The following is a 56,601-nucleotide window of genomic DNA, read 5'->3' as shown; positions in this document are numbered from 1 at the left end:
GTGGTGGGGCTGGTGATCGCCTATGCGCCACTGGTTTGGGTTGTGGCATGGCTTAAAGCTGGTCAGCCTGAGAAATCTGCTGTCCAGGAATAAGCATCCAGATGCACCTGTTTGTCCGCGGGCGAAGGTTGCCGAATAGGGAAAGATTGAGGTGATATTTTGTTGAGATTGGCCGAGGGGCTGCGCGGGCGACTCGTCCGGCTGCCCCGGCGTTACAAGCGGCTTATTCAGGTCCTGACGGATATCGTTCTGGTGTGGACCGCGTTGTGGCTTTCATTCGTGGTTCGGTTGGGCGACGCAAAGACAATTGATCCTTTCGGCGTACATGCCTGGCTGTTCGCGGTCGCGCCGTTGATTGCAATTCCTTTGTTCATCCGTATCGGTATGTACCGTGCGGTCATGCGCTACTTCGGCAACGATGCCTTGATGGCGATCGTCAAAGCAGTGACGTTGTCATCGCTCATGCTTTCGCTCGCTGTTTATTGGTATCAGGGCGCACCAAAGGTCATACCTCGCTCACTGGTTTTGAACTATTGGTGGCTAAGCCTCGTGCTGATTGGTGGGTTGCGGCTGGTCATGCGGCAATACTTTATGGGGCACTGGTTCGCGGCCGGCCAGACGCTGAACTTCAAGCGAGCAGATGCAGGCCTTGCACGAGTGGCGATTTACGGGGCGGGCGCGGCAGGTAATCAGTTGGTTGCTGCATTGCGAATGGGGCGTACGATGCGTCCGGTCGCCTTCATCGACGATGATCCCGCCATTGCAAACAGGACCATCTCAGGCCTGCGCGTATACAAGCCAAAGCACATTCAGCAGCTGATCAACGAGACTGCTGCCCAGCAAATTCTCTTGGCCATTCCCTCTGCATCCCGTGCCCGACGGCGCGAGGTTCTGGAAAGCTTGGAGCCGTTTCCACTGCATGTTCGCAGTGTGCCAGCTGTCATGGATTTGGCGAGTGGCCGAGTAAAGGTTGAGGATCTCCAGGAGGTCGATGTTGCAGACCTGCTTGGGCGTGATGCGGTCCCCGCACGACAGGAGCTATTCGAGCGGTGCATTCGCGATCAGATCGTGTTGGTGACAGGGGCTGGTGGCTCTATCGGCAGTGAACTCTGCCGTCAGATTATTACCACCAAGCCACGGACCTTGCTCCTCTTTGAGCATTGCGAGTTCAACCTCTACCGGATCCACAGTGAATTGGAGAGCAGGGTCGAGCGTGAGTCGCTCTCGGTGCGGCTGGTGCCGATCCTTGGCTCAATTCGAAACGGTGTCCGTATCGTCGATGTTATGCGTACTTGGAAAGTCAACTCCGTTTATCACGCGGCAGCTTATAAGCACGTTCCGATGGTCGAGCACAACATAGCCGAAGGGGTGCTGAACAATACCTTCGGCACGCTCTATACCGCACAGGCTGCGATTCAGGCCGGTGTCTCGAACTTCGTGTTGATCTCAACCGACAAAGCAGTTCGGCCCACAAATGTTATGGGCAGTACCAAGCGCGTTGCGGAAATGATTTTGCAGGCGCTAAGCCGCGAGACAGCCCCCGTTCTGTTTTCCGCTGAAGAGGGCGTTCACCACGTGAACAAGACCCGTTTCACGATGGTTCGCTTCGGAAATGTGCTGGGCTCGTCTGGCTCGGTAATTCCCAGGTTTTATGAGCAAATCCGTGCTGGAGGGCCCGTTACGGTTACCCACCCAAAGATCACGCGTTATTTCATGACAATTCCAGAAGCCGCACAGTTGGTAATCCAGGCGGGTTCCATGGGACAAGGCGGCGACGTTTTCGTGTTGGATATGGGCCAACCGGTACTGATCGCGCAGCTGGCCGAGAAGCTGATCCGTCTATCCGGCCTGAGCATCCAGTCGGAGAAGTGTCCACACGGGGACATAGAGATTGAGTTCACCGGATTGCGTCCGGGCGAGAAGTTATATGAAGAGCTGTTGATCGGCGACAACGTCAGCCCCACCGAGCACCCGATGATCATGCGAGCCGACGAGGAGTACTTCACCTGGGACATGCTGCGGGGGGTATTGGCAAAGCTGCTCAAGGCGGTCGAACAGGACGATTATCCGCAGGTTCGGGTGCTGTTGCGCGAGGTGGTGAGCGGCTATGTGCCTGAGGGCGAGATTGTTGATTTGATTTATCAGCAGCGGAGGGCTGGGCCTGCCGAGTAGGGGTCTTTGTCATTGCCCGCTGGTGCGTACGTCAGCCCCACAGCTGAGGCGATGCGGTCATGGTCTTGAGAGGGAAGGGTGCTCGACGCTGGCCGCCCGGCTTTGCCAGGCGGCCAGGTATTCAGCCGGCAGCTTCAGGCCAGGTTGACCACTGGCTACAGATACGCCGGCTGAAGTATGCCCTCAAGTTCCTTGTAGGGAATTTCCAGTGTCGGATGCCCGCTCGAGTAGGGCGCGATGCTATAGACGTCGTATTTGAGCAGCACCTTGTCGCGTAGCAGCGCCACGTTGGCGGTCTGCTGGAAGGGCCAGTTCCGTATGAATTCGGCATCGTGCCCGTTCGCGACCAGCCAGCGCTGGTGCGCCTTTGCCGCGGCACGCCAGAAGGCGCCTTCCTTGCCAGGCAGCAGCACATCGGCGAGCTTCAACTCCAGGTCTTGCTCGCGGTCGTAGTTAATGAATCCGCGGCCGGGCATGCCATGGGCGCCGCCGGTATAGAGGTAGCTGGAAAGCTCCACCACCAGCAGCGAATCATGTTGATCGATCAGTTTGGCCTGCAGATAGCTGCTCCAGCCGGGTCTCGCATCGTGCAGGAAGCTCTGCTGATAGGCTTCGAGCGAGGCTGGCAGACTGGCGCCCGGCGCGTTGATGGTCATCTGCCGCAGGCGCCGGTCGATCAGTGCGTTCAGCTCCGGCTCGCCCGCAAACACCTGGGCATCGATGTTTACCAATGGGCAGCTGTCGTCCGTCTTGGGGCAATTGGCGGCGCGCTGCTCGCTGACGATCTGACGAGGCTCGACGGGCCGATCGCCGCCGAGATGGGCGCAGCCGGCCATAAGAAGGGCCAGTACCAAGAGAGCGATGGTTTTGCGGACAGGCATCAACGGATGGAACTCCCCTATGGACGTTTCGGTGCGGGTTCGAGTCTATTGCAGACGCGAAGTTCGAGACTGCTCGCCTCGATAAATTTCATCATGCGTGTGGTCTGCAAAGGGCTGCGCCTGAGCATACGGCGCGCTAGGATGGCAGCAGAGAGACCGCTCACGCCGTGACGGTTGCAGCCTTTTTCGGCGCCGGCAGGTGCTGGAACAAACCGATTATGTGAGTAGTTCATGAACGATATTTTCCAAGCCGGCGCCGACGATGTCGAGATCATCCGCCGCGAGCGCTGCTTCAGTGGGTTCTACAATCTTGACCGCTTCCGCCTTCGCCACCGCCTGTTCCGAGGCGGCATGGGTGCCGAGATCGAGCGCGAATTGTTTGTTCGTCACGATGCCGTCTGCGTGCTTCCGTATGATCCCCAGCGCGACGAGGTCGTGTTGATCGAGCAGTTTCGTGTTGGTGCCATGGCGCATGGCGATAACCCATGGCTGGTAGAAACGGTGGCCGGTCTGATCGATAAGGACGAGCAGCCTGAAGAGGTGGCGCGCCGGGAGTCGATCGAAGAAGCAGGCCTTGAGCTCGGCGAACTCTGGCCGGTGTCTGTTTACTATCCATCCCCGGGCGGCAGCACCGAGCGCATCCATCTCTACGTAGGGCGCTGCAGCAGTGTCGGCGCTGGCGGCGTGTTCGGGCTGGAAGAGGAGGGTGAGGATATCCGTGCATCTGTGTGGTCTTTTGAAGATGCATTGGAGGCGCTGCGTGACGGCCGGATCGATAATGCGGCTACGATCATCGCCCTGCAGTGGCTGGCCTTGAACCGCAGCGAGATCAGGGAGGCATGGATATGAGGCGAACCCGCGAACGATACCGCGTCGACCTGCTGGAGTTGCAGGCAGCATGCGAGGCGAACTACCTGCGTCTGTTGCGCTTGCTGCCCGGAATGCGCAATCATCCGGATACGCGTCGCATCGCCATGAGCCAGGGCGACCGGCTGCTCGGCGTGCTGGTGCTGACGGTGACCGAGAGCTGCCCCTACACCACCACCGTCCAGATTAGTCAGCAGGACTGTCTGCCTTGGTTGCCGGCGCCGCAAATGGATGTACGGGTCTATCATGATGCGCGTATGGCTGAAGTGATCGGGGCGGAGAATGCCCGGCGTTTCCGCGGAATTTACAGCTATCCCAACGCGCAAATGCATCAGCCTGACGAGAAGAATCAGCTCAACCTGTTTCTCGGGGAATGGCTCGGTCACTGCCTGGCGTGCGGCCATGAGCTTGAGTTTGTGCTTTAAGTAGAGCAACGCACGCCTGAGGTGATGCTGGCGCTGTGCCATGCATTGAAGTGCTCCCAAGCGGTTCTGTGATGGATGCCCGCATCGCGCGGTTTACCCCTGCAACGCCCAGCCACCATAATTCTTCTGCGATTTCGCCAAAGGAGACGGGTCTTGGCTGCTGCGCCCTTCACTGATGAAAAAGACTCGGTCTTGCTGGTGCAACTGACCGACAGCCACCTGTTCGCCGAAGCAGGCGGCAAGCTGTTGGGCATGGATACGGCCGAGAGTCTGCAGCGTGTGGTCGATCTGGTTCTCGACGAGCAGCCGCGTATCGACCTGATGCTGGCGACAGGCGATCTATCCCAAGACGGCTCCCTTGCTTCCTATAAGCGATTTCGTCAGTTGTCCGAGCGTATCGACGCCCCGGTGCGCTGGTGTCCAGGCAACCATGACGAGTTGGCCCCGATGCAAGAGGCGACCCGTGGCAGCGACATGATGAACCCTGTGCTGGATATCGGTAATTGGCGTGTCGTGATGCTTGACACCCTGGTTCCGGGATCGGTATTCGGCCTGCTTCGGCAGGAGCAGCTCGAACTGTTGGACGAGGCTTTGAGTGAAGCGCCGGAGCGGCATTATCTGGTTTGTTTGCATCATCACCCGGTAACCATCGGTAGTCGCTGGATGGATGGCATCGGACTGCATAATCGCGATGAGCTGTTCAGCGTCATCAATCGTCATCCGGGCGTGAAAGCCCTGCTTTGGGGGCATATTCATCAGGAGTTCGATGAGTCGCGAGATGGCGTGCGGTTGCTGGCAACACCTTCTACCGGTGTGCAGTTCACGCCCGGCAGCGAGGCGTTCGACGTGGACAAGCGGGCTCCAGGCTATCGCTGGTTGCGGCTTTACGCTGATGGCGTACTGGAAACCGGCGTCTCGCGGGTAGTAGGCGTCGATTTCGAGATCGACTACAGCGTCAAAGGCTATTGAGCGCTGCGGTAGCCGTAAGAGCGGGTCATGCCCGCGAAGGCTTTCCGCTTCTGGGTATGGTCCTGATTCGCAGGCATGGTCAGCTCGTACGATCAGTTCCTGCAGACAGTTCAGCGGAGAGCGTGCTTGCCGGAGGCCGCGGCTGCCTAGTAGCCTTCCCATCCTTTGTCAGTCCAGCGAATCAGCATGACCCGCGAACAGCCCACCATTCTTTATATGCATGGCCTCAACAGTTCACCGTTGTCGCGGAAAGCCAGCCAGCTGACGGCTGCGCTGAGTCGCCTGAATCTGACGGCCTCGCTACAGGTGCCAGCGCTGCATCATCATCCGCGTCAGGCTATCGCGCAGCTCGAGACGGCGATTGCGGAGCTGGGCCGCCCGCTGCTGGTCGGCAGCTCCCTTGGCGGCTACTATGCGACGCACCTTGCCGAGCGCCATGGCCTCAAGGCCCTGCTTATAAATCCGGCCGTCGCACCACACCGCCGTTTCGACGGTTATCTGGGGCCGCAGACTAACCTCTACACGGGCGAAGTGTGGCAGCTCACTGAAGACCACGTGACCGCGTTGGCCGAGCTGGAGACGCCCGCACCCGAGGATGCCGAGCGCTATCAGGTCTGGCTGCAGACTGCGGACGAGACACTGGACTACCGCCAGGCAGCGGATTTCTATCAGGGTTGTGCGCTGCGCATCCAGGCCGGCGGTGATCATGGCTTTCAGGGCTTTGCCGAGCGCCTTCCCGCGCTGCTGGCGTTCGCCGGTTTCGATCCGGCGCGCTTCGTCGAACTCGACTTCACTGATCTATAAGGACATCACGAGCCGCTCATGTCGTACACCGCAGAAGCCATTGAAGTCCTCTCCGGCCTTGATCCGGTGCGCAAGCGTCCGGGGATGTACACCGATACCTCGCGGCCCAATCACCTGGCCCAGGAAGTCATCGACAACAGCGTCGATGAGGCTCTGGCGGGTCATGCCAGCTCGGTCCAGGTCATCCTGCATCAGGATAATTCCCTTCAGGTGATCGACGATGGTCGCGGCATGCCGGTGGACATCCATCCGGAGGAGGGGGTTTCAGGCGTCGAGCTGATCCTCACCAAGCTGCACGCTGGCGGCAAATTCTCCAACAAGAACTACCAGTTCTCCGGCGGCCTCCATGGCGTAGGTATTTCGGTGGTCAACGCACTGTCGACGCGGGTCGAGGTGACGGTCAAGCGGGACGCAAACGAATACCGCATGGCCTTTACCGACGGCTACAAGGCCAGTGAGCTGGACATCATTGGCGCGGTCGGCAAGCGCAATACCGGGACCAGCGTACATTTCTGGGCCGACCCGAAATACTTCGACTCGCCGAAGTTTTCCATCAGCCGGCTCAAGCACGTGCTCAAGGCGAAAGCCGTGCTTTGTCCGGGGTTGAATGTCAGTTTCGAGGACAAGAACACCGGGGAAAAAACCGAATGGCACTATGAAGATGGCCTGCGCTCGTATCTGGTCGACGCCGTCAGCGAGTTCGCTCGGTTACCGGACGAGCCCTTCTGCGGCAGCTTGGCCGGCAGCAAGGAGGCGGTCGACTGGGCCCTGCTGTGGCTACCGGAAGGCGGTGACAGTGTTCAGGAAAGCTACGTCAACCTGATCCCCACTGCGCAAGGCGGCACCCACGTCAACGGCCTGCGCCAGGGGCTGCTGGATGCCATGCGCGAGTTTTGCGAGTTCCGCAGCCTGTTGCCGCGCGGCGTCAAGCTCGCGCCTGAGGACGTCTGGGAGCGGATCGCCTTTGTCCTCTCGACGAAGATGCAAGAACCACAGTTCTCCGGACAAACCAAGGAACGTCTGTCTTCGCGGGAAGCCGCCGCGTTTGTCTCCGGCGTGGTCAAGGATGCGTTCAGTCTCTGGCTCAACGCCCATCCGGAATTGGGCTTGCAACTGGCCGAGCTGGCCATCAGCAACGCCGGACGACGGCTCAAGGCAAGCAAGAAGGTCGAGCGCAAGCGTGTCACCCAGGGCCCGGCGCTGCCCGGCAAGCTGGCCGACTGCGCTGGGCAGGACCCGGCGCGCTCCGAGCTGTTTCTGGTCGAGGGTGATTCCGCTGGCGGTTCTGCCAAACAGGCGCGCGACAAGGAGTTTCAGGCAATCATGCCGTTGCGCGGCAAGATCCTGAATACTTGGGAAGTCGACGGCGGCGAGGTACTGGCCAGCCAGGAGGTGCACGATATCGCTGTGGCGATCGGCGTCGATCCGGGCGCGGCGGACATCTCCCAGCTGCGCTACGGCAAGATTTGCATCCTCGCTGACGCTGACTCGGATGGTCTGCACATCGCAACCCTGCTCTGCGCATTGTTCGTTCGTCATTTCCGGCCGCTGGTGGATGCCGGTCATGTGTATGTGGCCATGCCGCCGCTGTACCGCATCGACTTGGGCAAGGACATCTTTTATGCGCTCGACGAAGCCGAGCGTGACGGTATCCTCGATCGCCTGCTGGCGGAGAAACGCCGTGGCAAGCCGCAGGTCACGCGCTTCAAGGGGTTGGGTGAGATGAACCCGCCTCAGCTGCGCGAAACCACCATGGACCCGAACACACGCCGGCTCGTGCAGTTGACCCTGGATGACTTCGACGGCACGCGGGAAATCATGGACATGCTGTTGGCCAAGAAGCGCGCCGGCGATCGCAAGAGCTGGCTGGAGTCCAAGGGCAACCTCGCGGAGGTGCTGCTTTGAACCTTCGTTGGGTGGCGCTGCTGGCCGTGCTGGCTGTGCCTTTCTCGTCGGCAACGGCTGCGCCCGAACTGACCATGCTCAGCGAGCATCCCGTCGAAGGGGTTGCCGCGGGCAATTTGTCAGGGCTGGCCTGGTGCGGTGATGCACTCTGGGCAGTATCGGACCGAGAGGACAATGTCCTGTACCGCCTCGATGCCAGCGATGCCGTCTGGCAGGCCGAGGCCGAGCGTTTCGAGTTGCCTCCCGTGCCGAATACCGGGCTGTCGTGGGGCGTACGTATGCGCTCCGCGTTCACCGGCATGCTGCGCGGTGGTGAGATGGATTTCGAAGGCCTGAGCTGCGACAGCCTGGGCAATCGTTACCTGGTCAGCGAAGCGTATGCCGCTGTGCTGCGGGTGAATCCAGCGGGCACTGCGGAGTGGCTCAATTTGCCGGGTGCGGTGGTGCGTCAGGCGCGGGCCAGCGGGATGCTGCTCAAGTTCAACGCCATGTTCGAAGGCGTGGCGGTCGATCCGGGCGCCGATCGTTTGTGGCTGGCCGCAGAGCACAGTCGCCGAGGTTTGATGGTGACCCACCGAACGCAGAACAGCTGGCGCTGTACTGGCGGCTGTGTATTGCTGGTCGGCGGCGGGCGCGATTCAACGCCCCCCGAGATGGGCGACGACACCCAGCCGCGGCGCTTTTCAGGGCTCACCTTCCATAACGGAAAACTGTTTACGCTCGAACCGGTGACTCACCGGGTCTGTCGGCGGAATGTGGAGAATGGGCACCGTGAGGCCTGCTGGTCCTATGCAGACACGGCAATGGCTGAGTCGCGCCGTTACGACACGCCTTTCGGCAATGCCGAAGCCCTCTGGGTTGACGCAGAAGGCGCCTGGATCGGGCTCGACAACAATGAGCTTACGCGTGCCGACGGCGAGAAGCGTCCCGTCGTCTGGCGCTTTGCTGCGCCCAAGGGCGGCTGGGGTGCCAAGCAGTGAGTCAGCCTGCCGGGCGTCGCGCCGGGCGCATCATGCTGGTCCTGGCCTGGGGGGCTGGGTTGCTGCTGGCCACGCGGTTTTTTTCGGAATGGGAGCAGAGCCGGTTCAATCCCAATCGCGAACCGGTGTCGGTCATCCAGGGCGAGCAGATAGCGGTGCACCTGGACAGCAACCCGCAGGGGCATTTCGTGGCCGATGGCCAGATCAATGGCAAGACAGTGACCTTTCTGCTGGACACCGGCGCCACCGATGTCGCGATTCCCGCCGAGCTGGGCGATCGCCTCGGCCTGCCTCGCGGCGCTCCGGTGATGCTGCACACCGCCAATGGGCAAACCACCGGTTACCGCACCGTGCTGGACAGCCTTGCTCTTGGCGACATTCTGCTGCACGACGTAGGTGCCATCGTGGCGCCCGGCTTCGGCGGTGAGCAGATCCTGCTCGGCATGAGTGCCCTGAAACAACTCGAATTCACCCAGCGCGCCGGCACTCTGGTGCTGCGCCAACACGCCACGGATCGACCATGAGCGAAACTATCGACCTGAGCCTGGACGGCGTGGAGCGGCGCTCGCTCGCCGACTTCACCGAGCAGGCGTACCTGAATTACTCGATGTACGTGATCATGGATCGCGCACTGCCGCATATCGGCGACGGGCTCAAGCCTGTGCAGCGGCGCATCATCTATGCGATGAGCGAGCTTGGGCTGAACGCCGATTCGAAACACAAGAAGTCGGCGCGGACGGTGGGTGACGTGCTCGGCAAGTTCCACCCTCACGGTGATTCGGCCTGCTACGAAGCCATGGTGCTGATGGCCCAGCCATTCAGCTATCGCTACACCTTGGTCGACGGTCAGGGTAACTGGGGCGCGCCGGACGATCCCAAGTCCTTTGCTGCCATGCGTTACACCGAAGCACGACTGTCGCGCTACTCCGAGGTCTTATTGTCCGAGCTGGGGCAGGGGACTGTGGAGTGGGTGCCGAACTTCGACGGTACCCTCGACGAACCGGCGACACTGCCGGCGCGTCTGCCCAACCTGCTGCTCAACGGCACCACTGGCATAGCCGTGGGCATGGCCACCGACGTGCCGCCGCACAATCTGCGCGAAGTCGCTGCCGCCTGCGTGCGCCTGCTCGACGAGCCCGATACGACTGTTGAACAGCTCTGCGAGCATGTGCAAGGCCCGGACTATCCGACCGAGGCGGAGATCGTCACGCCCCGTGCCGATCTGCTGAAGATCTACGAAACCGGCCGAGGCTCGGTGCGGATGCGTGCGGTATATCGCGTCGAGGACGGCGATATCGTGGTTACGTCGCTGCCGCATCAGGTGTCCGGTTCCAAGGTGCTGGAACAGATCGCCGCGCAGATGCAGGCGAAGAAGCTGCCGATGGTGGCCGATCTGCGTGACGAGTCGGATCACGAAAATCCTTGCCGGATCGTCATCATCCCGCGCTCCAACCGGGTAGCTGCCGACGAATTGATGCAGCACCTGTTCGCTACCACCGAGCTGGAGTCGAGCTACCGGGTCAATACCAACGTCATCGGCCTGGATGGCCGACCGCAGGTGAAGAACCTCAGGGTGCTGCTCAGCGAGTGGCTGACCTACCGCATCGGTACCGTCCGCCGACGCCTGCAGTTCCGTCTGGACAAGGTAGAACGGCGCCTGCATCTGTTGGAAGGTTTGCTGGTTGCCTTTCTCAACCTCGACGAGGTGATCCATATCATCCGTACCGAGGATCAGCCCAAGCCTGTGTTGATGGCGCGTTTCGAGCTCTCCGAGCTGCAGGCCGATTACATCCTCGACACCCGCTTGCGCCAGTTGGCGCGGCTGGAAGAAATGAAGATTCGCGGTGAGCAGGACGAGCTGGCCAAGGAGCGCGATAAGTTGCTGGCGTTGCTCGGCAGCGAAGCCAAGCTGAAGAAGCTGGTGCGCAAGGAGCTGATCGCCGACGCCGAAACCTACGGCGACGACCGCCGCTCGCCGATCGTGGCGCGCGCCGAAGCCCGCGCGCTTTCGGAAAACGAGTTGTTGCCTTCCGAACCAGTCACCGTGGTGATTTCCGAGAAGGGCTGGGCGCGCTGCGCCAAGGGCCACGACATCGACGCCACCGGGCTGTCCTACAAGGCTGGCGACGGTTTCAGAGCGGCCGCTGCAGGGCGCTCCAATCAGTACGCCGTGTTCATCGATTCGACCGGGCGCAGCTATTCGCTGGCAGCCCATTCGCTGCCCTCGGCCCGGGGTCAGGGCGAGCCGCTCACCGGACGCCTGACGCCACCTCCGGGCGCCGGTTTCGAGTGCGTCCTGCTGCCCGATGACGACTCGCTGTATATCATCGCCTCCGACGCCGGTTACGGCTTCGTGGTCAAGGGTGAAGACCTGCAGGCGAAGAACAAGGCGGGCAAAGCATTGCTGTCGTTGCCGGCCGGTGCGCGAGTCGTCGCGCCGCGACCGCTGAAAAGCCGCGACCAGGACTGGCTGGCGGCCGTTACGACCGAGGGGCGTCTACTGGTATTCCCGATCCGCGACTTGCCGCAGCTGGGCAAGGGCAAAGGCAACAAGATCATAGGCATTCCGGGTGACCGGGTTGCCAGCCGTGAGGAGTATCTGACGGATCTCGCCGTGCTGCCGGAAGGAGCGACGCTGGTCTTGCAGGCCGGCAAGCGAACCCTTTCGCTGAAGAGCGATGATCTGGAACACTACAAGGGCGAGCGCGGGCGGCGTGGCAACAAGCTGCCACGCGGCTTCCAGCGAGTGGATGCGCTGCTGGTCGAGTAAAGACACTGAGTCGGAGGCGTCTTAGAGGCTGGCTTCTGATGGAGGTTTCGCGGAAGATAGCCGCCTTTCGATTTTCCGATTTGCGACGCGGCGGCTGCAATCGCCGGCTGCGTCGCCGGCTAAAAAACAATCAGCGCGGTGGTTAGCGGTAAGTGACGGCTGCGGTGCGAACAGCTAGCCGCCTTGCGATTTCGCCCCAGCCCCGGTGCAAAGGTAGAGATGAACGTGCGACGCTTCACAACTTTTTTGCTACTTGCCTGTGCCGGCCTGGCCGGCTGTGTCACCCAACCCGTGCCGATGTATCGCCTCGACAACGGCAATGTGGAGATGCCAGCGCAAGCGGAAGATGGCGCTGCGGTCCTGTTGGGGCCGGTGAAGTTGGCCGATTATCTGCAGCACGACGCCTTGCTGCAGCGGCTTCCGGATGGGAGCCTCGCCGCTGATGACCAGCAGGCGCGCTGGGCGGGAAATCTGCAAGGCGACGTCAACCAGTTGCTGTTACGCCAACTGGCTTCACGTTTGAAGACCCAGAGCCTGGAGCTGAGCCCGGGCAGCAAGGGCTTCGACCCCGACATTCGTATCGAGCTTGAAATCACCCGCCTGGATTCTGGTCCGCAGCATCCGGCTGTGCTGGAAGCGCAGTGGCGCTTGCTGGACGGGCAGGGTAAACGGCAGAGCAGTCGTCTGGTTCGGTTGCAGGAGGAGCATCAGGGCAGCACAACCGATCAGGTGCGGGCGCAAAGCCGGCTTCTGCAGCGGCTTAGCGAAATGATGGCGAGCGCCGTAAAGCCGATAATGGTAGCCAAGACGCGCACCGGGCGCAGCGTCAGTAAAGCGCCGAGCAAACCGGAGGCGCCCCCGGCAATCCCCGCGGTAGAACCGATCAGAACCGACTTGGAAGTGTTTCGCTTCTAAGGGCGTTATGCCTGGATGAAAGAGCTTTCGCGGCCATCAGCCGCTCCTGCCATGTCGGGATCACGCCCGCGAAGCCAAGGGTGCGTTCGCGGCCATCGGCCGACTCCTACCCATGTCGCGACCACCCCCGCGAACCCAAAGGCCCTTTCGTGAGCACGGACTTACCGTAGGAGCGGGCCATGCCCGCGAACAATGCCGAGGCGCCTTTCGGTTCGTGGCCGTTAGCTACGGCTGCGCAGCTCGTGCATGCGAGCGAGCTGCCGCTCCAGTAGCGATGGGTAGGGTTCGAGCAGCCGCTCAACGCAGCAGGCGCCCTCTGGACTGGCGATGGGACGGATACGAGCGCGCTGGCGAATCAGGCTGTCGTCGCCAATCCCTCGTTCAACCAACAACAGGTTACGGCTGTGTTGGGACATGGCTAGCGCGGCTTGTGCTGGCTCGCTGAGCAGAAGGTCGCCCTGGCTCAGGTCATAAAGCCCTTCGCCTTGAGTGAGCCCAAGTTGCAGTTGCAAGGTGATGCCGCTATCGGCGACTTCGATCTGCAAGGCGTGGCCCAGCGCGCGCATCAGCTCGCCACAGCAAAGCGCATGGGTCAGGTAGTTCTGCTCATCGTCCTGGCTGTGGAAGAGCATCAAACTGCTGCCGTCGTTGAGCGTATGCAGTTCGGCCTGATACAGAGTCGAAGCCTGCTGCAGACAGTCGCTGTAGCGCTGCAGCAGCTCGGTCAGCTGTGCGCGTGGCAGGCGGCGCAGTTGCTCCTGAGCACCGAGCTGAATCGCCAGCACACCGCTTTTGCCAGTCGTGGCTGGCGCTGCGGGGGAGTGCGCTGCTGGGGTTGGGGCAGGCGCTGGCTGCGACTTGGGCTCATCGAATGAGTCATCGGTGGCATGATCTTCCGTCGGCAGGCTCCCAGCCGCATCGTCGAGATGGCTCCGAAGATCCGTGTCAGAACGTTCGTAGTTGTTGACCGGACCGGCGACAGGCACCTCGAAATGCGCCGAATAGAGATCCTCCATGCTGTCGTCCAGCTCGATTTCCGGCTCTGGCTTCTCGGGGACCAGGCGTGCCTGCAGCTGCCGCGCCAGTTCACCGATCTCATCTTGCCTGCCCGCACCGGGCGCCGGATCATCGGGGTCGCGCAACCACAGACGCAACTGCATCAAGGGGAGGGACAACTGCCGGCCAAGGCGCATGCTGAGCGTCAGCGTAAGCGCCAGCAGGATCAGGCTGAGCAAGCCCATGCTTTGCAGGCTGATGGTCATCGGCTGTTGGAATTGCTGCATATCGAGGCTGATGCGCAAGTGCCCCGCAATCACCTCCTGAAAACTGATGGGGGTGGAGTAAAGGCCTTCCTCATCACCCAGCAGATTTCGCTGCGGGCGCGCGCCGGACTCCGCCAGCACGCGGTTGTCGACGCTGTAGATCGCGGCGTGCGCCACCAGCGGGTTCTTCACCAGGTTGCTCAGCAGGACATTGAGACTGAGGATGTCGTTGGCGACCAGCAAATCCGTCGCCGAAGAGGCCGTCTGGGTGATCAGGCTTTGGCCGAGGGCATCGGCCTGCTGTTCCATGGCATGCTTGAACTGCATGCCCATGACCCAGGCGTAGATGATCAAGGCCAGCGCGACCAACAGTAGCGTGTGGCTGGCTACCCGCAGAACCAGCGGAACACGACGCTGGCGCAGTGCACGGTAGATCAGCAGGAAGAAATTGTCGGGTTTGACGGATGCGGGCCGGTTCACAGAGCGCGGCTCTACTCTTGAGGAAAGTGGCGCGCAGTATACGGAAAGCGCTGTGGGGGCTAAAGGTCATCGGTCAAAGCAGACGAATTGCAGGCGCGCCAAAGCAAATGTGGATTGGAAACTGGTGCGGTGAGGCAGCGTTCAGCGACAGTCCTGCTGTTATAGAATGCCCGTCTTCTTTACATGGGAGCTGCGCCTTGCGCGAAATCGTCCTGATTAACATCACTGGGGAAGACCGCCCCGGGCTGACCGCGGCAATCACCGGCGTACTCGCTCAAGGTGGTGTGAATATTCTGGATATCGGTCAGGCCGTGATCCACGACACCCTGTCGTTTGGCATCCTGGTGGAAATACCTGATACCGAACGTGCTTCTTCTGTCCTCAAGGACGTGCTGTTCATGGGGTATAAACATGACCAGCAGGTGCGCTTCACGCCCGTTGCGGAGGCAGACTACCAACAGTGGGTGGCCGGGCAGGGCAAGCCCCGGCACATCGTCACGCTACTGACCCGCAAGGTGACTGCCGAGCAGTTGCAGCGGGTTAGCTCGATCACTGCCAAGTATGGGCTGAACATCGATCACATAGATCGGCTGTCGGGTCGCCAGCCGCTGGATATGCCGGAGGAACTGGGCAAGGGCTGTATCGAATTTTCGGTTCGCGGCGAGCCTGCCGACACCGCTGCGCTGCGCGCAGAGTTTCTCAGTGTGGCGCAGGAGCTCAACGTCGACATCGCGTTTCAGCGTGACTCGGTTTTCCGGCGTAATCGCCGGCTGGCGGTGTTCGACATGGATTCGACGCTGATCGAGGCGGAAGTCATCGACGAGCTGGCCAAGGTGGCAGGGGTTGGTGATCAGGTGTCGGAAATCACCGAGCGCGCGATGCGCGGTGAGCTGGATTTCCGCGCGAGCTTCCGCGAGCGCCTGGCATTGCTCGAAGGTCTTGAGGAGCGCGCGCTGGCAGAGGTGGGTGCCCGGCTCAGGCTCACCGAAGGCGCCGAGCTGCTGTTCGCCGAGCTGAAGCGCCTCGGCTACAAGACCGCGATCCTCTCGGGCGGCTTCACCTATTTTGCCAAACAGCTGCAAGCCAGACTGGGCATCGATTACGTCTATGCCAACGAGTTGGAGATAGTCGATGGCAAGCTCACCGGTGTCGCTCAGGAGCCCATTGTCGACGCGCAGCGCAAGGCCGATCTGCTCCGCGAGCTGGCGGAGCGGGAAGGCTTGCGGTTGGAGCAGACCATTGCCGTCGGCGACGGTGCCAATGACCTGCCGATGCTCGGCTTGGCGGGGTTGGGTGTCGCCTTCAGAGCCAAGCCACTGGTCAAGCAGTCGGCCAAGCAGGCTATCTCGACATTGGGTTTGGACGGAATTCTTTACTTGCTTGGCTTCCGCGACCGTGAAGGAACGGAATAGCTGAGCTGGAAGCTAAGCGGTTGAGGCTTTAGCTTCCAGCTGCAGCTTGTCTTATGGCTGTATCGCCACCTTGAGCACTCCGTCGCGCTGATTGGCGAAGAGCTCATAGGCGCTGGTGATGTCGTCGAGGGCGTAACGATGGGTCACCAATGGTGCGAGGTCCACGCGCCCCGAGGCCACCACGTTCAGCAACCGCCGCATCCGTTCCTTTCCTCCCGGGCACAGTGAGGTCACGATCTTGTGGTCGCCGAGTCCGGCATGGAAGGCGCCAAGTGGAATGGTCAGGTCCGCTGAATACACGCCCAGGCTAGACAGCGTGCCGCCAGGCTTGAGCACGCGTAAGGCGCTCTCGAACGTTGCCTGCTGGCCAAGTGCTTCGATGGAGGCGTCGACGCCGCGGCCGCCGGTGAGCCGGAGGATTTCCTCCACCACATCCGTTTGCTTGAAATTCAACGTCACGTCAGCGCCCATTTGCCGCGCAATGTCCAGGCGTGCATCGACACCGTCGACGACGATGATCATCCCGGCACCTCGCAGACGTGCCCCGGCGGTCGCGCAGAGACCGATCGGCCCTTGGGCGAAGATGGCCACTATGTCGCCAATCTTGATCTTGGCCGCTTCGGCGCCGGCGAATCCGGTGGACATGATGTCCGGGCACATCAGCACCTGCTCGTCAGTGAGACCGTCAGGGACCGGTGCCAGGTTGCCCTGTGCGTCAGGGACCAGCACGTACTCGGCCTGGGTGCCGTCGATGGTATTACCGAATCGCCAGCCGCCCATCGGCTTATAGCCGTGGCAGGCGCAGCCGCCGTCCTGCGAGGCAAGGCCGTCCTGGCTCGCGTAGGAGGAAAAGTTCGGACAGATCGCTCCGGCGATGACGCGCTGACCCTCCCGGTAGCCCTGTACATTGCTGCCGAGCTTCTCGATCACGCCGACGGGTTCGTGACCGATGGTCAGGCCGGCGGCGACGGGGTATTCACCTTTGAGAATATGCACATCGGTGCCGCAGATGGTCGTGGTGGTGATACGGACAAGTGCGTCGTTGGGGCCGACGTCGGGGATAGGTTTGTCAACAAGCTCGATTCGACCGGGTTCGACGAACGCGGCGGCTCTCATCATGGTCATGATGCTTTCCTCGCAGACTAGGTCAGAGCACTCTAGTCCAGTCACAGCGGTCGAGGCTGACTGAGGTCAATTCCAGCGCGATTGCGCTGGGCGCGAGGTGAGGCGGTGCAGGCCGTCGCTGTGAAGCCGGCGCCGCGGAGAGTCAATCCTCGTCGGAAGAAAAGTCGTAGTCCATCGACTGGCTGGGGCCCTGTAGATATTGCCCCTGGATATAGCCGACACCTGCCTGCCAGAGCGTAGCCAGTACGGTAGCGCTGTCTACGAACGGCACAATGGTCTGCTTGGCCTGTTCATGGAGCTGTGCCAGGAGCTGTTTGAGCGCTTCCTGATTTTCCTGACGGCTCAGGTCCTGGGTATAGGAACCATCGATCTTCACGAAATCGACATTGAGGTGCTTGAGCGTATTGAGCGGATTCAGCACACAGCCGAACTGGTTCAGGGCGACGCGGCAGCCGAGCCCGGCAAGCCCCTGGGTGAGCGCCTTGGCTTGCCTCAGGTAAGCGACGGCGTCGTGCTCGTCAAGTTGGAAAACTAGCGAATCGGGTGGCAGCTTGGAGGCCTTGAGTGCGACCCCGAGCCAGCCAAGCAGTGATGGGTCCTGCAGGCTTGCCCCCGACAGGTGAACCATCAGCCGCGTGCTGTGGCCCTTGTTGCGGTGTTCGGCGAGCAGTTTGATTGAGTTGAGCAGCACCCAGCGATCAATCTTGGTAGCCAGCCCTGCCTCTTTCGCCGCATCGAGGAACTCGCCCGGCGGCACCTCGGTGCCTTCTGAATCGAGCAGGCGCAGTAGCACCTCATAGTGTTCGTGGCTATCACCGCGCAGGCTGATGATCGGTTGGAACAGCAGGCGGAAGCTGTTCCTTTCCAGCGCCTGCTGCAGCATGGCAAGGATGTTGCCGCGGCTGGCAGCGGCTGCAAGTTCGCGGGCCGGATCGTAGGTTCTCAGGGCGTTACCATCGGTCAGCTCTTCGGCGCAGCGGTGGGCGCGGTCAATCACGTCCCGCGCTTTCGCCGTTTGTTCGTCGAGGGCGGCGACGCCAATACTCAGGCTGGTCTGAACGGTGCGACCACCGACATCAAAAAGGTGTCCTTCGACCTTGCGTAGCAACTCGGTCAGAGGCTGCTCGAGCTGCTTTGGCGCCGCCTCGGGCATCAATACCGCGAACGCATCATCGCCGAAACGTGCCAGTTCGGCCTTCTCTGGGAATTGCGCGCGAAGCAGTTGCGCCAGTTCGGCCAGCAAGCGATCCGAGTCGCCGAGGCCGATCTCGGCTTGCAGGCTGGCGAAGCGATCAATGCGGATGTAGGCGAGGCTTGAGCTCTTTCCGGCATTCACGGCGCGCTCGATTGCGCCGTCCAGCGATTCCAGAAAATGGTTGCGGTTGTAGAGACCGGTCACCAGATCCTGGCTGCTGATCTCGCGCAGCTTTTCCAGTTCGGCATTGTCGCTCTCTGCCCGAATAACCGCCTGGATGCACGGCTCGCCATCGTAGCTGGCAGGCGAAAAATGCATGCGCGCCTTGAAGTTGCGGCCATCGGCGCGGATCCCGCCGCATGTCAGCTCGGCGCTGCCCTGCAGGCTCTGATAGTTCTTCAGAAAGCTTTTGAACTCGCCCTGATCGCAGGAAGCGATCAGGTCAATCATCGGCATGCCTTCGAGCTCTTCCACATCTTCGTAGCCAAACAGCTCGAGATAGGCGCGGTTGGCATAGATATGCATGCCGTCGTGGACATAGGCAATGGCATCTACCGAACTCTCCAGCAGCAGCTGGCAGCGCTTTTCGGCTTCACGTAATGCCAGTTCGGCGGAACGGCGCGCGCGGCGCTCCTCGAGGTTTGCCAGCTCTCTGCTTGCGACCAGGACCAGCCATTCGTCCTCGCCCTGCGGCAGTGCGCCCTGTGCACCCAGGGTCAGGGCTTCGGTAATCGCATCCGTATCGTTACCGTTGATCAACTGGATGACCGGAATATCCTTGGCTTGCTTGCGGATAGCGCCGATGACTTCGCTAGGATCGAGGTTGGCGCTGGTCGGTGCATTGATCAGCAGATCCCAGGTCTGCTGCAGCACATCGGCCAGGTCTTCACTGGAGGTCAGGCGATGAACGCGCGTCGCCTGGCCTGCGTTGCGAAACAGGCTGACCAGTCGCTCAGCTTCATTCTGCGAATCCTCGAGGATCAGCAGGCGGATGGTTTTCGTTTGCGGGGCCATGGCAGCAGCTTTGGAACGCACCATAGAGGGGCGTGGAGGCTAAAAAACGGTGATCGGCAATCTACAGCGTGTTCCAGAGCGAGTCAAAATCTTCACCCCGTGAGGTCGCCCGGGTGCCCCGCGCTGTGATCAACGTCTCTTGGGTGGCGGCGGTGAGGCCGACCAACTGATACTCGAACTGGTTATAACTGCTGGTGCCCGCTTGCCGACGGCAGAGCATTGCGCGGTGTTCGTCGCCGTTCTGGTTGATCTGCACCTTCTGGCCTTCCTGGAATGGCAGGCGAGGAACGATCAGCGTAGCCGGACGCGAGATCACGGTGATTTCCGGTAGGAGCAGGGCCCGCAGGTATTCACTGCCCTGATCGGTCTTGCGCAGGAGGCGAAGCCCGCAGGGCTGTGCCTGGGGGGCGATGAGTTCAACCCCCATCTGCGGGCCGCTACCACGAACCTGGCGGACCCAGCGCACCACTGCGACGCTCCAGGTCTGGCTGCTGGCGTCCTGCAGGCCGAGCAGCTCGCCTGCCTGAAGTTGTGCCGGCACTTCGCCCGGCCACGACAGGCAATAGCCGCCTGGGCTCTGGTCGACCCGTTGCACTTCGAAGGTGGGAAACAGACTATCGGCTGCAGGTTGTGCAGCCTCATCATCGTCGCTCGCCTTGGTTGATGCGGTAACAGGGCGAACGAACTCAATAGGGGCCTCGTCTGGAAGTCGCTCTTCCTCCACGACGATTTGGGCGTCGAACGCCACGGACCAGACGTCAGGTGCGGCATTGTTCAGCTTGAATACGGCGGATCGAGTCGCGTCAGGACGTTTTAGTAGTTCGCCGAACGGACGCTGGCCAGCAAGGTTGTAATGCAACGCGCTCATGCCGATACACAGGGTCATCGAGCCTTGTGTCGGGGCGCGTTGAAAGCTGCGCTCGGAAATGTCCCCCCAGGCGGCAGTCAGATGCTGCAACAGATCCGGGTTCAGCCCTTCGGGAATGGCCAGCGCTTTAGTCTCGGAGGCCTCTGTGGGTGACTGCAGGTGGGACTGGATAGCTTTGACCAGATCATGCGGATCGATGCCGAGCAGATCGGGGCGGGCACTGGCGGGATACATCGATCGATAGCGCGGTGGACCATCGATACGCGGGGATACGCCGAACAGGCTGGTTGGGCCCAGCCCTGCCTGCAGATGGACCAAGGCGCTCCAGGGCTCGAGCAGTTGCGCAAGTTGGCCGATACCTTGCTGGCGCATCTGGTTGCAGCGCGCGCTGCCCAGCATCAGCGCAACGATATAGCTCTGTTCCGTGCTGAGGCCGGCGACCCGATAGCACAAGTCGTCATGTACCAGAGTGCGGTGTATGTCGTTTGTGGCGGCTATCGCGTAGAGCTGGTGCAGTTCCAGCCACAGGCCATCGGGCGTGGGGCTGTAGAGCTGAGTGGAGCGCACGAGCATGGCGCAGAGGCTGCGGATTGCCCGCTGCAGCGCAATGGTGAGCAACTGCAGGCGGTCGCGTCCAGTCTGTGGGACCAGCTCGGCGGAGATCAGTTTGTAGCCGATGGCGAGGTGGTTGTTCAGTGCCTGACACAGGCTGGCGACCTTGCGTGGGCGTTCGCCGAGCACGATAGGCTGGTTGATGAAGTAGCGTTCCAGCTCCCGGCAGACGAAGTGGATTTCCGGTCGTAGCAGCTCGAGCAGCTGCAGCCGGTTTGTGGCCGGTGTGCGCAGCTGATTGAGTTCGCGCATGGCCTGATACAGCTGTCGCGCGGTCTCGCCAAGGTTCGCCTTGGGCAGGCCGGCAAGCCACCGCTTGACGCCGCGCGCGCTGGGTTCGCAGAAAGATAATTCCTGGCAATCCGGCGTCGGCACGCGTAACAGCAATGGCTGGCTCTGGTTATCCAAGCGTTAAACTCCGTGGCATGCCCGCAGGCATACCACCAGCGGCGGCGATGGGCTTCGCGAGCTGCCATGCCGTGATATCAAAATGCAATCGTCACGGTCAATCATAGCGAACCCGTAGCAATTGGCCAGCGCCAGCCGACCGCTGGCGGGTGTCAGAGCGAAGGCGAGTCCGATGCCGGCGCCGCGATGTCGCCCGCCGGCTTGGCTTGGCCCAGCCCCTCCCCCATGCTGACCGGTGCCAGCGCCGACAGTTGCTCGGCCCAGCTGATCCGGTCGGGTCCAAACAGCAGAATCACGGTGGAGCCGAGCTTGAATCGACCCAATTCCGCGCCTTTCTCCAAGTGGATGGGCGCTCGTGCTGCTTCGTCATAGTGAAAGGTCTTGAGCGTGCGCTTGGGCGGCGTAACCAGGCCGGCCCACACGGTCTCGATGCTGGCGACGATCATCGCGCCGACCAGCACCATGGCCATCGGCCCGTGCTCGGTATCGAACAGGCAAACCACGCGCTCATTGCGGGCGAACAGTTCCGGGACACCTTCGGCGGTGACTGTGTTTACCGAGAAGATGCGGCCCGGTACGTAAACCATTTCTCGCAGGGTTCCAGCCAGCGGCATATGCACCCGATGGTAGTCCTTGGGCGACAGGTACACGGTGGCGAAATCACCCCCCATGAAGGGCGCGGCACGTTGGTGGTCGCCGCCGAGCAGCTCCATCACGCTGTAGCTGTGGCCCTTGGCTTGAAAGATTCGCCCTTGCTCGATTTTGCCGAGCTGGCTGATGGCGCCGTCGCAGGGATTGAGGATCGCCCCTGGGGTCGGGTCGAGCGGGCGGGCGCCGTCTTTCAGCGCGCGGGTAAAGAACGCATTGAAATGTTCGAAAGCAGTCGGCTCTTCGATCTGTGCTTCGTGCATCGGCACGCCGAAATGGCGAATGAAGGCCTTGATGAAGGTGTTCTTCACCCAGGGCAGGCGGCACTCGGCGAGGCAGCCGGCGAGGCGCGAAATCAGGTGATGCGGCAGCAGATACTGGATGAATACAAACAAGCGATCTTTCATGGATGACCTTTTCATTGCTGGATCGGGGTGTCAGGCAGATTGCCCCATTCGCCCCAGGAACCAGGGTATCCCTTGACGCGCGGATAGCCCAATGCCTTGGCCAGCAGGTAGGTGAAGCCGGAGCGGTGATGCGTCTGGCAGTGGGTAATGATTTCCTTGTCGGCGGTGATGCCGAGTGCTTCCAGCCGTTCAGCGATGTCTTCGCGGATGCGCATGGCGCGTGCCGGGTCCATGGCTGCGGTCCACTCGAAGTTGATTGCGCCGGGAATGTGCCCCGCGCGTGCTGCGAGCACTTTCTCGCCGCGATACTCTTCCGGCGAGCGCGCATCCCAGATCACCAGGTCGGCCTCACCGAGCCGGCTTTCGAGATACTCGCGGGTCGCGCTAGGGGTTTCGTCCAACTGTAGGGGGACCGAGCCGCCTGCAGCGGCAGGGCTGTCCTGCGACAGGGGGCGCTGTTCTGCCAGCCAGGCGTGCAACCCGCCGTTCAGGTAGTGGTAATTGGAATGGCCGATGACATCCAGCAGCCAGATGAAGCGGCCGGCCCAGCCTCCGCCTTCGTCGTCGTAGACCACATAGACAGCGTCGGCACGATGCCCCAGCGCGCCAAACAGTGCTTCCAGCTGAGGTTTGCCTGGCAGTTGCCCCGGCGCCGGTGGTTGGCCGAGCTGAGTCTGCTTGGGATCGACGAAGCGAGCGCCAGGCACGTGGCCCTCGGCGTAGCGGGCCGCACTGGTAAGGTCGACCAGAATCAGCTCGGGCGCATTCAGGCGCTCGGCCAGAACGGCCGGTTCGATTACCAGCGGCAGGGTGGAAAAGGCGGACACGGCAAGCCTCGAACGGACGGAAAGGAGCAGTCTAGCGAAAAAATCAGCGGGCGCGTTTGCTGAACGTCGTCAGGGCGCGCTCGATGCACTGGACCGTCTTGGTGAAGGCCTGCAAGCCCATCTCGCTGAATGCAGTGTTGTTCTGATCGACCACCAGCAGCATCACCACGCGATCATCCAGACCGACGGAGCGCAACAGCACGTGCTCGCTGGGGAACAGCGCTTTCAGCGCGCCAGGCAACAGCGCAGTGAATTGGGCGAGATTATCCGGCTTGAGCCGCAGTAACGCTGGCTTTTCCAGCAGCCTGTGCAACACCTGGCTTTGCTCGGGTTCCAGCGACAGCCGGTTTGCCTCGTTTGGCAATCCGCTGGCTTGCTGAACGACCAGACGGTGCTGCTTGCGATCTACCAGCAGCACCAGTACGCGCTGCATGCCCGAGCACGTCAGCGCTTTACAGGCTGTCGCGGTGAGTTGCAGTACATTGTCAAATGGGCAAGGGACGCTGAGCAGCTCGCGGCAATGTTCGCGCCATTGGGCCAGGGTTTCGGTGTCCGGCAATTTCGCCGCCTTTTCTACCTGGAATGTGCTTTCCCAAGGCCAGAGCAGCCCTTGGGCCGGATGCCAGAGATCGGTTGGCCCGATCGCTCGGGCACTGATGGCCGCTTGCTGATGGGTCATCTGCTGCAATTCGGCGAGAGGGACCTGCAGGTAGAGGCCGGCGAGCCGCTGCCAGCGCAGGCTGTGAATGCCACTCCAGCTGTGGTGTGCCGAAAGCGCCAGACCGTTTGCAAGCACGATGGTGTTGCTCGGCAAGGTGAGCCAGCGGCGCAGCGCAGGGTCGGCGTCGAGCATCTGTTGCTGATGCAACGGATGTTCATTATCGCGGGCGATGTGCAGTGCTTTGATCAGCATGCGCCGATGCTCGTTGAGAAGCCGGTAGCCTTGGGCGATCCAGCGCGGCAGGCCCCAATGTTCGGCGGTGGCGATACACAGCTCAAGCAACGAGACGCCAAGCAATGACTGTTCGACCTGGCGAGCGGGCTCGTGCTTGACCAGGACGCGCTGCTCCCAGATTTCCAATAGCTCCGGGTGCGCGGCAACCAGCGCCCACACGGGTGAAAGGAACAGCAGACTGCTCCAGTGAATTTCCTGCCAGAGCCGCGCCAGGCGTGAGGCGAATAGCCCGTTAGCCTGCTGGCTGGCGTGGCTGCTGATCAACATCAGCTGCCGCAAGGGCGCCGGAATATCGTTTGGCTGAGCGGCTGGCACCTTGGCGAACAGAACTTCGGCGCGCTTCAGCCCGATACGGCTAAGCGCAACCTCAAGGCTCTCGGCCGGTTTGCTGGTTGATGCTGCGCTGCGGTTGGCCTCGCGGATCACCGTGAGTGCCAGGGCAGGGCTTTCCTGAATGAGGTCTGAAATCTCGCGCATAGATAGGCTGCTGTCGCCCAGCGCCTGTTGAACACGTGCATAGCGGCCGGCGGCCGCCGGCAGGACAACGGCGTCCAAGGTCTTGAGCCAGGCGCCAAGCGAGCGGGGGAGTGGTGTCGTAGTCATGGCGCCGCCAAACTAGCATTTCATCGGGATGGCCTTTAGTCTGGCGCAAAAGCTCCGATAACCAGAACAATTCTTTTCATTTGCCCTTCCGCCTGACCCCAATCGAGTTCGTGCGACATCGCGCGGCTTGTTTCAGGTGCCCTGAGATCAGGTTTTAGACGTACCTACCTATGGCAAAAATAATCGGCATTATCGTGGTAATCGCCAGCGTCCTTGGCGGTTTCATCCTGTCCGGCGGCCACGCTGCCGCGCTCATCCACCCGTTCGAGGTGATGATCATCGGTGGTGCCGCATTGGGTGGCTTCCTACAGGCGAACCCCGGGAGCACGACCAAGATCGTGTTCAAGAAGTCGCTGCAGATGTTCAGCAACCGTTTCACTCACAAGTACTACCTGGAAGTGCTGGGGCTGCTCTACGAGATCCTCAACAAGAGCCGTCGTGAGGGCATGATGGCCGTCGAGGCCGACATCGAAGAGCCCGCAGCCAGTCCGATATTCAGCAAGTACCCGGCAATCCTGAAGGACGAGCGGATGACCGCCTTCGTCTGCGATTACCTGCGCATCATGTCGTCCGGCAACATGGCGCCGCACGAGCTGGAAGGGCTGTTCGACATGGAGCTCAACGGCCTCAAGGAAGAACTTGAGCATCCGTCTCACGCCGTGGCGAAAGTTGCTGACGGCTTGCCGGCGATGGGGATCGTGGCTGCGGTGCTGGGCATCGTCATCACCATGTCGGTGCTGGCGTCGGCTACCAACGCCGAGATCGGGGAGAAGGTCGGTACGGCGCTGGTCGGTACCTTCCTCGGCATCCTCGCCTCCTACGGCTTCTTCGGCCCGCTGGCGGCGGCGCTCGAGCACGATGCCAAGGAGGAGCTGAATCTGTATGAGGGCATCAAGGCGACACTGGTCGCCTCTGCTTCGGGGATGCCGCCGACGCTGGCCGTGGAATTCGGCCGCAAGGTGCTGCTGCCAGCACACCGTCCAAGCTTCGCCGAGCTTGAACAAGCAGTGCGTGGCAGCTAACCGCACCCATGGACAATACCCAGCCAATCATCGTCAAGCGGATCAAGAAGGTCGCTGCAGCCCACCACGGTGGCGCCTGGAAGATCGCCTTCGCCGACTTTGCGACCGCCATGATGGCGTTCTTTCTGGTGATGTGGCTGATGTCTTCGGCCACGCCCGAACAGAAGCGAGCCATTTCCGGTTACTTCCAGGACCCCATCGGTTTCACCGAGAGCGCGAGCCCGCACGTCATCGATCTCGGCGGTACGCCTACGCCATCGCCGGACCGCACCCTTAATGAGGAGGTTGATCCAGCGATCCAGCAGAGCGAATCGAGGATGGATGCCGATCAGGCGGAAACCTTCGCCGACCAGTTGGAGCGTGAACGTCTCGAACTGCTGCTTCAGGAGTTGCAGAACAAGGTTGATGAGAATCCCGAGCTGACGCGCTTCAAGGACCAGATCCTGTTCGAGATCACCCAGGACGGCTTGCGCATCCAGATCATGGATGCGGCCAACCGACCCATGTTTGCCCTGGGCAGCGCCCAGCTGCAGCCGTACTTCGAAGACATTCTGCTGGCGATGGCCGACACCATTCGTGCGGTGCCGAACAAGATCAGCATCAGCGGTCACACCGATGCCAAGCCTTATTCAGGACATGGCGATTTCGGCAACTGGGAGCTGTCGGCCGGGCGCGCCAACGCGGCTCGGCGCACGCTGGTTGCTGGCAGCTATCCAGACGAGCAAATTGCCCGGGTAGTGGGCTATGCCTCTTCGGCCCTGTTCGATAGACAGGACCCGCTGAATCCCGTCAACCGCCGCATCGATATCCTGGTGTTGACCAAGAAAGCGCAGCGTGACATCGAAGGCGAGCAGTCAGATGCGACGGGCGAGGGTGCGACCTCGGAGCCGCCATCTACAGAAGATGTATCGGCGCCCTCGGCTGCACCGCCCGACCCGCTGCAAGCGCCGCAGTTGCGCGAGCGGCTGAATATTTTCGAAGATGGCGTGCTGCAATTCGACCAGCCCGGCGGTAACTGAGCCGGCAGTTCACCCTGCCGTCAGCGCATCAGTAGTCGGCTTCCGGCAGACTGCTGATGATATGTCGGTAGCTGGCCATACGTTGAGGCTGGATCTGTCCCTGCTCCAGTGCCTTGAGCAAGGCGCAGCCTGGCTCGCGGTCATGCTTGCAGTCGCGGAAGCGACAGTGACCCAGCAACTCCTGGAACTCGATGAAACCCGCTTCGACATCAGAACGGCTTACGTGGCCCAGGCCGAACTCACGAATACCTGGGGAGTCGATCAGCTCGCCACCGCCGGGGAAATGAAACAATCGCGCGGTCGTGGTGGTATGCGTACCTTTGCCGGTCATTTCTGACAGCGCGCCCACTCGGGTGTCGATACCGGGCAAAAGGCTGTTCACCAGCGACGATTTGCCCACCCCGGACTGGCCGACAAATACGCTGACGTGCCCGTCGAGGCGCGCTTGCAGCGCTTCCATGCCCGCGCCGTCATGTGCAGACACTTCCATCAGCGGGTAACCCAGGGTGCGGTAGACCGCCAGCAGGGCGTTGAGCGCACCTTCATTCTGCGCATCGATCAGGTCTGCCTTGTTCAGCAGCAGCAGCGGCGTGATCCCTGCATGCTCGGCTGCGATCAGATAGCGATCGATGAGGTTGGCATGGGGTTCCGGCAACGGCGCGAACACGATCACGATCAGATCGACGTTGGCAGCCACCGGTTTGAGCTGGCCGCGTGTGTCAGGCCGGCAGAGTTCGGATTGGCGCGGCAGCTGCGCGACGATGACGCCGATGCCCTGGTTGCCCGGACGCCAGACCACCCGATCGCCGGTCACCAGCGCCGGCAGGTTTGCGCGTAGGTGGCAGCGGAACACCTGACCGCAGTGCTCGCCTTCCTGAGCCTCGACTTCGACCTGCACGCCGAAGTGGGCAATGACCAGACCGGTCTGCTCCGGGCCGAGATCGCCGCCCTCGAGTTCTTCCACCGCGCGTGATTCACGCCGCGCCGCGCGAGTGGCGCGTTCTTCCTGGATCTTCTCGATGCGCCAGCTTTGCCGGCGGTTGAGTTGGCGTTTGGCCATTGCGTGCGGTGCCCAGGTATTAAAGGAGGGCGAGTCTAACATGCCGGTGAGTACACGCTGCGGGCCTGTTTTTGCTGGGCTTCCGGCCGGTAGACTAGCCAGCCTCTACTGCTGGCGGCGAGCGCCCATGCCTGTCTCCTCACTTACGCGTCACCCCGCCTTGCTGGCGTTGCTCAGCCAACTGCTGTCGCTGCTGCTGTGCTGGCTGTTGCTGCTCGCGTTGGCGCGGTTTCTGGGCTGGCACCTGAGCCTGTTGGGGGCCGCTTGTCTGCAAGGCGCGCTTGCTGCGTTGATCGGTCAGCGCCTCGGGCTGTCGCGCTGGTGGCTGCCGATCAATTTTGGTTTCGTGCCGGGGTTGGTGCTTTTGCAGGACCATGCACTGCCACCCTGGTTGCTGCTGGTCGGCTTTATGATCTTGCTGATGTTGAACTGGAATGCCATGACCGAGCGGGTGCCTCTGTATCTCACCGGCTCCGCAGCCGAGCATCGGCTGGCGCATCGGCTTGCAGCGCTGCCCGACGGCTTCAGTTTCATCGATCTGGGCAGCGGGCTCGGCGGGACCCTGTTGCGGCTGGCGCGGCTTTATCCGTCGGCACGTTTCGTCGGCGTCGAAACGGCGCCGCTGACCTTTGTATTGTGCTGGTTGCGCTGCTTGTTCCAGCGCAACTGCCAGGTGCGTTTTCGCAGCTTCTGGCGCGAGCCGCTCGCTGGTTACGATGTGGTCTATTGCTTTCTTTCGCCTGCACCCATGCCGGCGTTGTGGCAGAAGGCGCGGACTGAGATGAGCCCGAACGCGCTGTTGATCAGCAACAGCTTCGACGTGCCTGGCGTTGAAGCGCAGGAAACCCTCGCCATCGATGACTGGCGGCATTCACGCCTGCTGATCTGGCGGCCCGGTGCAGTCGCGCAACCTGACGGCTACTCCGCGAGCGGCTAAACTGCGCGCCACGCCTAAGGAGTTCACCATGCAGAACCCACAAAACCTCATCTGGATCGACCTGGAAATGACCGGTCTGGACCCGGACAACGACGTCATCATCGAGATGGCCACCATCGTTACCGACAGCCAGCTCAACGTGCTGGCTGAAGGACCGGTTATCGCCATCCATCAGAGCGATAAAATCCTCGCCGGCATGGACGAGTGGAACACACGTCAACATGGCGGTTCCGGCCTGACTCAGCGGGTGCGCGACAGCCAGATCTCTACCGAGAAAGCCGAGGCTCAGACGCTGGCGTTTCTCGAACAGTGGGTGCCGAAAGGTAAGTCGCCTATCTGTGGAAACAGCATCTGCCAGGATCGGCGCTTCCTTTATCGCCGCATGCCTCGCCTGGAAGCCTACTTCCACTACCGCAACCTGGATGTCTCGACGCTCAAGGAATTGGCGGCGCGCTGGGCGCCAGAGGTGCTGGCTGGCTTCAAGAAGGGCGGCACGCATCTGGCGCTGGATGACATCCGCGAGTCGATTGCCGAGCTGCGCCATTACCGCGAGCACTTCATCAAGAGCTAAAAGACGATAACAGCGCTGCAAGCTGGAGGGTTGCGAGGAAAAAGTAGCTTGAGGCTGGCAGCCAAGCGAAGAGCAGTTGCTGGGTCCGACCCGCTGAAAGCTCGACGACGCCGAGAGTATCGACTCGCCTCTGGCCTCCGGCGATTAGGTTCGCGGGCATGGCTCGCTCACACGTGAGCGACGTGATGCCGCCCCGGATTGTGTAGGGGCGGCCCATGGTCATGAAAGTCTCCCGCCTATGTGTCTATGTGCCTATCTGCCCAGCCGCCTCAACTCGTCCGACTCGACCACCCGCGTACCTTCGGCTTCCTCCAGTGCCAGCCGCCAGAGCGCACGCGCCAGGATGCAGGCCGAGATCCCGCGGTATTTGCCTGGCAACAGATAGGAGAGCGGGGCGGTCAGGCGCTCGACCGGCCGCACCTCCATGCGCGGGCCGAGCAGCTGCGAAGGCCGCACGATGGTCAGCTGCGGCCAGCCCTGCGCGCGTAGCGCCTGCTCCATCTCACCTTTGACCCGACAGTAAAAAATCGAGCTGTCTGGGTCGGCGCCCAGCGAGCTGATGACCAGCAGGTGCCGCGCGCCCAATTCCCGGGCGCGTCGGGCAAAGGCGACAACCAGATCATGGTCGATGGCGCGAAAGGCTTCCTGGCTTCCGGCTTCCTTCAGCGTGCTGCCCAGGCAGCAGAACGCGGTGTCGATTTCGCCTGAAAGCTGCGCCAGCAGCGTCTGCAGCGGGCCAACCGGGTTCTCGAGCCGCGGGTGCGCAGCCAGCTGCTTGCGGCTGGGGGCGAGCACGCGCTCCACTGTGGGTTCGTTGAGCAGGCGGTCGAGCAGGTGCTCGCCGGTGAGCCCGGTGGCGCCGGCAAGCAAAATACGCTGTGGCGTCAAATACATGGTTTGGCTTCCTGTAACGATCAGTCAGATGGCGCTGGCTGCTGTTTGCTCAGCGCCCGCCAGTGTTCGACAACCTGCTCGGGTGCCCATATCTGCGGCTCCGAAGCCTGATAGTGGTCGGCTTGTTCCCGTTCGGCAACCCTCGCCTGTGCCAGCGTGAATGCCTGCACAATATCTGGCGTTGCCTGCAAGGCCTCGGTGAATAGGGCGCGGCCGAAGTAGGTGAAGTCGCTCTCCTCGGAGCAGCCGAACGACACCCGGTCGGCACGAGCTGCGGTAATAACAAGCGTGTTCGGGCTTTTCAGGGGCTCGATAAAACCGCCGGAATAGCAGGCCGAGATGACTACGACCTTGTTGCGTTCGGCGAGTGGCTGCATCAGCGCAGCCAGGTCTGTGGCTGGCAGATCTTCCAGAGCCAGTCGGGGCTGGGTCAGTAACAGCTGATGGTCGGCCGAGCCGTGACTGGTCAAATAGATGAAGATCAGGTCTTCCGGGCCGCTGCGCTCGGCCAACCGGGCAACCGCGCGCGAGAGGTTTTCGCGCGTTGCCAGCGGCCGATCAGTGAGATGGTCGCGGTGGTTGACGAGGCTTATCTGGCCGCGGGCGGCGAAGCGGTCGGCCAAGAGATTGTCGACATAGCCGACTTCGCGCAGAAACACGCTCTGCTGGCCATCACCGGCAAGGGTCAGGCTATACAGCTCGGCAGCCGGGGTTGATGGCGGCACCGCATCAAGGGCGTCCTTCAGCAGCTGCCCCTGGCGCAGCAGGCCGATCTCCAGCGGGTCGGCGAGGGGCCTGCCTTGAGCATCCTGGCTTAGACGTCCGGCTCGCCAGGTGCCGCTCCGTTGAGTGCCGTCAGCGAGAAACAGGGTGCCGGTGCCATTGAATTGGCCATCACGAAAACCACCTGTGTAGCGGTCACCACCTGGCTGCCGGAGGTCACCTTCGCCGTGGTACTGCCAGCGTTTGAAGTGTCCGCTGTAGTGCGTGCCGTCAGCACCGACATAGTCGCCCTTGCCGCTCAGTTCGCCGTCGTTGAATTCGCCATTCCAGACATTGCCGGCAGCATCTTCGTAGCGGCCCTGGCCATGGAAGAGGTCGTCCTTGAACTGGCCCAGGTAGTGCTCGCCGTCGTTGCCGCGGTAAAGGCCGTCGCCGCTGAGTCGGCCGTCGGTGAAGGTGCCGGTGAAGACGCCGCTGGCGTCGCTGCGGGTGCCCTCGCCATCGGGCTGGCCACTGACAAACGCGCCTTCGTAGCTGATGCCGTCTGCCTCCTGCAGCTTGCCAGCGCCGTGGTAGAGGCCATCCTTGAATGCGCCTTCATAGCTCAGGCCAGGCTCGCTGTAGCGGCCCGTGCCGTTGAGGCTTCCCTGCTCGAAATGCCCTTCGTAGACGCCGCCGGTGGCGTAGCTGAAGCGACCTGGGCCATTGAACAGCCCGTGTCTGAAGCCGCCTTCGTAGCGATCGCCATTAGCGCCTTGCCAGATGCCCTGGCCGTGCCACTGTCCGTCGGTGAATGATCCGAGGTAATAGCTGCCGTTGGGGTAGTCGATACGCCCTTCACCCTGCAACAGGCCGTCGATGACCTCGCCCCGGTAACGACCACCATCAGGCAGCACAGCGTCGGCGGGCAGCAACGGCTCGCCATCGCCGCACGCGGTCAAAAAACAGGCGAACAACAGTGGAACGAGGTGGCGCATGCGGCTATCCAGAGGGCTGACGCCGCAGTATGCCGCAAACTCAGCGGGCTGCGACAACTGTGCCCGTCTGGTCAGACCACGCAGAGCGCCAGGGTCTCGGCAATGTAGGCAGGTTTTTCCACACCTTCGATTTCCATCACGGCCCGCGATTTGAGCAGCCACTGGCCGGGATTCTTCTCGTAGGCGTCGAGTAATGTCGCTGCGACGCGAACCCGCGAACCGACCCGGACCGGCTGGATGAAGCGCAGGCTGTCGAGCCCGTAGTTGACGCCCATTTTGGTTCCTTCAGGGCGAATCATCAGTTCATCTATCAGCATCGGCAACAGCGACAGCGAGAGGAATCCGTGCGCGATGGTCCCGCCGAACGGGGTCTGCGCGGCCTTTTCTGGGTCGATGTGGATGAACTGGTGATCACCCGTGCAGTCGGCGAACTGGTCGACGCGCTGCTGATCGACGGTGAACCATTCGGAGCGGCCCAGCTCTTTGCCAATGTAGTCCTTGAGTTCTGCTACGGGTACTTGCGGCATATATATCCTCCGGCGTTTGTTGTTTTGGTTCGGACGTGGCGCAACGCTAGATCAGCATGCAGTTGATGACGAATCAACCAAGCATGGCCCGTGCGAATGGCACGCCATAGGCTGGATCGGGAGCTGTTGCGGGTGTCGTTGTGGCGAGAGGCTTATAATCGCGCTCCTTTGCTCTGGAGGCTTCCATGCTGCTACGCGGACTAACCTGGCTGCTGCTATTTCAATTGCTCGGCACTGCGCTCAACGTAATGGTGCTGCCGATGTTGCCGGGGCCGATCATCGGCCTGTTGTTGCTGTTCGTGGCGTTGTTGGCTCGCGGACAAGCGAGTGAGTCGTTGCAGGTCGCCGCGAGCAGTCTGTTGCGTTATCTACCCCTGTTGCTGGTGCCACCCGCCGTGGGCGTGATGGCGTACACCGAGGCGATTCTCGAGGATTTCTGGGCCATCGTCGGCGTGCTGGTGCTCTCGCTGGTGGTGTCACTGGTGTTCACCGGCTGGCTGATGCAGACGCTGATTCGCCGTCAGCAGCGCAAGGCAGGTCGCGCATGATCGCGATGCAGTGGCAGGCGGCCTGGGGCGCCGTCATTCATCATCCCCTGTTTGGCGTGGCGATCACGTTGACGGCTTTCCAGCTGGCCTACGCGGCCTACGAAAAGACCCGCTGGGTATTCCTGCAGCCAGTGCTGGTGTCGATGGTGGTCGTGGTCGGTACGCTTGTGCTTTGCGGCCTGAGCTATGAGGAGTACCGCGACAGCGCCCAGATGCTTACCGTGCTCCTCGGGCCAACTACGGTGGCGCTTGCAGTGCCGCTGTACCTGAATCTGCGGCGGATCCGCGAGCTGTTCGGCCCGATCATGCTCACCCTGCTAGTCGCCGGCGTCGGCGCCACGGCGCTGGGTATGGCGCTGGCCTGGGCTTTTGGTGCCGACCAGATGATCCTGATGACCCTCGCGCCCAAGTCGGTTACCTCGCCTATCGCCATGCTGGTGGCCGAGCAGATTGGCGGCGTGGTGGCGCTGGCCGCGGTCTTCGTGATGATCACGGGGATTATCGGTGCGATCATCGGCCCGGAACTGTTGCGCAGGTTTGGCGTTCAGCATCCTGCCGCCCGAGGCATGGCGCTGGGTCTGACTGCGCATGCGGTCGGCACCGCCCAGGCGCTGCAGGAAGGTGATGAGTGCGGCGCCTTTGCGGCGCTGGCGATGAGCCTGATGGGTGTGATGACCGCGGTGCTGCTGCCCTTGGCCGTGCTGATGCTGTCGTAAGGAGTTTGAATGAAGCTACCGTTGTTTCCGCTCGATACCGTGTTGTTTCCTGGGTGCACCCTTGATCTGCAGCTCTTCGAGGCGCGTTATCTGGATATGGTCAGCAGTTGCCTGAAGGCCGGGCATGGCTTCGGTGTGGTGCGCCTGATCGAGGGTAGCGAGGTGGGGTTGGCGCCGAGCGAATATGCCCTGACGGGTTGTGAAGCGCTGATCCGCGATTGGCAGCAGCGGCCTAACGGCCTGCTGGGGATTCGTGTCGAAGGCGGTCGTCGTTTCGATGTGTTGTCGGCCGAGGTTCAGCGTGATCAGCTGACCATTGCTGAGATCAACTGGCGCGACGAGGGGGACGACCTGCCGCTGAGCGATGAGCATCTTGATCTGGCTATTCTGCTGGAAGCGCTCGGTCAGCATCCGCTGGTCGAGGCGCTGGGGATGGGCAGCGCCGCGCAGGGGCAGCGCTCGCTGGCGCATCAGCTGGCTTATCTGTTGCCGTTTCGGCCTGATCAGAAACTCGACCTGCTGCAACTGGACGATCCTGAACAGCAATTACAGTCCATCCAGCGCTGGCTGGAGCAGTTGCAAGGGGATTCGTCCGAATAGCAGCGGCACCCGACGTTACATACTACTGATAGCGATACAGCTGCATGGCGCCTGGCAACGCCCAGATCGCAAAGGCGCCGATCAGCCCCAGGGTGGCCGGCAGGATCAGCCACCATATTTTCGGCGACAGTGCCGTCATCGGCGCGCGCCATTGCACAAGGGTCAGGCTGGCGGCGCAAACACTTGCCGCCAGCACCGCGCCCGCGATGACATCGGTTGGCCAGTGCACGCCCAGGTAAACCCGCGACAACGCAATCGCGGTGGCCGGCAATGCACCCAGCAACACCCAGGCCAGGCGCATGCGCGGCGGCTGCCCGCGGCCGGCGAGAACCCCCAGGGTGAGAAAAAAAGCGAATGCCGCCGAGCTGTGACCACTGGGGAAGCTGTAACTGTGCAGTGGCTCTAGCAGGATTTCCGGCCGGATCCGGCCGAAGGTCGCTTTCAGTGCGCCGTTGGCCAGTGAGGTGCCCAGCAGTGTGAGAATGGCGAAAGCGGCTGCGCGCGCCTGTTTCGTGGCAAGCAGCAAGAGGCTCAGCAGTACGGCTGCCCACAGCTGGGTGTGGAAATCTCCGGCTCGTGTGACCACGACCATGAAGCGATCGAATACTGGGCTGCGCTCGCCCTGAACGACCGCCATCAGCCCTTCATCGAATTCCACCAGATAGGGCCAACCGATGAACAGTCCGATCAGGACGGCTGCGCTGAGGCCAGCAGCAAGCGGAGTAACCCAGCGCATCTGATGCAGACTGCCATGCACTACGCCGCCGATAAGCAGGAGCAAAGCGGCGGTAACGAAGCCCGCTTCGCTCCAGAAGCCCTCCGGCAATGGCAGCCGCACCGCCGCTCCCGCCGCCCAGCCGGGCAGCAGATAGGCCATCGACCAGCCTGCTGCAGCGATCAGGCTGACCAGCAGAAAGCGCCCGAACGGCATGTCGAGCATGCCGGCGGTTACCGGCAGCATGGGCCGCAGCGGACCGATGAAACGTCCAACCAGTAGGCTGGCGATGCCATAACGTTCGAAGTACACCTCGGCGCGGTTCAACCATTCCGGATGGTCGCGAAGGCCGCGGATGCTGCGGATATTTTGGTGGTAACGGCGGCCCAGTCCGTAGGAGAGCAGGTCACCGAGCAAACCCCCGGCGTAACCCAGCAGTAACGTCTCACCGAGACTGAGCACGCCACTGCCGGCGACTACCGCAATGGCAAATACCAGCACCGTGCCAGGCATCAGCAAACCGACAATGGCGAGGCATTCGAGGCAGGCAACGACAAACAGGCTAAGGCCAAGCCACTGAGGGTTTTCAGCCAGCCAACTGGAGAGTGCGGTGAGCCATTCCGGCATGGGTGTTTTTTCCTTGGTTCGAGACGCTTCGACCCGACATCTGGCGCGCGGGTTTCAACCGTCTGGTCATGATAACGCTGGCGAAAGCCTCGAATGCTTGCCGCGCGACCGGCAAACCGCGCCTCGTTGGGGCAGAGGCGCGCCTGCAGTCGAGCGCTTTACAGCCATTCGCCCGGCGCCGCTGTGCGTGGAGCGCGCGGGTGGCTATAATCAGCCGCTTTCCCTTCAGTCAGGCCAGCCAGACCATGACCGAGTCCGTACTCGATTACATGACCCGCCTCGGTCGCGCCGCGCGCGAGGCGTCGCGCGTGCTTGCGCGTGCCACCACCGCGCAGAAGAACCGGGCCTTGCAAGCCGCTGCCGCCGCGCTCGATGCGGCGCGCGAGGAACTGGTCCGTGCCAATCGTGAGGACCTCGAGGCCGGACGTGCCAATGGTCTCGACGAGGCGATGCTTGATCGTCTGGCCCTGACACCGGCACGCATCGACGACATGATCGAGGGGCTGCGCCAGGTCGCAACCCTGCCTGACCCCATAGGCGAAATCCGTGATATGCGCTACCTGCCTTCCGGCATTCAGGTCGGCAAGATGCGCGTGCCGCTGGGTGTGGTTGGCATCATCTACGAGTCACGGCCCAACGTGACCATCGATGCGGCCAGCCTGTGTCTCAAGTCGGGTAACGCCACGATTTTGCGTGGCGGCTCGGAAGCGATCCATTCGAACCAGGCGATCGCCCGTTGCATTCAGCTGGGCCTGGCCGAGGCCGAACTGCCCGCTGCCGCAGTGCAAGTTGTTGAGACCACCGACCGCGCCGCTGTTGGCGCATTGATCACCATGCCGGAATACGTAGATGTGATCGTGCCGCGCGGTGGCAAGGGGTTGATCGAACGCATCAGTCGCGATGCCAAGGTGCCGGTGATCAAGCATCTGGATGGCATCTGCCACGTGTTCATCGATCAGGCGGCTGATCTCGACAAGGCCATTCGCATCGCCGACAACGCCAAAACACAACGCTATGCGCCCTGCAATACCATGGAGACGTTGCTGGTTCACGCATCCATTGCGGCACGTGTACTGCCACCGCTGACGGCAATCTATTGCGAAAAGGGCGTTGAACTGCGTGGATGCCCACGGACCTGTGAACTGCTCGGTAGCCATGTGTTGGCTGCGAGCGAAGAGGACTGGTCGACCGAATACAACGCGCCGATCCTGTCGATTCGCATCGTCGATTCTCTGGATGAAGCCATCCAGCACATCAACCGCTACGGCTCGCAGCACACCGACGCGATTGTCACGGAAAACTTCACCGATGCGCGGCGCTTCATCACCGAGGTCGATTCGGCGTCGGTGATGGTCAACGCCTCCACTCGTTTTGCCGACGGCTTCGAGTACGGCCTGGGAGCTGAGATCGGTATTTCCACCGATAAGCTGCACGCCCGTGGTCCGGTCGGTCTGGAAGGTCTGACCAGTGAGAAGTACGTGGTATTTGGCGACGGCCACGTGCGTACTTGATGAGGGCAACCGGCACTCCTCGGCGCATCGGCCTTCTCGGCGGCACCTTTGACCCGGTGCATATCGGGCATTTGCGTGGCGCGCTGGAAGTAGCCGAAATAGTCGGGCTCGACGAGGTTCGTCTGGTGCCCAACTACCGGCCGCCGCACCGTGAGGCGCCGAACAGCTCCGCGCAGGATCGCTTGACCATGGTTCGGCTGGCGGTGCAGGACCTGGCTCCGCTTTCGGTCGATGCACGCGAGCTGGAACGTGACAAGCCGTCTTATACCGTCGACACGCTGGAGTCTCTGCGTGCCGAGCTGGGTCATGACGATCAGGTGTTTCTCATCGTCGGCTGGGATGCGTTCTGCGGGCTTCCCAGCTGGCATCGCTGGGATGAGCTGCTCGATCATTGCCACATTTTGGTCATGCAGCGGCCGGACGCCGACAGCGAGGCGCCGGAAGCGCTGCGCGATCTGTTGGCTGCACGCAGCGTGAGTGACCCGCTGACGCTTGCAGGCGGCGGGGGGCAGATCGCCTTCGTCTGGCAAGCCCCGCTAGGGGTATCGGCAACACGAATTCGTCAATTTCTGGCCAGCGGCCGGTCGGTGCGTTTTCTCGTACCCGACGCCGTACTGGCTTATATCAACGCGCACGGACTGTACCGGGCGTCGAACTGAGGTTGTTTCACACTATGCAAAATGATTCTTTGGCCCAGCTGGCCGTTAGCGCCCTGGAAGATCTGAAAGGCACCGACATCACCACCATCGATGTCCGCGGCAAAACCAGCGTCACCGACTTCATGGTGATCGCCAGCGGCACCTCCAGCCGTCACGTAAAATCTCTGGCCGAGAACGTGCTTGAGAAGGTCAAGGAGCAGGGCGTGCGCCCTCTGGGTAGCGAAGGGCTGGACGGCGGTGAGTGGGCCCTGCTCGACCTGGGCGATGTGGTGGTGCATGTGATGCAGGTGCCTACTCGCCAGTTCTATGATCTCGAGCGCCTCTGGCAAGGCGCCGAGCAGAGCCGCGCGCAGCACGCGGGCGAACAGGAATAATCGATCCGTGCGGATCAAGCTGATTGCGGTGGGCTCGAAGATGCCGCGCTGGGTGGAGGACGGTTGGCATGAATATGCCAAGCGCCTGCCGTCCGAGCTGCCCCTGGAGCTGCATGAAATATCTCTCAACACTCGCGGCAAGAATGCCGACGTGGCGCGATTGATTCGTCAGGAAGGCGAGGCCATGCTGGCGAAGGTTCAGCCTGGCGAGCGCATCGTCACGCTGGAAGTGACGGGGCGGCCCTGGAGCACCGAGCAGCTGGCTGGCGAGCTGGAGCGCTGGCGGCTCGATGCGCGCAACGTCAATCTGATGGTGGGTGGGCCGGAAGGGCTGGCACCTGAAGTTTGCGCACGCAGCGAGCAGCGCTGGTCGCTGTCACCGCTGACCTTGCCGCATCCGCTGGTTCGTATTCTGATCGGCGAACAGATCTATCGCGCCTGGACGTTGCTGTCGGGTCACCCTTACCACAAGTAGTACAGCCAAACCGAAGATGTCCCAGCCGATCCCCCTCAAGGACCACGAAAAAGACGCCCGTCTGGTGCGCCAGCGCGTCCTTGTGGGCGGGGCAATGGTGTTGCTGCTGATGGGCGTGTTGATAGCGCGTCTGTATTACTTGCAGGTCGTGCAGTACCAGCACCATTCCACGCTTTCGGAAAACAACCGGGTCCATGTTCAGCCCATTCCGCCTAACCGGGGGCTGATCTTCGATCGGACCGGCAAGATCATTGCTGATAACCGTCCCAGCTTCAGCCTGACGGTGACCCGTGAGCGCGCCGAAGATTGGCGCAAGACGCTGGATGCCGTGGTCGAGGTGCTGGAGCTGTCCAGCGAAGAGCGCGAACTGTTCGAGAAGCGTGTACTGCAGGGGCGGCGTCCGTTCGAGCCGGTGCCGATCATGTATGAGCTCTCCGAGGAACAGATCGCTCGCATTGCGGTGGATCAGTTCCGTCTGCCGGGCGTCGAGGTTGCGGCACAGCTGGTTCGGCACTATCCGCAGGGCGAGCATTTCGCGCATTCAGTCGGTTACGTCGGGCGGATCAACGAGGCTGAGGTCAAGCAGCTCGATCCGGTCAATTACAGCGGTACCCACCATATCGGCAAGACTGGCATCGAGCGCTTCTACGAGGACGCGTTGCATGGCCAGGTGGGTTACGAGGAGGTGGAGACAAACGCTCGCGGAAGGGTGCTGCGGGTGCTCAAGCGTACCGATCCGATTCCGGGCAAGGACATCACCCTGACCCTCGATCTGGAACTCCAGCAGGCAGCCGAGGCTGCGCTGGCAGGTCGTCGCGGGGCCATCGTGGCGTTGCAGCCGTCCACCGGCGAGGTTTTGGCGATGGTCAGTCAGCCGAGCTTCGACCCCAACCTGTTCGTCACTGGGATCAGCTTCAAGGCTTATGGCGAGCTGCGCGACTCGATCGACCAGCCGTTGTTCAACCGCGTGCTGCGCGGCTTGTACCCGCCCGGGTCGACGATCAAGCCAATGATGGCAGTCGCAGGTCTCGACGCTGGGGTCGTCACAGAGGACAGCAAGGTGTTCGATCCGGGCTTCTTCCAGCTGCCCAACGTGAAACACAAATACCGGAACTGGAATCGCGGCGGCGACGGCTGGGTGGATCTGGAAACGGCGATCATGCGATCCAATGACACCTATTTTTACGATCTCGCCCACAAGATGGGCATCGATCGCATGCATGACTATATGAGTCGCTTTGGTCTCGGCCAGCGTGTTGCGTTGGACATGTTCGAGGAAACGGCCGGTCTGATGCCGTCGCGCGACTGGAAGCGGGCGCGTTATCGGCAGGCCTGGTATCCCGGCGAGACCGTCATTCTCGGCATCGGCCAGGGCTACATGCAGGCGACGCCGTTACAGCTGGCCCAGGCGACCGCGCTGATGGCGACTCGTGGCGAGTGGATCAGGCCGCACCTGGCGAAAAGCCTCGAAGGAGAGAAGCCTGTCGATCCGGAGCCGATGCCTGACATTCAGCTCCGCGATCCAAGCTACTGGGACGCTTCGATCAACGGAATGGTTAAGGTGCTGCATGGCGCCCGCGGCACGGCAAAGAAAGTTGGCGACAGTGCCGCCTACCTTATCGCCGGCAAGAGCGGTACGGCGCAAGTTGTGGCCATCAAGCAGGGAGAGAGGTACGACAGCGACAAACTCGCCGAGCGCCACCGCGACCACGCCTTGTTCATCGCCTTCGCCCCCGTGCACAACCCGCAGATTGCTGTGGCGGTCATGGTCGAGAACGGTGAGTCCGGCTCTGGCGTCGCGGCTCCCGTGGCGAAGCAGGTGATGGATGCCTGGTTGCTGAACGAGGCGGGTGAGCTGAAAGCCGAATTCGCGCCAGCTGTGACCGCTCAGGGGCCAAAGCCATGAGCGGAACATTCGATCGTACCCTTTCGACCACCGATGTGATGCGTCGCCGGGCGACACTGCTGCAGCGCATGCATATCGATGGAGTGCTGCTCCTGCTTCTGCTGATGCTGGCGGCCGGTAGCCTGTTCGTCCTCTATTCAGCTGGCGGCAAGAATGTTGATCTGCTGATCAAGCAGGCGACTTCCTATGGCTTCGGCCTGGGCGCCATGCTGGTGATCGCTCAGTTGGAACCAAGATTCATGGCGCGCTGGGTTCCGGCGGGTTATCTGGCCGTCGTCGCACTGCTGGTCGCAGTGGAGTTCGTCGGATACACCGCAATGGGCGCGACCCGCTGGATCAGCATCCCCGGCGTGATTCGCTTCCAGCCGTCCGAGCTCATGAAGATCATCATGCCGATGACCATTGCCTGGTACCTGTCTGCCCGCGCATTGCCGCCGGGTATCAAACACACCATGGTCAGCCTGGGCCTGATCCTCACGCCCTTCGTGCTGATCCTCAAACAGCCGGATCTGGGCACCTCGTTGCTGGTATTGGTCTCCGGTGCTTTCGTGCTGTTCATCGCCGGGCTGCGCTGGCGCTGGGTTCTGAGCGCGATCGCGGCGTTGGTGCCGATCGCCGTGGGCATGTGGTATTTCGTACTGCACAACTACCAGAAACAGCGCGTGCACACCTTCCTCGATCCGGAAAGTGACCCGCTGGGAACCGGCTGGAACATCATTCAGTCGAAGGCGGCGATTGGTTCGGGCGGAGTCTTTGGCAAGGGCTGGCTGCAGGGTACTCAGTCGCATCTGGATTTTTTGCCGGAAAGCCATACGGACTTTATCATTGCGGTTCTGGCTGAAGAGTTCGGCCTGGTGGGTGTTTGCCTGCTGCTGCTGCTGTATCTGCTGCTGATCGCGCGCGGACTGGTCATCACCGTTCAGGCGCAAACGTTGTTTGGCAAGTTGCTGGCCGGTGCGCTGACGATGACATTCTTCGTTTACGTATTCATCAACATCGGCATGGTCAGCGGGCTGTTGCCGGTGGTAGGGGTGCCGTTGCCCTTCATCAGTTTTGGTGGCACTTCATTGGTAACCCTGCTATCAGGGTTCGGGGTTTTGATGTCGATCCACACCCATCGCAAGTGGATCGCACAGGTTTGACTAGAGTGAATTTCTTGGATCGATTACGGCGTGGCTGGTTGACACGGGTGCTCTGTGGAGCGGGTCTTTTCGCGGCGTTCGGACATGCTCCGGCGGTTTTTGCGGCTGATTATGAGGGCGAAAAGGTCGCCGATTTCGTACGCGAAATGACTCAGGATTACGGCTTCGCCGGTGAGCAGGTGGCCGAAGTGCTGGCGCAGGCAGAGCGCAAGCAGGTCATCCTTGATGCCATCTCCCGACCGGCAGAGCGCGTCAAGGCATGGAAAGAATATCGGCCAATCTTCATGACCGATTCGCGGATCGCTCAGGGCGTGGATTTCTGGCGTGAGAATGAGGCGGCGCTGGCGCGCGCCGAGCAGGAGTTTGGTGTGCCGGCACAGGTCATCGTCGCCATCATCGGCGTCGAAACGTTCTACGGCCGCAACACGGGCAACTATCGCGTCATAGATGCCCTGTCGACTCTGGGCTTCGATTATCCACCGCGCCAGCCATTCTTCCGCCAGCAGCTCAAGGAATTCCTGTTGTTGGCCCGTGAAGAGCAGGTCGACCCGCTGACGCTGACCGGTTCATACGCCGGTGCCATGGGGCTGCCGCAATTCATGCCGAGCAGCTTTCGTGCTTATGCGGTGGACTTCGATGCCGATGGTCGTATCGACATCTGGAAAAATCCTGTCGACGCCATCGGCAGCGCCGCCAATTATTTCAAACAACACGGTTGGACCGCCGGTGCGCCAGTGGTGGCGCGGGCTACGGTCTACGGTGAGCAGCATGGTGACGGCCTGACCGAGGGGCTCGAGCCGGTGAAGAACGCTGCCGAATTGCGCGCGCTGGGTTGGCAGTGGCCGGCCGAAATGAAGGTGGCCGAAGATACGGCGGTCACTGCCTTTCGTCTGGAAGGCGCTGAGGGCGATGAGTATTGGGTCGGCTTGCCCAACTTCTATGTCATCACCCGTTATAACCGCAGCGTCATGTACGCGATGGCGGTCCATCAGCTCTCCGAGCAGCTGGTCCAGGCGCGGGGTGAGCAATGACCTCCCGTTTGCTGGCGGTAGCGGCTTTCGCTGTTCTGGTTGTCGGGTGCTCGTCTGCCCCGACACCGTCGCAGGCCCCCACGAAAAGCGCTGGCATCAGCGGTCCGGGTGACTACTCGCGACCGCACAAGGACGGCGCGCCCTGGTGGGATGTCGACGTCTCCAGCATTCCCGACGCAACACCCACACCGCACAACGGCCCGTTCAAGGCCAATCCCTATACCGTGCTGGGCAAGACCTATTACCCAATGGGTGACGGGCGCAACTATCGGGCGACCGGAACAGCATCCTGGTATGGCACCAAGTTTCATGGTCAGCCGACGGCCAACGGTGAAAAGTACGACCTGTACGGCATGAGTGCGGCGCATAAGACGCTGCCGCTGCCCAGCTATGTTCGGGTAACCAACCTCGACAATGGCAAGACTGTGGTATTGCGAGTCAACGATCGCGGCCCCTTCTACTCGGATCGAATCATTGATCTGTCCTTCGCTGCAGCTAAGAAACTGGGCTACGCCGAAACCGGGACCGCACGGGTGAAGGTCGAAGGTATCGACCCTGAGCAGTGGTGGGCCGAGCGTGGCAGGCCGGCACCGATGGTACTGGCTCAGCCGCAGAAGGTTGCGAAGCCGGCGGTTGCTACGCTGGCACAACCTGTCGAGCAGTACACGCCGCCTCCAGCGCAGCATGCCGGCGCAACCGTGCCGCTTGAGGTCGCCAGTGCCAATATGCGAGACGCATCCGCGGCTGGGGTCTATCTGCAGGTCGGCGCGTTCGCCAACCCCGATGCCGCTCAGTTGCTGCGTGACAAGCTCAGTAGCATGACCGGCGCGCCGGTATTCGTGAGTTCGGTGGTCCATCAGGAGCAGATCCTGCACCGGGTGCGCCTGGGGCCAATCGACTCCCCTGATGAAGCCGCGCAGCTCGAACAGAGCGTCCGTCTTGCCAATCTGGGGAACCCGCGGCGAGTAAGCGGTGATTAAAAGCCGTACTTCGCTGATTGATGAACAGGCTGACCTGTACCGTTTTTGCCACACCACCTTTCTGAGAGCGCAATGACTATCACCACCTTCGTGCACCGGCTGTTCCTTCTCACTGTGCTGGCCGTAGCGCCCACCGCCTGGGCCGAGCCGATCATCCCGTCACCGCCACAGTTGGCGGCCAAATCCTACGTCCTCATGGACGCTGCCAGCGGCAAGGTCCTGGTCGAGAATGCCGGTGATGAGCGTCTGCCGCCCGCCAGCCTGACCAAGCTGATGACCGCGTACATCGCCACCCTGGAAATCAAGAAGGGCCAGATCTCCGAAAGCGACATGGTGACCGTCAGCGAAAAAGCCTGGCGCACCGGTGGCTCGCGGATGTTCATCCAGGTCAATACACAGGTTTCGGTGGACGACCTGCTGCATGGCATCATCATCCAGTCCGGCAACGACGCCAGCGTTGCCATGGCTGAGCATATTGCCGGCAGCGAAGAGGCTTTCGCAGACCTCATGAACAGCACAGCGCAGCGATTGGGCATGAGCAATACGCACTTCATGAACGCCACGGGCCTGCCGCATCCGGATCACTATTCGTCCGCCGCGGACATGGCCAAGCTGGCCCGCGCGATCATCCATGAGGACCCTGCACACTACGGCATCTATGCGCAGAAGGAGTTCTTCTGGAACAACATCAAACAGCCCAACCGCAACCTTCTGCTATGGCGTGACAAGACCGTCGACGGCCTGAAGACCGGTCACACAGAAGAGGCCGGCTACTGCCTGGTGGCTTCTGCCGTGCGTGATGACATGCGTCTGATCAGCGCCGTTTTTGGCACAAACAGCGAGCAGGCGCGTGCCGCCGAGACGCAGAAATTGCTGACCTATGGCTTCCGCTTCTTCGAGACCCGAACCTTCTATCAGAAAGGTGTCGAGCTGGCGACGTCCCGTGTCTGGAAGGGCCAGCAGGACCAGGTGAGTGCCGGGCTCGCGCGCGACCTGACCATGACCCTGCCGCGCGGGCAGATGGACAAGCTGCAGGCCGGTCTGACGTTCAACCCGGAACTCACGGCGCCCATCCAGCAGGGTGACGTGATCGGTAAGGTCGAGGTCAACCTCGATGGTCAGGTGTTGCAGAGCACCGATCTGATTGCCCTGCAGGCCGTGGAAGAAGGTGGGCTGTTCAGTCGTCTGTGGGATAGCATTCAGCTGTTCTTCTTCAATCTCTTCAACTGAGCCGCGGGAGCGCGCCCTGGCTACCGGTCGGGCGCGCGCTCTCGGATCATGAGTCCGCTGCCATGACTGAAACCAAAAGCGAAACACAGCCCCCAAAAATTGAATTTCCCTGCGAGCGTTACCCGATCAAGGTCATCGGTGATGCGGGCGAGGGCTTCAGCGACACGGTGGTCGAGGTGATCCGGCGGCATGCTCCGGACTTCGATGAAACCACCCTGGTGAGCCGAGACAGCCGCAACGGCCGTTTCCTCTCCGTGCAGGTTTTGATCACCGCCATCAGCGTCGATCAGCTGCAGGCGATCCACGTCGATCTACGCGCTACCGGGCGCGTGCACATGGTTTTGTGATGGGCGACCAACCCGCGAGTCCGTGCTTGGTGCCCAGTCCCGCTGAGGCGGATTCCGCGCCGATGAGTGGCCCGCTGCTGGCGGTGCGTGAGCTCGGGCTGGTGGAGTATTCGGTTGCGTGGCAAGCCATGCAGCGCTTCACCAACGAGCGGGTAGCTGACACCGTAGACGAGATCTGGCTGTTGCAGCATCCGCGGGTGTTTACCCAGGGGCAAGCCGGCAAGCCAGAGCACCTACTGTTGCCAGGCGACATCCCCGTGGTCCAGGCTGATCGGGGCGGGCAGGTGACCTATCATGGCCCGGGGCAGCTGGTGTGTTACCTGATGCTGGACGTCAGGCGTTTGGGTATCGGCGTGCGGGAATTGGTCAGCCGGATCGAATTTAGCCTGATCGACCTGCTTGCCAGCTACGGCATACAGGCGTTGGCCAAGCCCGACGCGCCCGGCGTGTACGTCGGGGGTGCGAAGATCGCCTCTCTGGGCCTGCGCATCCGTAACGGTCGCTCATTCCACGGTCTGGCGCTGAATGTGGACATGGATCTGGAGCCCTTCGGCCGGATCAATCCATGCGGCTACGCCGGCATGAGCATGACCCAGTTGGCCGATGTGGCCGCTGAGCCGATTGCCTTTGCCGACGTGAGTGCCCGCCTGCGCGAACAGTTGGTCAAGCACCTTGGCTACGCACAGCAGACCCTGACAGGTGCGGCAATCGCTTAGCTGAGCCGGGCGCCTGCTTAACCAGTGTGAGCGTGTATGGCGGATATACAAACACCTGCCCGGGCAAGAAAAACGGGCAGGCGGTGTTCGACACGATCAGTTCAGATTGAGGGTCGGTATCAGGCTGCTGTCGAACGGCTGACCCGGGACCGGCACCGGGGCGGCCAGGCCCAGGTTGTTCTTCTCGAACACCCGGTCGGCTCGGTAGCTGGAGCGCACCAGCGGGCCGGCGGCGACTTCCATAAAGCCCTTTTCGAGGCCGATATCACGCAAATGGTTGAATTGTTCCGGGCTGACCCAGCGCTTGACCGGCAGGTGGTTGCGGGTTGGCTGCAGGTACTGACCGAGGGTGAGGATGTCCACGCCGATAGCGCGTAGGTCATCCATGGTCTGCAGCACTTCCTCGTCGCTCTCGCCCAGCCCGAGCATCAGACTGGTCTTGGTCAGCATCTCCGGACGATAGCGCTTGGCGTGCTCCAGCACTCGCAGGGTCTTCTCGTAGCCGGCACGGGGATCGCGCACTTCATGGGTCAGGCGTTTGACCGTCTCGACGTTCTGCGCGAAGACTTCCAGGCCAGCGTCCGCTACGCGCTCGATGGCTTGTAGGTCGCCGTCGAAGTCCGGGGTCAGCGCCTCGACCACCACCTGCGGCGTGCGCTCCTTGATAGCGCGGATACAGGCGGCGTAGTGTGCGGCACCGCCGTCGTCCAGATCGTCGCGGTCCACCGAGGTCAGCACGATATAGCGCAGCGCCATCAGCTCTACCGACTTGGCGGTGTTCTGTGGCTCCTCCTGGTCCAGCCAGCCGTTGGGATTGCCGGTATCCACGGCGCAGAAGCGGCACGCGCGGGTGCATACCGAGCCCATCAGCATGATGGTGGCGGTACCGTTGGACCAGCATTCGCCCATGTTCGGGCAGTGGGACTCCTCGCATACGGTGCTTAGACGGTGTTCGCCGACATTGCGCTTGACTGCTTCGAAGCGGCTGCCGCTGGGTGCCTTGACCCGCAGCCACTTGGGCTTGGGTTCGAACACCTGGGGTTCGCTAGAGGCGCGGCGCTTCTGCCCGTCCTTGATCGCGGTGATGCCCTGATCGGTGCGGAATTTTTCGCCGCTGGCGACGGTCTTGGGCTGGGAGGTATCGGACATCGGCTTTCTGGGCTCCGCTAGAGGCTCCGTGGACGAGGCGGCTTGTGGCCGCCGCGCAGTTTATCACAGGCACTGACCGTTCAGTCGCGTCTAGCGAGACGTTGGTTGTGCTGAGGCTGCCGCGGGAGCGGGTTGATTCAGCCTTCTTGGGATGTGCCCGGCTGCCTACAGGATGGTGGCGCGGGGGAGGCGATGGCCGAAATGTTCGGCCATCCTCGCTAGGGTTCTGCGCGCAAGCGTCCGAGCAATTCCTGCGTTGGATGACCATCGGCGGGCCAGCCCTGCTGTTGCTGGAAACCGCGGATCGCACTGCGAGTGTTTGCACCGATGATGCCGTCTGGAGTGCCTGGATCAAAACCATGGTTCCCTAGGCGCTCCTGCAGTTCCAGGCGTTCGGAGCGGCTCAGTGGCTGCTCGCCTTTTGGCCACCTGGCACGAACCTGGCCGGCACCGTCGAAGCGCTCCGACAGCAGGCCGATCGCCAGTGCATAGGACGATGAATTGTTATAGCGCAGTATCGCTCGGAAATTATCCAGCAGCAGGAACGCAGGTCCGCGATAGCCCGCGGGAAGCAGCAGCGTGGCAGTGGTCGCCTCCATACCGGTGTCGGCCGGCAACCCGCTCAGCCCAAGCTGGCGCCAGACGGCCAACGGCTTGCGGATGGCGTTGTCTGCCTGTGCGTAATCGAAGCCTTCGGGCAGCGTTACCTCGAAGCCCCACGGCTGCCCGGCTTTCCAGCCAGATGCCTGCAGGTAGTGCGCGGCCGATGCCAGGGCGTCGGCGGAGCTGCTCCAGATATTCCGACTGCCATCGCCATCGAAATCCACCGCGTGCGTGTTGTAGGTGGTCGGGATGAACTGCGTTTGTCCCATGGCTCCGGCCCAGGAGCCGCGCAGTTGATCGGCGTCGACATCGCCATGCTGGAGGATTTCCAGCGCAGCCAGCAACTGGCTTTTCGCAAAGCCTGGACGCCTCCCCTCATGTGCCAATGTGGCGAGCGAGCGGATGACGCCCTTGTCGCCCATGATTTGCCCGTAGCTGCTTTCGAGCCCCCAGATAGCCACCAGTGTATTCCGGTCTACGCCATAGCGCGCTTCAATGTCATCCAGGGTCGCTTGATGTTGCTTCAGCAGGCGCTGGCCGCGCTCGACCCGCTGCTTCGATAACGCGCCGTCCAGATACTGCCAGACCGGACGAGTAAACTCGGGCTGGCTGCGATCAGCGATGATGATGCTCGGATCAGGCGTGACGCCTGCAAAGGCGCGGTCAAACACCTGCGCCGAAATCCCGGCTTGAAGGGCTTCGCTGCGAAAGGCGTCACGCCATTCCGCGAAGCTCAGTTGTGGATGCTCAGCTTCGGATGGCAAGCCTTGGGATTCGGCGGTGCTCATTGGCTGGCCAGTAACGGCCGACGCGCTCTGTGCGACCGGCTCGGCGGCGCAGGCGACCATGATGCTCAGCGCCGATCCGGCGATCAGAGTACGCAGCAACAAGACAGGAACGAAGGTGTAAAGCATGCACCACTCTCGGCAGATCATCGGCACGTGACATTATCACGCTTTGAATGGATTGGCTTTTCAAGCCGCCAGAAGGACCGAAGCCTCCCAGTTGGTGGACTGGGAGGCTTCGCGGCGGTAGCTGCCTTTGCCTTTTTTCGGCTGTTCCTGGCGGCTACGGAACAGAGGTTGCGCCACCAGACTCTTGGCCTTATTCGGCCGCTTTCGTTGTTTGCTCATCACGTACCCTCTCGCTTGCTTCTGATCAGACGAGGGCATCATAGGCACTGTACAAAAAATGTCCAGAGTCTGCTGGGGCTGGCAAGCGTCAAGTGCTAGCGCAACTCGCAAGAATCTGATCACCGATCGCAGCACGGCTTTCGCTTGCGCTACAACCTGAGCTGTCGTCCACACAGCTGAAGGCACAGGTCAGTCAATGCGAGCCAGGGGTCGCCTTCAGCCTGGCCTTTGATCTGTTCATCAATGCGTTGTGCATTCATCAGGAGTCGCTGCCAGCCCGCGGCATCGTGTCGCTGAAGTGCTTTGCTGACCAATGGCTTGCGCTTATCCCATACCGGCGGGCGAGCCTGGCTGAACGCACGGTCAAGCGGTACGCCCTGACTGTACTGCTGGGCTATGTTGGCCAGCTGGCGCACTTCACGCGCGACGGCCCAGAGGATCACCGGCGCTTCGACCCCTTCGCCGCGCAAACCGGTGAGCATTTGCAGAATGTGCTCCGGCTGCCCCAGCAGGGCGGCATCAATCAGCCCGAAGACGTCGTAGCGGGCGCTATCGGCGACGGCAGCCTGCACGGTTTCGGTGGTTACCTGGCCCCCTTCGGCAAGCAGTTTTAGCTTTTCGATTTCCTGCGCGGCGGCCAACAGGTTGCCCTCGACGCGGGCGGCGATAAGTTCTACCGCTGCCTGGTCTGCGGCGAGGCCGGCTTGTGCCAGGCGCTGACGAATCCACTGCGGCAGCTGCTGCGCATCCACCGGCCAGATTTGTAGGAACTGCACCTGTTTGCCGTCGATCAGCGCCTTGGCCCATTTAGTCTTTTGCGTATTGCCGTCGAGCTTGGGCAGGCTGATCAGCAGAACCGTGTCTTCCGCAGGGCGTGCGAGGTAGTCAATCAGCGCGGCAGCTCCCTTGTCGCCGGGCTTGCCGGTGGGGATACGCAGCTCCAGCAGGCGCTTTTCAGCGAACAGGGAGAGGCTGGCCCCAGCCTCGATGAGCTGGCCCCAGTCGAAACCGGTTTCGACGTTGAGCACTTGGCGTTCGCTGAAATCCTGTTGGCGGCAAGTCGCACGGATGGCGTCACTGGCTTCCTGGCAGAGCAGGTGCTCGTCGCCGCTGACCACGTAGATCGGCGCAAGAGGGCCTTGCAGGTGTTTGGCAAGCTGGGCGGGAGGTAGCTTCATCGGACGGATCGGGAGCCCGCATCAGCAGGCTCCCCGGTCTTCATTGCAGAGGCAGTTCGATGGGCGACTGCAGCGGTTGTGCAGACTGCTCGCGCATCTGTGCTTCGATCGCCTCGGCTTCGGCGCGCTTCTTCGCTTCTGCTGTCTGCTGCAGCTGGTCGAGCTGTGCCGGTGTGATGTTGCGTAGGCGCATGCTCAGTTGCTGCAGAAGTTCGCGGCGCATTTCCCGGCGCAGCTGGCTGGCTTCCTGATCCGAACTGATCAGGTTGCTGCTGTCATGGACATATACCTTGGACACTTCGACCTGGTCCTCGAGCAGTACTGTGTTCTGCGGCCCACGGATCTCGTAGTCGAGGATCTGGGTCAGTTCATACTCAGCAGTGCGTGCAGCGGTCGTGTAGCTGGCGGTGCGCTGCCGGGATTGCTCGCGCACCAGATCAAGGGTATAGCGAGCGCCTGGATGAACCCTGACGCCGCTGTCCTTGAGCAGTTCTTCAAGCTGTTGCACGGTTTCGCCATAGCTGTTGCGGGCTTGCAGGTTGACTTCATCGAGCGCGAAGCTGGTATCGCCTGTTCCGCGAAGCTGAAAGCCACAGGCGCTCAATAGTAGCGCCAGGCCGACCACCACCAGATTGCGTTTGATCATCTTTTTTATCCCCTTGCCAGCCTTGGCGCACAGCGCCAAGGCAAATCAGTTAGCGACGATATTGACCAGCTTGCCCGGCACCACGATGACCTTGCGAATCGTCAGGCCTTCGGTAAAGCGCAGCACATTTTCGTTGGCGCGAGCGGTGGCTTCGACCTCTTCACGTGTGGCGCTCGCGGGCACTTCGATTTGCCCGCGCAGCTTGCCGTTGACCTGTACAACCAGTGTCAGGCTGTCCTGAACCAGCGCAGATTCGTCGACCGTCGGCCACTGCGCATCGATGATCGAGCCGCTGTGGCCCAGCTGCTGCCAGAGTTCATGGCAGATGTGCGGCGTGATCGGCGCTAGCAGCAGGGCGACGGTTTCCAGGCCTTCCTGTAGCAATGCGCGGTCCTGCTCGGTGGCAGTGGCGGCTTTTTCCAGCACGTTCATCAACGTCATCACCTGGGCGATGGCAGTGTTGAACTTGTGGTGCTGACCGACATCCTGGCTGGCCTGCTTGATGGCCAGGTGAATGGCGCGGCGTACGGCTTTGCGCTCATCGCTCAAGCTGGCAATGTCCAGCTGAGCGAGATTGCCAGCGCTGACATGAGCGTGCGCCAGGCGCCAGACGCGGCGCAGGAAGCGGTTGGCGCCTTCGATGCCGGAGTCTGACCACTCGCAGCTCATATCGGGTGGCGAGGCGAACATCATGAACAGGCGGCAGGTGTCGGCGCCATAGCTGTCGATCATGGCTTGCGGATCGACGCCATTGTTCTTCGACTTGGACATCTTCTCGGTGCCGCCAATTTCAACCGGCAGGCCGTCGCTAGCGAGCTTGGCGCCGATGACTTTGGCTTTGGTATCGCGCTCGACGATGACGTCGGCCGGGTTGAACCAGTCCTTGCCGCCATTTTCCAGGGTGCGGTAGTAGGTCTCGGCGATAACCATGCCTTGGGTCAGCAGATTCTTGAACGGCTCGTTGGAACTGACCAGGCCTTCGTCGCGCATCAGCTTGTGGAAGAAGCGCGCATAGAGCAGATGCAGGATCGCGTGCTCGATGCCGCCGATGTACTGATCCACCGGCAACCAGTGATTGGCCGCCGCTGGATCGACCATGCCCTGGTCATAATGCGGCGAGGCGTAGCGAGCGAAGTACCAGGACGACTCGACAAAGGTGTCCATGGTGTCGGTTTCACGCTTCGCTGCGGCACCGCATTTGGGGCAGCTGCAGTCATAGAATTCCGGCATACGGGCCAGCGGCGAGCCGGCGCCGTCCGGGACGACGTCTTCGGGTAGGACCACCGGCAACTGGTCCTCTGGCACCGGTACGTCGCCGCAGCTTTCGCAGTGAATGATCGGAATCGGGCAACCCCAGTAGCGCTGCCGGCTGATGCCCCAGTCGCGCAGGCGGAACTGGGTGCGCGCCTGGCCGAGGCCTTTGCGCTGCAGCGCGGCTTCCATGGCATCAAAGGCGCCGTCGAAGTCCAGTCCGCTGAATTCGCCGGAATTGATCAGCTCGCCGTGTTCGCCGTAGGCGTCGTTCCAAGGCGCAGGCGTCTCGTCGCCGGCGCTGGTGCGCACGACTGGCTTGATTGGCAGGCCGTATTTGGTGGCAAAGGCAAAGTCGCGTTCGTCATGAGCCGGCACGGCCATCACGGCGCCTTCGCCGTAATTCATCAGTACGTAGTTGGCGACCCATACCGGCAGCAGCTCGCCAGTGAGCGGGTGCTGTACCTTCAGCGCGGTAGCGAGGCCTTTCTTTTCCTGGGTGGCGATGTCGGCTTCGGCCACACCGCCACGCTTGCATTCGTCAATAAAGGTCTGAAGCTCAGGATTGTTCTGAGCGGCAAGCGTGGCCAGGGGATGTTCGGCCGCCACGGCGACATAAGTCGCGCCCATCAGCGTATCGGGGCGGGTGGTAAACACCTTCATCACGCCTTCGCTGCCGATGCTGGCAGTGTCGTAAGGGAAGCTGATCTCCATGCCGCGCGACTTGCCGATCCAGTTGCGCTGCATGGTCTTGACCTGTTCGGGCCAGCCATCCAGCTCGTCCAGACTCTCCAGCAGCTCATCCGCGTAGGCGGTGATCTTGAAGTAGTACATCGGGATCTCGCGCTTCTCGATCAGCGCGCCGGAACGCCAGCCGCGGCCATCGATGACCTGCTCGTTGGCCAGGACTGTCTGGTCGACCGGGTCCCAGTTGACGGTGCCGTTCTTGCGATAAATCACACCTTTTTGATACAGGCGAGTAAACAGCCACTGTTCCCAGCGGTAGTAATCCGGCTTGCAGGTGGTGACTTCGCGTGTCCAGTCGACTGCCAGGCCCAGGCTCTTGAGCTGGGTGCGCATGTAGTCGATGTTCTCGTAAGTCCACTTGGCCGGCGCGACCTTGTTTTTCATCGCCGCGTTTTCCGCCGGCATGCCGAACGCGTCCCAGCCCATGGGCTGTAGAACGTTCTTGCCCTGCATGCGCTGGTAGCGGGCAATCACATCGCCAATGGTGTAGTTACGCACATGCCCCATGTGCAGCTTTCCGCTGGGGTAGGGGAACATCGACAGGCAATAGAAGGTGTCCTTGCCTGGCTGTTCGCTTACTTCAAAGGATTTCTGCGCATCCCAGTGGGACTGCGCGGCGGCTTCGATTTCACGGGGCTGATACTGTTCGTGCATGGCTACTGGCGTTGGAAAGGGGGCTGGCTGTTCGCATGGCAGCTCGGGCTGTCGTATGGCCGGCTCTAGGCCTGACACAACGACGGCGCAGCGGGTTGGGTACGAACGCATGGAAGCGCCGTAGCATACATGACCCTTCGCAACCGAGGGAAACCCGATTTGCCAGCGTGGAGCGCCCCGTTTGTCACGCGCGAGGTGGATGTTCGAGTCTGAACTACGCTTGTACAGGGGGCGGGACGAACACGAGGTGAATCATGGGTAAAGAACGTCAGGCGGATGAGGGCAATCTGTATGGACGCGTGCTGCAGCGGCTGACATTGGCCCTGGAAGAAGCTGAACGAAGAACAGGTGATGAGACTGGCGCCGCGGCTGAATTGGAGGTCGGTGGGTTGACGCCTGCCGAGTTCGACCTGATCCGCGCCTACCTGCAGCAGGATTCACAATGGCTGTCCGGTTGGCACGCTGCTGCTGAAGAGCAGGCGCAGCTGGATCGTCAGGCGGCGCGACCTGCATTGCGCAGCGTACTGCGGCATCACTCTGGCAAACGCTGCAAGCAGAGCTCGCCTGCGCTGCAGCAATCGATGGTCTGCGCGCTCTGTGGCACCAGCGTGCACTGGCCAGACGGCGCCGGTGCAGTTGCGTGCTCGGCTTGCGGCTCGCAGCTGCTACGTGCCCGGCAACGGTTGCATACCTACCCAAAGCACTGACGGCGTCCGTGCTGCCGACAAGCGGACGCCTCGGCAGGTAAAGTGGCAGCGGTCGAATGATCGGAGCCGCACATGCCCATACGCTATTTCTTCAAACAGCTGCTCTTGCCACCCGGTGGGCTGTTGTTGCTATTGCTGGTCGCCTGGTGGCTGCGGCGGCGCTCGCCACGACTGGCCGCACTCTGCTTCATACTGGGGTTCGGCGGGCTGTGGCTGATGAGCCTCCCGGTAACGGTCGAATGGGCGGCGCGAATACTCGAAAGCGAGGTGGCGCTGGATCGCTCGGAATGGAGCGGTGCGAAGCAACGCGCGCAGGCTATCGTGGTGCTCGGTGCCGGACGCGAACAGGCCGACCCTGCCTGGAGTTCGGATCAACCCAGTCATATTGCTCTCGAACGGCTGCGCTATGCGTCGCGGCTGTCGAAGGCCTCTGGCCTGCCTATCCTCACCAGCGGTGGGCTGCACTACGGCGAGCCGCCGAGCGAGGCCCTTCTGGCAGCGGAGGCGCTGCAGCGTGATTTCGCTACACCGACCCAGTGGCTAGAGGAGCGTAGCCGGACCACCTGGGAGAACGCGCTGTACAGTGCCGAGATGCTCAAAGCGGCCGGCATTCAACGGATCGTTCTGGTGACCTCGGCGTCGCATATGCCGCGGTCACGGTGGTGTTTTGAGCAAGTCGGCCTCGAGGTGATCGCGGCTCCCGTGGGGTTCCTCGGGGTGCCCAACGGGCGGCCTTTCGGCGGCTGGCTGCCGGAGGCGAAAGCGGTGTGGCAGAACGGCATGCTGCTCAACGAAGCGGTCGGCATGCTGGTGTATCCGCTCTTATATGGCGATGACGCCGAGTGACGGGTGAAGGGCCACTGGCGCAGATCGGGCGAGTCAGGCCGACCGGCGGCGAATCAGGCCCCAGCCGAGCAGGAGCACGCAGACCAAAATCAGTGGCCAGGAGCGCCATTGCAGGTACGGCGTTAGCCCTTGCATTGGGGTGACCTCGCCGTAGAGCACCGCCTCCTCGAAGGCTGGAATCTGCTCGACGATACGGCCCTGCGGATCGATCAGCACGGTGACCCCGTTGTTGGTCGCACGAACCATCCAGCGTCCGGCTTCGAGCGCTCGCATCTGCGCCATCTGCAGGTGCTGCAAAGGCCCAATGGAATGCCCGAACCAGGCGTCGTTACTGACAGTGAGCAAAATATCGCTCTGCGCCGAGAGGCTGGCGGCAAACTCTGGGTAGACCACCTCGTAGCAGATAAACGGCGCAATCTGATAACCCTTCGCCTGGAGCAACACCTGGTCCGGCGCGCCTCGGGCGAAATCCGACATGGGTAGATCAAAGAAAGCGATCAGGCCACGCAGCATATCCTGCAAGGGAACGTACTCACCGAAGGGCACCAGTTTCTGTTTGAGATAGGTGCCCTGCGCGTCGCCAGCGGTGGTCAGGCCGTTGTAGTAACGCAGTTCACCCTCCGCGTTTGGCTGGCGTACGGGCACGCCGGTGATCAGTGCGGACTGCCGTTCGTTGGCGAAGCGGCTCATCATCGTCAGGTAGCCTTCGGCGTGCTCCTTCAGGATAGGCACCGCGGTTTCCGGCCAGACCATCAGATCGACCGGGCGGCTGCGGAACGTCATGTCGCGGTACAGCTGCAACTGCATCTCCAGCTTCTTCGGGTCCCACTTGATGCTTTGGGCGACGTTGCCCTGCATCGCTGCGACTGTGATCGGCTCGCCCTTGGGGGTAGTCCAGCCGTGCTGACCCATGCCCAACGCGCCGACCCATAAGGCTGCCAAGAGGGCAAGCGAACCGACCAGCGCGCGCTTATGTGCGAGCTGGCGAGGCAGCTCGACTGATAAGGCTGCAGTCAGCACGATCACGAAGGTGAGTAACCAGACCCCGCCGAGCGGCGCCAGGCCGGCCAGCGGGCCTTCAAGCTGGCTGTAGCCCGCATAGAGCCAAGGGAAGCCGGTCAGCACCCAGCCGCGTAGTGCATCCAGTGCGAGCCACAGCGCGGTAAAGACCAGGACGTTGGTGAGAGGTGAGGAAATCTGCCGAAACCAGCGAGACCAGAGCCAGCCGAGCAGGGCGAAGAACATCGCCAGACCGGCAACGAAACCCAGCGTCAACGCGCCCGCGAGGAGGGGCGGTGCGGCGCCAAAGTCATGGATGCTGACGTAGACCCAGCTGACGCCGGAAGCGAACAGGCCGAAGCCGTAGCACCAGCCACGACCGGCCGCCTGCTTGGCAGGCAGCTCGCGCAGGCCAAGGTAAATCAGGCCGATCGACAGCAGGGCCAGCGGCCAGATGTCGAATGGCGCAAGCGACAGGGTAGTCAGGGCGCCAGCGACAAGCGCCAGCAGGTTGCCCGGCCAGCCGGGGCGGGTGATCCAGCGCATGGGGATTCCTTGCAGAACCGCCGCCGGTACGGTGACCAGCGGTGGGGGATACGAAACGGGTGAGTCTACCGAAGGTTTCGGCGCGCGGGCAGGGCGCCTAGCGGCTTTCGGTCTCGGTGCGAGTCAGGCGCAGCATGTGCACGCGGCGGCTGTCAGCGTTAAGGACGCGGAAACGGAAGCCGTCGATCTCGGTCACCTCGTTGCGTTTGGGGAGGTGGCCAAAGGTACTCATGACCAACCCTGCCACGGTATCGAACTCTTCATCGGGAAACTCGCAATCGAAGAATTCGTTGAAGCTGTCGATCGGTGTCAGTGCCTTGACCAAGAAGTC

53 protein-coding genes (2 of these 53 running past the window's edge) are annotated in these 56,601 nt (G+C 61.8%); 32 read left to right on the top strand and 21 right to left on the bottom strand.

Annotated features, from left to right (window positions below; all coding sequences use genetic code 11):
• Together BUE09_RS01895 and BUE09_RS01890 are read left to right on the top strand one after the other, a co-directional pair.
• Positions 1–93 carry the final stretch of an MraY family glycosyltransferase gene (locus BUE09_RS01895; protein WP_073299017.1) on the top strand. 939 nt of this gene lie to the left of the window's left edge, so the window shows 93 of its 1,032 coding nt (coding positions 940–1,032); its start codon lies beyond the left edge, outside the window; it ends in the stop codon at positions 91–93.
• A gap of 66 nt (positions 94–159) precedes the next feature.
• Positions 160–2,172: a polysaccharide biosynthesis protein gene (locus BUE09_RS01890; RefSeq protein WP_073299016.1), complete on the top strand. Its 2,013-nt coding sequence runs from the start codon at positions 160–162 to the stop codon at positions 2,170–2,172.
• Between the two features lie 155 nt (positions 2,173–2,327).
• Here the strand turns inward: BUE09_RS01890 and BUE09_RS01885 are convergent, their stop codons facing one another.
• Positions 2,328–3,053, bottom strand: a complete 726-nt coding sequence (locus tag BUE09_RS01885; protein ID WP_073299015.1) for a DUF3298 and DUF4163 domain-containing protein — start codon at positions 3,051–3,053, stop codon at positions 2,328–2,330.
• Between the two features lie 231 nt (positions 3,054–3,284).
• On the opposite strand from BUE09_RS01885, the gene BUE09_RS01880 reads away from it, so the two are divergent.
• From BUE09_RS01880 to BUE09_RS01840, 9 genes are all read left to right on the top strand, one after another.
• Entirely contained in the window at positions 3,285–3,902 is a 618-nt protein-coding gene (locus BUE09_RS01880) for an NUDIX domain-containing protein (RefSeq protein WP_073299014.1), read from the top strand.
• Positions 3,899–4,345, top strand: a complete 447-nt coding sequence (locus BUE09_RS01875; RefSeq protein WP_073299013.1) for a DUF1249 domain-containing protein — start codon at positions 3,899–3,901, stop codon at positions 4,343–4,345. The genes BUE09_RS01880 and BUE09_RS01875 overlap by 4 nt, the downstream gene beginning before the upstream one ends.
• A 153-nt stretch (positions 4,346–4,498) precedes the next feature.
• Positions 4,499–5,314: a 3',5'-cyclic-AMP phosphodiesterase gene (gene cpdA / locus BUE09_RS01870; RefSeq protein ID WP_073299012.1), complete on the top strand. Its 816-nt coding sequence runs from the start codon at positions 4,499–4,501 to the stop codon at positions 5,312–5,314.
• Positions 5,315–5,500: 186 nt separating this feature from the next.
• A complete protein-coding gene (locus BUE09_RS01865; RefSeq protein WP_073299011.1) occupies positions 5,501–6,118 on the top strand; it encodes a YqiA/YcfP family alpha/beta fold hydrolase in 618 nt (205 codons plus the stop codon).
• A gap of 18 nt (positions 6,119–6,136) precedes the next feature.
• Complete coding sequence (gene parE / locus BUE09_RS01860) at positions 6,137–8,023, top strand: DNA topoisomerase IV subunit B (protein WP_073299010.1); 1,887 nt, start codon at positions 6,137–6,139, stop codon at positions 8,021–8,023.
• Positions 8,020–9,003, top strand: coding sequence for an esterase-like activity of phytase family protein (locus tag BUE09_RS01855; RefSeq protein WP_073299009.1), 984 nt, complete (start codon positions 8,020–8,022; stop codon positions 9,001–9,003). Before parE ends, BUE09_RS01855 begins: the two co-directional genes overlap by 4 nt.
• A complete protein-coding gene (locus BUE09_RS01850; protein WP_073299008.1) occupies positions 9,000–9,527 on the top strand; it encodes a retropepsin-like aspartic protease family protein in 528 nt (175 codons plus the stop codon). The genes BUE09_RS01855 and BUE09_RS01850 overlap by 4 nt, the downstream gene beginning before the upstream one ends.
• Entirely contained in the window at positions 9,524–11,773 is a 2,250-nt protein-coding gene (gene parC, locus BUE09_RS01845; protein WP_073299007.1) for a DNA topoisomerase IV subunit A, read from the top strand. Before BUE09_RS01850 ends, parC begins: the two co-directional genes overlap by 4 nt.
• A gap of 219 nt (positions 11,774–11,992) precedes the next feature.
• Positions 11,993–12,688 carry a PqiC family protein gene (locus BUE09_RS01840; RefSeq protein WP_073299006.1) on the top strand — a complete coding sequence of 232 codons (696 nt, stop codon included), beginning with the start codon at positions 11,993–11,995 and terminating at the stop codon, positions 12,686–12,688.
• 221 nt (positions 12,689–12,909) lie between these two features.
• Here BUE09_RS01840 and BUE09_RS01835 read toward each other — a convergent pair whose 3' ends face one another.
• A complete protein-coding gene (locus BUE09_RS01835; protein ID WP_073299005.1) occupies positions 12,910–14,430 on the bottom strand; it encodes an AhpA/YtjB family protein in 1,521 nt (506 codons plus the stop codon).
• A gap of 197 nt (positions 14,431–14,627) precedes the next feature.
• Between BUE09_RS01835 and serB the strand changes: the two genes are divergently transcribed.
• Complete coding sequence (serB, locus tag BUE09_RS01830) at positions 14,628–15,842, top strand: phosphoserine phosphatase SerB (RefSeq protein ID WP_019340011.1); 1,215 nt, start codon at positions 14,628–14,630, stop codon at positions 15,840–15,842.
• A 51-nt stretch (positions 15,843–15,893) separates the two neighbouring features.
• Here serB and BUE09_RS01825 read toward each other — a convergent pair whose 3' ends face one another.
• The 6 genes from BUE09_RS01825 to BUE09_RS01800 all read right to left on the bottom strand — a co-directional run bounded on the left by BUE09_RS01825 (position 15,894) and on the right by BUE09_RS01800 (position 24,504).
• Positions 15,894–16,970 carry an NAD(P)-dependent alcohol dehydrogenase gene (locus BUE09_RS01825; protein ID WP_167369767.1) on the bottom strand — a complete coding sequence of 359 codons (1,077 nt, stop codon included), beginning with the start codon at positions 16,968–16,970 and terminating at the stop codon, positions 15,894–15,896.
• 139 nt (positions 16,971–17,109) lie between these two features.
• Positions 17,110–19,176 carry a GGDEF/EAL domain-containing response regulator gene (locus BUE09_RS01820; protein ID WP_073299468.1) on the bottom strand — a complete coding sequence of 689 codons (2,067 nt, stop codon included), beginning with the start codon at positions 19,174–19,176 and terminating at the stop codon, positions 17,110–17,112.
• 61 nt (positions 19,177–19,237) lie between these two features.
• Complete coding sequence (locus tag BUE09_RS01815; protein WP_073299003.1) at positions 19,238–21,064, bottom strand: molecular chaperone; 1,827 nt, start codon at positions 21,062–21,064, stop codon at positions 19,238–19,240.
• Between the two features lie 152 nt (positions 21,065–21,216).
• On the bottom strand, positions 21,217–22,119 hold the full coding sequence (gene asd, locus BUE09_RS01810) for an archaetidylserine decarboxylase (protein ID WP_073299002.1): 903 nt from the start codon (positions 22,117–22,119) through the stop codon (positions 21,217–21,219).
• Positions 22,120–22,130: 11 nt separating this feature from the next.
• On the bottom strand, positions 22,131–22,946 hold the full coding sequence (locus BUE09_RS01805) for a rhodanese-like domain-containing protein (protein WP_073299001.1): 816 nt from the start codon (positions 22,944–22,946) through the stop codon (positions 22,131–22,133).
• Positions 22,947–22,989: 43 nt separating this feature from the next.
• On the bottom strand, positions 22,990–24,504 hold the full coding sequence (locus BUE09_RS01800) for an HDOD domain-containing protein (protein WP_073299000.1): 1,515 nt from the start codon (positions 24,502–24,504) through the stop codon (positions 22,990–22,992).
• A gap of 170 nt (positions 24,505–24,674) precedes the next feature.
• On the opposite strand from BUE09_RS01800, the gene motA reads away from it, so the two are divergent.
• On the top strand, positions 24,675–25,526 hold the full coding sequence (gene motA / locus BUE09_RS01795; RefSeq protein ID WP_073298999.1) for a flagellar motor stator protein MotA: 852 nt from the start codon (positions 24,675–24,677) through the stop codon (positions 25,524–25,526).
• 8 nt (positions 25,527–25,534) lie between these two features.
• Complete coding sequence (gene motB, locus BUE09_RS01790; protein ID WP_073298998.1) at positions 25,535–26,545, top strand: flagellar motor protein MotB; 1,011 nt, start codon at positions 25,535–25,537, stop codon at positions 26,543–26,545.
• A 28-nt stretch (positions 26,546–26,573) separates the two neighbouring features.
• Here the strand turns inward: motB and rsgA are convergent, their stop codons facing one another.
• The gene (gene rsgA, locus BUE09_RS01785) at positions 26,574–27,605 is read right to left on the bottom strand and encodes a small ribosomal subunit biogenesis GTPase RsgA (RefSeq protein WP_073298997.1); all 1,032 of its coding nucleotides are present in this window, start codon (positions 27,603–27,605) and stop codon (positions 26,574–26,576) included.
• Positions 27,606–27,732: 127 nt separating this feature from the next.
• On the opposite strand from rsgA, the gene BUE09_RS01780 reads away from it, so the two are divergent.
• Both BUE09_RS01780 and orn read left to right on the top strand, forming a co-directional pair.
• Entirely contained in the window at positions 27,733–28,542 is an 810-nt protein-coding gene (locus BUE09_RS01780) for a trans-aconitate methyltransferase (RefSeq protein WP_073298996.1), read from the top strand.
• A 28-nt stretch (positions 28,543–28,570) separates the two neighbouring features.
• Positions 28,571–29,113, top strand: coding sequence for an oligoribonuclease (orn, locus tag BUE09_RS01775; protein WP_073298995.1), 543 nt, complete (start codon positions 28,571–28,573; stop codon positions 29,111–29,113).
• Positions 29,114–29,365: 252 nt separating this feature from the next.
• On the opposite strand, the gene BUE09_RS01765 is transcribed toward orn, so the two are convergent.
• The 3 genes from BUE09_RS01765 to BUE09_RS01755 form a co-directional block, all read right to left on the bottom strand.
• Positions 29,366–30,007: an oxidoreductase gene (locus BUE09_RS01765; protein WP_073298993.1), complete on the bottom strand. Its 642-nt coding sequence runs from the start codon at positions 30,005–30,007 to the stop codon at positions 29,366–29,368.
• Positions 30,008–30,027: 20 nt separating this feature from the next.
• On the bottom strand, positions 30,028–31,707 hold the full coding sequence (locus BUE09_RS01760) for a C13 family peptidase (RefSeq protein WP_073298992.1): 1,680 nt from the start codon (positions 31,705–31,707) through the stop codon (positions 30,028–30,030).
• Positions 31,708–31,778: 71 nt separating this feature from the next.
• On the bottom strand, positions 31,779–32,234 hold the full coding sequence (locus BUE09_RS01755) for a MaoC family dehydratase (protein WP_073298991.1): 456 nt from the start codon (positions 32,232–32,234) through the stop codon (positions 31,779–31,781).
• A 185-nt stretch (positions 32,235–32,419) separates the two neighbouring features.
• Between BUE09_RS01755 and BUE09_RS01750 the strand changes: the two genes are divergently transcribed.
• From BUE09_RS01750 to BUE09_RS01740, 3 genes are read left to right on the top strand one after another with little or no spacing between them, the layout of a single operon-like run.
• Positions 32,420–32,782, top strand: a complete 363-nt coding sequence (locus tag BUE09_RS01750) for a CidA/LrgA family protein (protein ID WP_073298990.1) — start codon at positions 32,420–32,422, stop codon at positions 32,780–32,782.
• Positions 32,783–32,787: 5 nt separating this feature from the next.
• Positions 32,788–33,498, top strand: coding sequence for an LrgB family protein (locus tag BUE09_RS01745; protein ID WP_172830751.1), 711 nt, complete (start codon positions 32,788–32,790; stop codon positions 33,496–33,498).
• Between the two features lie 9 nt (positions 33,499–33,507).
• Positions 33,508–34,098, top strand: a complete 591-nt coding sequence (locus BUE09_RS01740; RefSeq protein ID WP_073298988.1) for an LON peptidase substrate-binding domain-containing protein — start codon at positions 33,508–33,510, stop codon at positions 34,096–34,098.
• A 22-nt stretch (positions 34,099–34,120) separates the two neighbouring features.
• On the opposite strand, the gene BUE09_RS01735 is transcribed toward BUE09_RS01740, so the two are convergent.
• Positions 34,121–35,440 (bottom strand): bifunctional DedA family/phosphatase PAP2 family protein, encoded by a 1,320-nt coding sequence (locus tag BUE09_RS01735; protein ID WP_073298987.1) that lies wholly within the window; start codon positions 35,438–35,440, stop codon positions 34,121–34,123.
• 245 nt (positions 35,441–35,685) lie between these two features.
• Here BUE09_RS01735 and BUE09_RS01730 point away from each other — a divergent pair, with 245 nt between their 5' ends.
• The 11 genes from BUE09_RS01730 to lipB all read left to right on the top strand — a co-directional run bounded on the left by BUE09_RS01730 (position 35,686) and on the right by lipB (position 45,811).
• On the top strand, positions 35,686–36,951 hold the full coding sequence (locus tag BUE09_RS01730) for a glutamate-5-semialdehyde dehydrogenase (protein WP_073299467.1): 1,266 nt from the start codon (positions 35,686–35,688) through the stop codon (positions 36,949–36,951).
• On the top strand, positions 36,951–37,610 hold the full coding sequence (gene nadD / locus BUE09_RS01725; RefSeq protein ID WP_073298986.1) for a nicotinate-nucleotide adenylyltransferase: 660 nt from the start codon (positions 36,951–36,953) through the stop codon (positions 37,608–37,610). The genes BUE09_RS01730 and nadD overlap by 1 nt, the downstream gene beginning before the upstream one ends.
• 14 nt (positions 37,611–37,624) lie before the next feature.
• On the top strand, positions 37,625–37,984 hold the full coding sequence (rsfS, locus tag BUE09_RS01720) for a ribosome silencing factor (protein WP_045424039.1): 360 nt from the start codon (positions 37,625–37,627) through the stop codon (positions 37,982–37,984).
• Positions 37,985–37,991: 7 nt separating this feature from the next.
• On the top strand, positions 37,992–38,459 hold the full coding sequence (gene rlmH, locus BUE09_RS01715) for a 23S rRNA (pseudouridine(1915)-N(3))-methyltransferase RlmH (RefSeq protein WP_019340033.1): 468 nt from the start codon (positions 37,992–37,994) through the stop codon (positions 38,457–38,459).
• A 16-nt stretch (positions 38,460–38,475) separates the two neighbouring features.
• Positions 38,476–40,365: a penicillin-binding protein 2 gene (mrdA, locus tag BUE09_RS01710; protein ID WP_073298985.1), complete on the top strand. Its 1,890-nt coding sequence runs from the start codon at positions 38,476–38,478 to the stop codon at positions 40,363–40,365.
• Positions 40,362–41,507, top strand: a complete 1,146-nt coding sequence (gene rodA, locus BUE09_RS01705; protein ID WP_073298984.1) for a rod shape-determining protein RodA — start codon at positions 40,362–40,364, stop codon at positions 41,505–41,507. The genes mrdA and rodA overlap by 4 nt, the downstream gene beginning before the upstream one ends.
• A gap of 47 nt (positions 41,508–41,554) precedes the next feature.
• Positions 41,555–42,538, top strand: a complete 984-nt coding sequence (gene mltB, locus BUE09_RS01700) for a lytic murein transglycosylase B (RefSeq protein WP_073299466.1) — start codon at positions 41,555–41,557, stop codon at positions 42,536–42,538.
• On the top strand, positions 42,535–43,518 hold the full coding sequence (locus BUE09_RS01695) for a septal ring lytic transglycosylase RlpA family protein (protein WP_073298983.1): 984 nt from the start codon (positions 42,535–42,537) through the stop codon (positions 43,516–43,518). Before mltB ends, BUE09_RS01695 begins: the two co-directional genes overlap by 4 nt.
• Positions 43,519–43,590: 72 nt before the next feature.
• Positions 43,591–44,748 carry a D-alanyl-D-alanine carboxypeptidase family protein gene (locus BUE09_RS01690; RefSeq protein WP_073298982.1) on the top strand — a complete coding sequence of 386 codons (1,158 nt, stop codon included), beginning with the start codon at positions 43,591–43,593 and terminating at the stop codon, positions 44,746–44,748.
• A 62-nt stretch (positions 44,749–44,810) separates the two neighbouring features.
• Positions 44,811–45,095 carry a DUF493 domain-containing protein gene (locus BUE09_RS01685; RefSeq protein WP_073298981.1) on the top strand — a complete coding sequence of 95 codons (285 nt, stop codon included), beginning with the start codon at positions 44,811–44,813 and terminating at the stop codon, positions 45,093–45,095.
• A 62-nt stretch (positions 45,096–45,157) separates the two neighbouring features.
• On the top strand, positions 45,158–45,811 hold the full coding sequence (lipB, locus tag BUE09_RS01680; protein ID WP_073298980.1) for a lipoyl(octanoyl) transferase LipB: 654 nt from the start codon (positions 45,158–45,160) through the stop codon (positions 45,809–45,811).
• 96 nt (positions 45,812–45,907) lie between these two features.
• Here the strand turns inward: lipB and lipA are convergent, their stop codons facing one another.
• From lipA to leuS, 6 genes are all read right to left on the bottom strand, one after another.
• Positions 45,908–46,960 carry a lipoyl synthase gene (gene lipA, locus BUE09_RS01675; protein WP_073298979.1) on the bottom strand — a complete coding sequence of 351 codons (1,053 nt, stop codon included), beginning with the start codon at positions 46,958–46,960 and terminating at the stop codon, positions 45,908–45,910.
• Positions 46,961–47,178: 218 nt separating this feature from the next.
• Positions 47,179–48,477: a lytic murein transglycosylase gene (locus BUE09_RS01670; protein WP_073298978.1), complete on the bottom strand. Its 1,299-nt coding sequence runs from the start codon at positions 48,475–48,477 to the stop codon at positions 47,179–47,181.
• A gap of 60 nt (positions 48,478–48,537) precedes the next feature.
• Positions 48,538–48,696, bottom strand: a complete 159-nt coding sequence (gene arfA, locus BUE09_RS01665) for an alternative ribosome rescue factor ArfA (protein ID WP_021209677.1) — start codon at positions 48,694–48,696, stop codon at positions 48,538–48,540.
• A gap of 149 nt (positions 48,697–48,845) precedes the next feature.
• Positions 48,846–49,874: a DNA polymerase III subunit delta gene (gene holA / locus BUE09_RS01660; protein ID WP_073298977.1), complete on the bottom strand. Its 1,029-nt coding sequence runs from the start codon at positions 49,872–49,874 to the stop codon at positions 48,846–48,848.
• A gap of 40 nt (positions 49,875–49,914) precedes the next feature.
• Positions 49,915–50,520: an LPS-assembly lipoprotein LptE gene (locus BUE09_RS01655; RefSeq protein ID WP_073298976.1), complete on the bottom strand. Its 606-nt coding sequence runs from the start codon at positions 50,518–50,520 to the stop codon at positions 49,915–49,917.
• A 45-nt stretch (positions 50,521–50,565) separates the two neighbouring features.
• Positions 50,566–53,172: a leucine--tRNA ligase gene (leuS, locus tag BUE09_RS01650; RefSeq protein ID WP_073298975.1), complete on the bottom strand. Its 2,607-nt coding sequence runs from the start codon at positions 53,170–53,172 to the stop codon at positions 50,566–50,568.
• 254 nt (positions 53,173–53,426) lie between these two features.
• Here leuS and BUE09_RS01645 point away from each other — a divergent pair, with 254 nt between their 5' ends.
• Together BUE09_RS01645 and BUE09_RS01640 are read left to right on the top strand one after the other, a co-directional pair.
• Positions 53,427–53,879: a hypothetical protein gene (locus BUE09_RS01645; protein ID WP_172830733.1), complete on the top strand. Its 453-nt coding sequence runs from the start codon at positions 53,427–53,429 to the stop codon at positions 53,877–53,879.
• A gap of 72 nt (positions 53,880–53,951) precedes the next feature.
• Positions 53,952–54,725: a YdcF family protein gene (locus tag BUE09_RS01640; RefSeq protein ID WP_073298974.1), complete on the top strand. Its 774-nt coding sequence runs from the start codon at positions 53,952–53,954 to the stop codon at positions 54,723–54,725.
• Between the two features lie 33 nt (positions 54,726–54,758).
• Here the strand turns inward: BUE09_RS01640 and lnt are convergent, their stop codons facing one another.
• Together lnt and BUE09_RS01630 are read right to left on the bottom strand one after the other, a co-directional pair.
• Positions 54,759–56,270, bottom strand: coding sequence for an apolipoprotein N-acyltransferase (gene lnt, locus BUE09_RS01635; protein ID WP_073298973.1), 1,512 nt, complete (start codon positions 56,268–56,270; stop codon positions 54,759–54,761).
• A 97-nt stretch (positions 56,271–56,367) separates the two neighbouring features.
• Positions 56,368–56,601, bottom strand: the 3' end of a protein-coding gene (locus BUE09_RS01630) for an HlyC/CorC family transporter (protein ID WP_073298972.1). It continues 615 nt past the right edge of the window; the window shows 234 of its 849 coding nt (coding positions 616–849); the start codon falls outside the window, past its right edge — the gene reads right to left on this strand; it ends in the stop codon at positions 56,368–56,370.

The organism is Stutzerimonas xanthomarina DSM 18231, assembly GCF_900129835.1.
GTDB classification, from domain to species: domain Bacteria; phylum Pseudomonadota; class Gammaproteobacteria; order Pseudomonadales; family Pseudomonadaceae; genus Stutzerimonas; species Stutzerimonas xanthomarina.
Note: the sequence above shows the minus strand (reverse complement) of the source record. Positions and strands in the feature narration are given on the sequence as shown.

What these genes read in the sequence shown, in the direction of transcription:
- BUE09_RS01885 (WP_073299015.1), bottom strand. Translation starts at nt 3,053, where the DNA reads ATGCCTGTCCGCAAAACCATCGCTCTCTTGGTACTGGCCCTTCTTATG.
- BUE09_RS01880 (WP_073299014.1), top strand. Translation starts at nt 3,285, where the DNA reads ATGAACGATATTTTCCAAGCCGGCGCCGACGATGTCGAGATCATCCGC.
- BUE09_RS01875 (WP_073299013.1), top strand. Translation starts at nt 3,899, where the DNA reads ATGAGGCGAACCCGCGAACGATACCGCGTCGACCTGCTGGAGTTGCAG.
- BUE09_RS01865 (WP_073299011.1), top strand. Translation starts at nt 5,501, where the DNA reads ATGACCCGCGAACAGCCCACCATTCTTTATATGCATGGCCTCAACAGT.
- parE (WP_073299010.1), top strand. Translation starts at nt 6,137, where the DNA reads ATGTCGTACACCGCAGAAGCCATTGAAGTCCTCTCCGGCCTTGATCCG.
- parC (WP_073299007.1), top strand. Translation starts at nt 9,524, where the DNA reads ATGAGCGAAACTATCGACCTGAGCCTGGACGGCGTGGAGCGGCGCTCG.
- BUE09_RS01840 (WP_073299006.1), top strand. Translation starts at nt 11,993, where the DNA reads ATGAACGTGCGACGCTTCACAACTTTTTTGCTACTTGCCTGTGCCGGC.
- BUE09_RS01820 (WP_073299468.1), bottom strand. Translation starts at nt 19,176, where the DNA reads ATGGCCCCGCAAACGAAAACCATCCGCCTGCTGATCCTCGAGGATTCG.
- asd (WP_073299002.1), bottom strand. Translation starts at nt 22,119, where the DNA reads ATGAAAGATCGCTTGTTTGTATTCATCCAGTATCTGCTGCCGCATCAC.
- BUE09_RS01800 (WP_073299000.1), bottom strand. Translation starts at nt 24,504, where the DNA reads ATGACTACGACACCACTCCCCCGCTCGCTTGGCGCCTGGCTCAAGACC.
- motA (WP_073298999.1), top strand. Translation starts at nt 24,675, where the DNA reads ATGGCAAAAATAATCGGCATTATCGTGGTAATCGCCAGCGTCCTTGGC.
- motB (WP_073298998.1), top strand. Translation starts at nt 25,535, where the DNA reads ATGGACAATACCCAGCCAATCATCGTCAAGCGGATCAAGAAGGTCGCT.
- rsgA (WP_073298997.1), bottom strand. Translation starts at nt 27,605, where the DNA reads ATGGCCAAACGCCAACTCAACCGCCGGCAAAGCTGGCGCATCGAGAAG.
- BUE09_RS01780 (WP_073298996.1), top strand. Translation starts at nt 27,733, where the DNA reads ATGCCTGTCTCCTCACTTACGCGTCACCCCGCCTTGCTGGCGTTGCTC.
- orn (WP_073298995.1), top strand. Translation starts at nt 28,571, where the DNA reads ATGCAGAACCCACAAAACCTCATCTGGATCGACCTGGAAATGACCGGT.
- BUE09_RS01765 (WP_073298993.1), bottom strand. Translation starts at nt 30,007, where the DNA reads ATGTATTTGACGCCACAGCGTATTTTGCTTGCCGGCGCCACCGGGCTC.
- BUE09_RS01760 (WP_073298992.1), bottom strand. Translation starts at nt 31,707, where the DNA reads ATGCGCCACCTCGTTCCACTGTTGTTCGCCTGTTTTTTGACCGCGTGC.
- BUE09_RS01755 (WP_073298991.1), bottom strand. Translation starts at nt 32,234, where the DNA reads ATGCCGCAAGTACCCGTAGCAGAACTCAAGGACTACATTGGCAAAGAG.
- BUE09_RS01750 (WP_073298990.1), top strand. Translation starts at nt 32,420, where the DNA reads ATGCTGCTACGCGGACTAACCTGGCTGCTGCTATTTCAATTGCTCGGC.
- BUE09_RS01745 (WP_172830751.1), top strand. Translation starts at nt 32,788, where the DNA reads ATGCAGTGGCAGGCGGCCTGGGGCGCCGTCATTCATCATCCCCTGTTT.
- BUE09_RS01740 (WP_073298988.1), top strand. Translation starts at nt 33,508, where the DNA reads ATGAAGCTACCGTTGTTTCCGCTCGATACCGTGTTGTTTCCTGGGTGC.
- BUE09_RS01735 (WP_073298987.1), bottom strand. Translation starts at nt 35,440, where the DNA reads ATGCCGGAATGGCTCACCGCACTCTCCAGTTGGCTGGCTGAAAACCCT.
- BUE09_RS01730 (WP_073299467.1), top strand. Translation starts at nt 35,686, where the DNA reads ATGACCGAGTCCGTACTCGATTACATGACCCGCCTCGGTCGCGCCGCG.
- nadD (WP_073298986.1), top strand. Translation starts at nt 36,951, where the DNA reads ATGAGGGCAACCGGCACTCCTCGGCGCATCGGCCTTCTCGGCGGCACC.
- rsfS (WP_045424039.1), top strand. Translation starts at nt 37,625, where the DNA reads ATGCAAAATGATTCTTTGGCCCAGCTGGCCGTTAGCGCCCTGGAAGAT.
- mrdA (WP_073298985.1), top strand. Translation starts at nt 38,476, where the DNA reads ATGTCCCAGCCGATCCCCCTCAAGGACCACGAAAAAGACGCCCGTCTG.
- rodA (WP_073298984.1), top strand. Translation starts at nt 40,362, where the DNA reads ATGAGCGGAACATTCGATCGTACCCTTTCGACCACCGATGTGATGCGT.
- BUE09_RS01695 (WP_073298983.1), top strand. Translation starts at nt 42,535, where the DNA reads ATGACCTCCCGTTTGCTGGCGGTAGCGGCTTTCGCTGTTCTGGTTGTC.
- BUE09_RS01690 (WP_073298982.1), top strand. Translation starts at nt 43,591, where the DNA reads ATGACTATCACCACCTTCGTGCACCGGCTGTTCCTTCTCACTGTGCTG.
- BUE09_RS01685 (WP_073298981.1), top strand. Translation starts at nt 44,811, where the DNA reads ATGACTGAAACCAAAAGCGAAACACAGCCCCCAAAAATTGAATTTCCC.
- lipB (WP_073298980.1), top strand. Translation starts at nt 45,158, where the DNA reads ATGAGTGGCCCGCTGCTGGCGGTGCGTGAGCTCGGGCTGGTGGAGTAT.
- lipA (WP_073298979.1), bottom strand. Translation starts at nt 46,960, where the DNA reads ATGTCCGATACCTCCCAGCCCAAGACCGTCGCCAGCGGCGAAAAATTC.
- BUE09_RS01670 (WP_073298978.1), bottom strand. Translation starts at nt 48,477, where the DNA reads ATGCTTTACACCTTCGTTCCTGTCTTGTTGCTGCGTACTCTGATCGCC.
- arfA (WP_021209677.1), bottom strand. Translation starts at nt 48,696, where the DNA reads ATGAGCAAACAACGAAAGCGGCCGAATAAGGCCAAGAGTCTGGTGGCG.
- holA (WP_073298977.1), bottom strand. Translation starts at nt 49,874, where the DNA reads ATGAAGCTACCTCCCGCCCAGCTTGCCAAACACCTGCAAGGCCCTCTT.
- BUE09_RS01655 (WP_073298976.1), bottom strand. Translation starts at nt 50,520, where the DNA reads ATGATCAAACGCAATCTGGTGGTGGTCGGCCTGGCGCTACTATTGAGC.
- leuS (WP_073298975.1), bottom strand. Translation starts at nt 53,172, where the DNA reads ATGCACGAACAGTATCAGCCCCGTGAAATCGAAGCCGCCGCGCAGTCC.
- BUE09_RS01645 (WP_172830733.1), top strand. Translation starts at nt 53,427, where the DNA reads ATGGGTAAAGAACGTCAGGCGGATGAGGGCAATCTGTATGGACGCGTG.
- BUE09_RS01640 (WP_073298974.1), top strand. Translation starts at nt 53,952, where the DNA reads ATGCCCATACGCTATTTCTTCAAACAGCTGCTCTTGCCACCCGGTGGG.
- lnt (WP_073298973.1), bottom strand. Translation starts at nt 56,270, where the DNA reads ATGCGCTGGATCACCCGCCCCGGCTGGCCGGGCAACCTGCTGGCGCTT.